A 48,952-nucleotide genomic window follows, 5' to 3' on the forward strand; every position below is an offset into this window, starting at 1 on the left:
CTTTCCTGTGCCCCGCGACGCTGATGCTCGTCGCGCATGTCGAGGCAGCCGGGGTGTGGCTGATCTCCGGCGGCATGCATGCCCTGGCCAAGGCGCTCGAGGCGCTGGCGCTGCGCCACGGCGCGATCTTCCGCTATGGCGCGCCAGTGCGCGACATCGTGATCGAGCGCGGCCGTGCGGCCGGCGTGCGACTCGCCTCGGGCGAGCGGATCGACGCCGCCGCGATCGTCTGCAACGCCGATCCCGCCGCGCTCGCGCACGGTGCGTTCGGCGCGGCGGCGCGCGCCGCGGTCGCGCCGCAGCCGGCGCGCGGCCGCTCGCTTTCGGCGCTGGTGTGGTGCGCGAACGGCATCGCGCGCGGCTTTCCGTTGGTCCGCCACTCTGTCTTCTTCGCGCGCGACTCGGCCGCCGAATTCGCCGACCTCGCCGCCGGCCGCGTGGCCGCCGACCCGACCGTCTATGTCTGCGCGCAGGATCGCGACGCCAAGACGGGCGCGGGCGCGGGCGGATCCGAGCGGCTCCAGATCATCGTCAACGCCCCCGCCACCGGCGACACCGCCCCCCTGACCCAAGCGGAGATCGAGCAATGCACGCAATCGATGCACGCCACGCTGCAGCGCGCTGGCCTGACGCTGGAGCTGCCCGAGGAAGCGACGGTGCTGACGACGCCGAGCGGCTTCAACGGCCTGTTCCCACGGACGGGTGGAGCCCTTTATGGACCGGCCTCGCACGGGTGGGCGGCCTCCTTCCGCCGCCCGGGCAGCCGGACGCGGATCCCTGGGCTCTATTGCGCGGGCGGGAGCACCCATCCGGGCGCGGGCGTGCCGATGGCGGCCTTGTCCGCCCGGCTAGCCGTCGCCTGCCTGCTCAAGGACCGCGTTTCGACGTCACAGTCGACGCGAACGGCTATGCCTGGTGGTATGTCGACGCGCTCAGCGCCGATCGTCGCTTCGGCCTGACGATCATCGCCTTTATCGGCAGCGTCTTCTCGCCGTATTACAAGCTTTCGGGGCGCGGGCGGCCCGACAACCATTGCGCAATCAACGTGGCGCTGTGCGGTCCGCGCGGGGGGGCATGGGCGATGACCGAGCGCGGCGAACGCCACGTCCGCCGCGATGCCGACCATTTCCAGGTCGGCCCGAGCGCGCTCAGCTGGGACGGCGACACGCTGGTGATCGCGATCGACGAACGCTCGGCGCCGCTGCCATCCCGCGTGCGCGGGACGGTGCGCGTTACCCCGGAACAGATCGGCACGACCGCCTTCGCGCTCGATCCCGCGGCGCGGCACCGCTGGCACCCGGTCGCGCCGCGCGCGCGAGTCGCAGTGGCGATGACGCATCCCGATCTCGGCTGGTCGGGGCAGGGCTATGTCGATTCGAACTTCGGCGACGAGCCGCTCGAGGCGGGGTTCGACGATTGGCACTGGTCACGCGCGCATCTGCGCAACGACGTCGCCGTGCTCTATGAGGGGCGGCGGCGCGGCGGCGATCCGTTCGAGCTCGCGCTCAAATTCGATCGGCAAGGCCGCTGGCACGATGTCGCGCCGCCACCGCGCGTGTCGCTGCCGCATACCGGCTGGCGTGTCGCGCGCGCGACGCGCGCCGATGCGGACGCGACGCCGCGCGTGACGCGGACCTGGATCGACGCGCCCTTCTATGCGCGCTCGGCGCTGTCGACGCGGCTGTTCGGCGAGAGCGTCGATGCGGTGCACGAGAGCCTGTCGCTCGGGCGCTTCCGCTCACCGATCGTCCAGTCGATGCTCCCCTATCGCATGCCCCGCGCGCTCTGGTGACTCGTCGGAAGGCGCGGCCTTTGCGGCCCGATCGCGCGCGATCTCGCGATTGATCGAGACGAGCTGCCAGATCACGAACAGGATCGTCGGCACCCCGACGATCGCCATGTCGAGCAAGGCGAAATAGCTATTCGGCATCGGGCTGCTCCGCGAAATCCCGGATCAAGGCCGCGACCGTATCGGGGCGTTCCTCGTGCGCGAGATGGCCGAGCCCGGCGAGCACCTCCAGCCGGCAGTCGGGGAGCAAGGCGGCAGCCTGGCGGACCGAGGCGAGCGGGATCGCGGCATCGGCCGCGCCGTGGACGATCAGGCTCGGCCCGCGCATGCGCGGCAGATCGCGCGCGAGCGAGTCGAGATCCCACTCCGCCATCATCGTGATCGCGCCTGCGACATGGTCGGAGGTCGCGAACAGCCGCCGGTACAGCGCGACGCCGGTCGGATCGATCGTCGACCCCGTCGCCCGCATGAGGTAGCGCCCGGCATCGCCCGGCCCGCGCGCGAGCCCGGCGACGAGATGCGGCACGAACGGATTGACGAACAGCAACCGCGCCAGCCCCGGGAAAAGCGTCGCGGCAAGCCCGGGAAAGGGCAGCAGCGCGGGGCTGAGCCCGACGATGCGCGCCGGCACCGCGATCCCGTCGAGCACCAGCCGCATCCCGATCGCCGCGCCCGCGGAATGCCCGACGATGAGCGCCGGCTCGAGCGCCAGGCCGTGCAGCAGCTCTCCGACCGCGCGCGCCATCGCCGGCATCGCCAGCCCGCCGCTGGGGCGCCCTCGCGTGAAGCCATGCCCCGGCAGATCGGGCGCGACCACGGTGAAGTGTTCCGCGAGCAGCGGCGCGAGATCGCGCCAGCTGTGCGTCGCCGCGCCCGTGCCGTGGAGCAGCAGCAGCACGGGCCCCGCGCCCATCACCTGGACGTGCCAGCGCAGCCGCGCGGTATCGACGAAGCGGCTCGCGCCGCGATTGGGCCAGTCGCGTCCCTCGACCTCCCAGCGCGGCTGGCTCATGCGGCTTGCGCGGCGGTGACCGCGCGGTGCATCGCCGCGGCGTCGGCGCGCGGCAACGGCAGATAGCGCGCGCCCATCGCCAGCGCGAGCCGCGCCCCCTCGGGGCGCGGGCGCGGCGCGGTATCGAGGAAAACCGCGCCGATCCCCGCTTGGCCGATCGCGCGCGCCGCCTGCTCGGCATCGCGCTCGGCGCGCTCGCGCACCGCGCTGCCATCGATCGCGATATTGCCGCGCCCGTCGGTCAGCACGACAAGAAACGGGGTGCGCCCGCGTGCGCGCGCCGCTTCGGCGAGCGTGCGCGCCGCGTCGAGCCCCGCGGCAAGCGGCGTTCCCCCGCCGCCCGGCAGATCGGCGAGCGCGCGCCGCGCGCGGGTGAGCGAGCGCGTCGGCGGCAGCAGCACTTCGGCCGCCAACCCGCGAAACGCCACCAAGGCGACTTGCGCGCGCTTCACATAGGCCTGCGCGAGCAGCAGCTCGACCGCGCCTTTCGCCTCGGCCAGTCGCGTCGCCGCCGCCGAACCGGAGGCGTCGACCGCGAAGATCGTCAGCGTCTCCGCGCGCAGTTCGAAGCGGCGGATGCGCAGATCGTCGCGCCGGATCCGGATCGGCCCCGCACCGCGATCGCGCAGCTTCTGCCACGGCGCGGCCGCGCGCAACGTGTCGATCAGGCTGAGCCGCAGACCGCCGCGCGGAACCCCGGCGCGCGCGCCGAGCGGTCGTCCTCGCAAGGGGGATTTGCGCCGTTCGCCGGCACCGCGCGCGAACGTGCGCCCGCGCCGCGCCGCGCCTGCCGCGAGCCGTTCGAGCACGTCGCGCGGGAGCGCGGCGAGCGCTGCCGCGAGGACGAGGTCTTCGGGGGGCTCGGGCGTACCGCGGTCTTCGTCGCCCTGCTCGCCCTCGGGCGGCGGTGGCGGCGACTCGGGCGCGCTTTCGTCCTGCGGTGGTGCGGGAACACGCGTCGCGCGCGGGGCGAGCACGAGGCGGATCGCGAGGATCAGATCGTCCGCATCCGGCGCATCGCGCCCGGCCAAGCCCGCCGCCGCGCGCGCCGCGCGCAGCGCGAAGAGCGGTGCCCGCGCCGAATCGACACCGAGCGCTGCCGCTGCCGCCGCAAGGATCGCAAACGGATCGAGCGGCTGCGCGTCGCTGCATGGCACGGCCGAGTCAGCGTCGGACGGCGTTGCATCGCTCGGCGCGTGGCAGTCGGACAGATCGATCCGGAACGCCAGTCGCTCGACCAGGGCCTGCGGCGGCGCTTCCTCCCCGACCCCGTCGTCGAGCGCGACCACCGCGACGCACACCGGCGCATCCTCGATCGCGCGCGCGTCGAGCACCGCGGTGATCCGCGCCGCGCTCGCTTCGCTGATCCGCTCGGCCATCGGCAGCACGACGATCCCGCCATCTGCCGCGGCGAGCAATCCCCGCTGCCGCACCGGCCGCCCGAGCGCGAGCGTCGCGCCGAGGTCGAGTCCCCCGAGCAGCGCGTCGTCATCGACATGCGCCGGCACCCGCCGGAGGGGCGCGCCCGCAGGGAGCGCCGCACGCAGCGACGCGAGCACAGCGTCGCGCATCTCGCCGCCACCGCGCAAAATCATCCCGCCAAGGCCGACCGGATCGATCGCACACAGGCGCGCCGCAAGCATCGCGTCGTCGAGCGGCGCGCGTCCCGCGCTCACGCCGCCAGTTCGTCGAGCGCGCGTTCGATCCGCACGGTCGAGCCCGTCTCGTCGAGCACCCCGCGCCGCAACCGGTGCCGCAGCGCCAGCGGCGCGACTTGCGCAAGCTGCGCCGGCCCGACGACCGCTTCGCCGTCGAGCGCGGCGAGCGCGCGCGCCGCGCGCATCAGCGTCAGTTCGCCGCGCAAGCCATCGGCGCCGACCGCCATGCACAAGCGCGCCGCCCGCGCGAGCATCGCATCGGGCATGCTCACCGTAGCGAGCGCGGCGCGCGCGCGCGCCAGGCGGCGCAGCGTCTTCTTCTCGGCCGCGCGCCACGCCTCGGCGAACGCCGCCGGGGTCCGCTCGAACGCGTCGCAGCGCTTGAGGATCTCGATCCGCGCGGCCAGATCTTGCGGTGTGCGCACCTCGACCGACAGGCCGAAGCGGTCGAGCAGTTGCGGCCGAAGCTCGCCCTCTTCGGGATTGCCGCTCCCGACCAGCACGAAGCGCGCCGGATGCCGCACCGACAGCCCCTCGCGTTCGACGACATTCTCGCCCGACGCCGCGACGTCGAGCAACAGGTCGACGATATGGTCCTCGAGCAGGTTGATCTCGTCGATATAGAGGAAGCCGCCATTGGCGCGCGCGAGCAGCCCCGGCTCGAACGCCTTGACGCCTGCGCCCAGCGCGCGCTCGAGATCGAGCGCGCCGACGACGCGGTCCTCGGTCGCGCCGAGCGGGAGATCGACGAAGGGGACGGGCACGGTCGCCTTGCGATCGGGCGGCGGCGCGCCCTCGGGATGGAACCCGGCAAGGGCAGCAGGCATTGGTGGCAGCAAGGCCGCGAGCGCGCGCACCGCGGTGGACTTGCCGGTGCCACGGTCGCCGAATACCATCACGCCGCCGATCCGCGGATCGATCGCGGCGAGCAGCAGCGCCAGTTTCATCTCGTCCTGGCCGACGATCGCCGAAAAGGGAAATGCCATGCCCATTGCGCCAGTGTATCACGCGCTTGACACTCGGCAAGTGGACAGTGGCCGAAAGGCGAAGGGTATCGCGCGATGAGCCCGCTGATCGTTTCCGGCGGCTGCGCGATCGTCCTGCTCGTGGCCGGCGGGCTCGCGACGCCGATCGGGTCCTGGTACCACGCGCTGCGCAAGCCTGCCTGGCAGCCGCCCAACTGGCTGTTCGGGCCGGCCTGGACGGTCATTCTCGGGCTCGCCGCCTGGTCCGCGGCGATCGCGTGGCGCGCCGCGCCCGACGACTCGGCGCGCCACGCCGTCATCATCCTGTTCGCGGTCAACGCTGCGTGCCATTTCGCGTGGAGCCCGCTGTTCTTCGCGCTGCGCCGGCCCGATTGGGCGCTGGTCGAGGTCGTCTTCTTATGGGGCTCGCTCGTCGCGCTGCTCGTCGGTCTCTGGCCGATCTCGCCCTTCGCGGCGTTGCTGATCGTGCCCTATTTCCTGTGGGTCAGTTTCGCCGCCATGCTCAACCTGACGATCGTGCGGCTCAACCGCCCCTTCGGCTGAGATTGTCGGGAACGCCCGAAAGGCGTACACTGCAGCGACAAGAAGAAGGAATGTACGCTTAGGACGAGGACCGAACAGATGACCACCACGCTGCACGCAACCGCTACGCCCGCCCCCGCCGCCGATCTTCCCGAGATCCGGCGAATAGGCCCGGCGGATTTGAGCTGGGCGCTGGCCGAGGGGTGGAAGGACTTTACCGAGAAGCGCGGCGATCTGATCTTTCTCGGGCTGCTCTATCCCGTCATCTGCTTCGTCGCGGTCGCGCTTGCGTTCAACGCGCCGCTGCTGCCCTTGCTCTTCCCGCTCGTCGCCGGGCTGTCGATCGCCGGGCCGGCGGTCGCCTCGGGTTTTTACGAGCTCGCCCGGCGGCGCGAGGAGGGGCGCGATTCGAGCTGGTGGCACTTCCTCGATCCGCTCAACGGGCGCAGCCGCTGGCCGCTTGCGCTGCTGACGCTCGGGATTGCGGCGCTGTTCGTGCTGTGGCTCGGCGTGGCTTATGCAATCTATGACGCCACCTTCGGCGCGCTCGCGCCGCTGCAGGCAAGCGACGTGTTCGGGCGGCTCTTCACCACCAGCGAGGGGTGGACACTGATCCTGCTCGGCAATCTCGCCGGTGGCGCCTTCGCGGTGGCGACGCTGGTGCTCGCGGTGGTGTCGTTCCCGATGGTGGTCGACCAGCCGGTCGATGCGCTGACCGCGGTGCGCACTTCGCTCAAAGCGGTCCGCACCAATCCGCACGAAGTGCTCGGCTGGGGGGTGCGCGTCGCGGGCCTGCTGCTGCTCGGGATGATCCCCGCGGCGATCGGGCTGGCGGTGGTGCTGCCGTGGCTCGGCTATGCGACCTGGCATCTCTATACGCGGATGGTGGTGCGCTGAACGCCGCCTAGCGCGGCGCGGTCATCCGCGCCGCGCCTGCATCGCCTCGAACTGGTCGATCGCGGCAAGGCGCTCGACGATATCGGGTCGATAGGCCGCATCGGCAGGCGTCATCGCCAGCGCATGGCGCCAGGCCAGCCGCGCCGCGCCGAAATCGCCCGCATCGGCATACGCCATTCCGAGGAAGAAGGCCGGCCCAGGCGCGCGCGGCGCCAACGCCAGCGCGCGCCGGAAGGCAAATTTGGCGGCGGGCGAAACCGCCCCGTCATGCTGCGCGAGCATCGCGCCGAACCCGCTCCACAATACCGCGTCGTTGGGCCTAAGCGCGATCTCGCGACGCAGCCCATCGGCGGCGGCATGCGCATCGCCCGCCTGCAGCCGCGCGTCGGCGCTGGCCAGCGCAAGACTGTCGGCGCGGTCGGGAGCGAACACAGCCTCGCGAAACGCGACCATCCCGGGATCGACCAGGACCGGCGTGACGCCGGCGGTGACGGGCTTGCCCGGGAGATGCCGCGCCGCCTGCACCGCAAACCCGATCGCGCCGAGCATCAACGCCGCCCCGGCGAAGCTCCGCAGCCTTCGCCCGATGCCCATGCTCCCCAGCAGTCCCGCCGCCGCCACCCCGACCAAGGCGAGGATCAGCAGGTTCACGCGCGCCGCCTCCGCCGGAAGCTCGCCCGCGCGAGCCACACGCCAAGCGCGAGCAACAGCAGCGGCGCGATCCACAGCGGCGCGGTGACCGCGCTCAGCGGCGGATCGTAGCTGACATAATCGCCATAGCGCGCGATCAGCCACGCGCGGATCGTCTCGGGACTCTGCCCCGCGGCGATCCGCGTGCGCACCAAAGCGCGCATATCCCCCGCCATCTCGGCATTGCTGTCGGCGATCGACTGGCCCTGGCAGACGACGCAGCGCAGCGTCAGCATCAGCGCCTGCGCCTGCCGCTCCTGCGCCGGGTCCTTGAGCTGGACGTTGGCGAGCGGCGCCGGCGGCAAGTTGCTGTCGGCAAGCGCCGGTGTACTCGCCAGCACCAGCAAGAGGAGCAGCAGCAGCCTCACCGCGCGTTCCGCACCGTCTGGATCAAGCCAGGAACTTCGTCCGCCCGGATGTCGCCGACATGCTGGAGCATGATCCGCCCGTCGCCGCCGATCACGAAGGTTTCGGGCACTCCCGACGATCCGAGCGCGAGCTGGACCGAACTCGTCTTGTCGTCGCCGATCGAGGCATAGGGATCGCCATTGCGCGCGAGGAAATCGGCGATCGCGGCGGGCGTGTCGCGGATCGCGACCGCGTCGATCTCGACCCCCGCCTGCTTCAGCGCGAGCAGTTGCGGTGCCTCGGCGATGCACGGGATGCACCAGCTCGCGAAGACGTTGAGCAGCCGCGGCTTGCCGCGCGCGAAGGCAGCGGTCGAAAGCCCAGGCTTGCCCGACACGATCGGCGGCAGCGCGAATTTCGGCAGCGGCTGCCCGACCAGCGCCGAATGCACCGTCCGGTCGGCGGGCTTGTAGAGCCCCCAGCCGACCAAAGCGAGTAGGCCGACCGCCGCGACGAACGGCACCCAGATCACCCAGCGCGTCATGCGTACGCCTCGCGCAGTCGGACCCGGCGTTCGCGGCGCAAGCGGCCGAGCAGCGACAGCGCCCCGCCGATCGCGACCAGCGCGCCGCCGAACCAGATCAGCGTCACGAACGGCTTCCACCACAGCCGCAGCTGATAGCGCCCGGTGCCGTCGGGCTCGCCGAGTACGGTATAGAGCTGCCCGTCCCAGCGCGTCGCGATCGCCGATTCGCTGGTCGTCGTCACCGGATTGGCGAAGTAGCGCGATTGCGGGCGGAGGTAGAAGACCGCGCCGTCACCCCCGCGCCGCGCGCTGAGGCGTGCCTCGAGCGCCGACCAGTTCGGGCCGATCACGGGCTTGATCCCGTCGAGCGTGACCGCGAACGGCCCGACCCGCTGCGGTTCACCGACGCGCGCCGCGACGAGCGTTTCCTGGGTGAAGGCGGCGTCGCACGCCATGCCCGCGAGACTCACCGCGATGCCGAGATGCGCGACGACCATGCCATAGGTGAAGAGCGGGGTGCGGCGCAGATTGCGCCGCCATAGCGGCAGCACGCTCGCCACGCCCAGGCCGAGCGCGAGCGCCAGCCCGAACAGCGGCAGCCATGCGATGTCCCCGCCGAGTGCTACCAGCGCGACAAGCGCGAAGCCGGTCACCGCAACGGGCGCCGTCATCCGCCCGAGCACGACGCCGGGATCGTCGCGCCGCCAGCGCACCATCGGCCCGACCGCCATCACCACGCCGAGCGCGAGCGCGATCGGGCCGATGAACTTGTCGAAGAACGGCTTGCCGATCGACAATTGCGTCCCGAAGCCCGCCGCGACGATCGGATAGAGCGTGAACAGCAACACCAAAGCGAGAATCACCGAGAGCAGCAAATTGTTGACGATCAGCGCGCCTTCGCGGCTGACCGCGTCGAAGGTGTTGCCCTGCTTCACCGTGCCGACGCGCAAGGCGAACAACAGCAAGGCGCCGCCGATATAGATCGCGAGCAGCGCGAGGATGAACGACCCGCGCGTCGGATCGACCGCAAAGGCATGGACGCTGGTGAGAATCCCCGAGCGGACCAGAAAGGTGCCGATCATCGACATCGAGAACGCCACGACCGCGAGCATCAGCGTCCAAGCCCGCAGGCCGTCACGCGTCGCGAGCACGCTGACCGAATGGAGCAGCGCGGTCGCGGCGAGCCATGGCATCAGCGACGCATTCTCGACCGGATCCCAGAACCACCACCCGCCCCAGCCGAGCTCGTAATACGCCCAATACGACCCCGCCGTGATACCGAGCGTGAGAAAGATCCACGCGCCGAGCACCCACGGCCGCATCGCGCGTGCGAACGCCGGGCCGACATCGCGCGTGATCATCGCACCGACCGCGAAGGAGAAGGCGATCGAAATGCCGACATAGCCGATATAGAGCGTCGGCGGATGGAACGCCAAGCCGGGGTCCTGCAGCAGCGGGTTGAGCCCGTTGCCATCGGCGGGCGCCGGATCGAGCCGCGCGAACGGGTTCGAGGAAAACAGCAGGAAGGCATAGAAGCCGAGCGCGATCGCCGCCTGCGCGCCGAGCGTCGCGATCAGCGTGGGCTTTGCGAGGCTGCGCTCGAGGATCGCGACCGCGGCCCCGGCGACGCCGAGGATCGTCACCCACAGCAGCATCGAGCCTTCGTGATTCCCCCACGCGCCAGCGATCTTGTAGAGCATCGGCTTGTCGGAATGGCTGTTCTCGGCGACGAGCAGCACCGACATGTCGCTGCGCATGAACACGCTGATGAGCAGCAGCATCGCGAGCAAAGCGAGCACGCCCTGCACCACCGCGACCGGGCGGACCGCGGCGATGATCTCGGCGGTGAGCGTCGTCCCCTCGCCCGCGCGGGTCACGGAAGAGCGCCAGACGCCAAGCCCCGCGAGCACGAGCTGCAACAGCGCGAGCGCAGCGGCGAACCACAAGGCGGCGAGACCGGCCTCGGCGATCATTGCTGCAACGTCTTCGTCTCGTGCATCTTGCCGGCGATTTCGGGGGGCATGTATTTCTCGTCGTGCTTGGCGAGCAGATTGGTCGCGGTGAAGCTGCCGTCGGAATTGAACGATCCTTCGGCGACGACGCCCGATTTCTCGCGGAACAGGTCGGGCGCGATGCCCTTGAAGGCGACCGGCACCGTGGCCACGCCATCGGTCACGACGAAGCGCATCGACACGCCGTCGGCGAGCCGCGTGATCGAATGATCCGCGACCATCCCGCCGAGCCGCACCGCGCGCCCGAGCGGGAGCCCGTCCTTCTTTACGTCGCCCGGCGCGTAGAAGAATGACGCCTGATCCTTCAGCGCCGACAGAGCGAGCAGGCTCGCGCCCCCGACCGCACCGATCGCGAGCAGGACGAGCGTCAGGCGTTGATGCTTGGCCTTCATGTCTTCTCGCTGTCGCGCATCGCCAGGAAGCTCCACGCGGCGAGCCCGACGGAAACGATTCCCGTCAGCGCATAGGCGGCGGTGACGAAGGGCCAGGGGTTCACGCGGTTACCTCGACGACAGTGGCCATCCGCCGCATCCGCGCCTCGGCCTTGGTGCGCGCGAGGATCGTACGCATCCGCATCAGCACGATACCCGCGAAGAAGAAGGTGAAGCCGCTCAGCGTGAACCACAGCGGCCACAGGATCGACGAGTCGATCGTGGATTTGGTCAGGCCGATGCTCTGCCCCTGGTGAAGCGTGTTCCACCACACCACCGAATAACGGATGATCGGCAGCAACACTGATCCGGCAATCCCGTACAGCGCGGGGATCCGCCCGTCGCCGCCACGATCGTCATCGGCGCGGACCAGCGCCATGAAGCCGAGATAGACGAAGAACAGCAGCAGCATCGAGGTCAGCCGTCCGTCCCACTGCCACCACGTCCCCCAGGTCGGCCGCCCCCAGATCGACCCCGTCGCGAGGCACAGCCCGGCGAACACCGCCCCCGGCAGCGCGATCGCGCGCGCGGCGATCATCGCCAGCGGATGCCGCCAGACAAGGAACACCAGCGACGAGATCGCGATCCCGCTCCACCCGCCCATCCCGAGCCAGGCGGTCGGCACATGGATATAAAGGATCCGGACGGTCTCGCCCTGCAGATAGTCGGGCGGGGTCCGCGTCAGGCCACCCCAGACGCCGATCGCGATCAGCGCGACGCCGACCCAGAACAATACCGGCGTGAGCGGACGCGCAAGCTTGAGGAAACGGGCCGGATTGGCGAGGGTGTGGAGGCTCGGCACGCGGGGCAAGCTACGCAACAAACGTGGAAGAATCTACAGTCAAGCCGGCCCCCCCCTCATCGTCGCGCGCGTATTTCACTTCGCTGCGCGTACCCCCGGCGCACCATAATCGACATCCTCGGGGAGTGCCCAGAGCAATTCGTGCTTGGTCAGCACGCGGCCGTCCCACGCGCGCACGTCGACCGGCGCGATCGGGCGCATGTCGCGCTTGTCGACCAGCACCGGGCTCGCCGGGAAACCCGTTTCCCAACGCTCGCCCCATTGCCTGAGCGCGAGCATCGTCGGCAGCAGCGCGGCGCCCTTCTCGGTCAGCTCATACTGGATTTTCCGACGATCGGCGGCGACCGCGGTGCGCGTCAGAATGCCATGCTCGACCAGCCGCCCCAACCGGTTGGCGAGGATGTTGCGCGCGATGCCGAGCTCGGACTGGAATTCCTCGAAATGGTGCAGCCCGTTGAAGGCGGCGCGCAGGATCATGAAGCTCCAGCGTTCGCCCATCGCCTCGAGCGCCGCGGGGAGGCTGCATTTGACCAAATCCCGCAAGGGTTCACGCAACTTCGCATCCATGATCGGCAACCCTAACGCATTTATAGAAGAAGGGGGAAGCAAAACTACGTTTTGACTTGCAACTCGCATCCGCAGCATTTAAGTAGCGAATCGCAACTTAAGATGCAAGGAGCCTCCCCATGGTCCGTTCGCTACCGCTTGCCGTCGCCGCGTTCTTGGTGACCCTGCCCTTCGTGCCGAGCGTCGCGCACGCTGCCGACGCCACGCCCTATTACGCCGCCACCCCGGTCGCCGCCCCCGCCAAGACGATGCTGATCACCAACGGCACCGTGTGGAAGTGGAACGACACCGCCTTCACCGCCAACAAGGCGCCGGAGCGCGAGGGCATCGTGTGCGAGATGATCGCGCAGCGCGCCGGCAAGCTGTCGGCCTTCGCGATCGCGGGCCAGCCGCTCGACGCCGACGCACTTGCCAAATGCAACGCCCGCGCCAAATAAGCGTCGTCCAAGGTCGCTACGAGCCCCTTTCGCCCTCGGGCAAGAGGGGCTTTTTTCTGCGATTCGCGCAAACATGTTGCAAAGCAACACTTCGTAACGCCATCTTGGCGGGAGATGTTGCGTCAATATGAACTCGTCGATCGTGTCCTAGAGTACGATCCTTCGGCCAACGAGGCATTGCTCAACCGCGCCTATGTCTTCTCGATGCAGGCGCACGGCAGCCAGAAGCGCGCGAACGGCGACCCCTATTTCAGCCATCCGATCGAAGTCGCGGGCATCCTGACCGATCTCCATCTCGACGACGAGACGATTGCGACCGCGATCCTCCACGACACGATCGAGGACACCGTCGCGACTCCCGAGGAGATCACCCGCCTGTTCGGCGCGAGCGTCGCGCGGCTGGTCGACGGCGTGACCAAGCTGTCCAAGATCGAGGCGCAGACCGAGAACGAGCGCGCCGCGGAGAATTTGCGCAAGTTCCTGCTCGCCATGTCCGACGACATCCGCGTGCTGCTGGTCAAGCTCGCCGACCGGCTGCACAACATGCGCACGCTGCATTTCATCAAGAATCCCGACAAGCGCAAACGCATCGCGCGCGAGACGATGGACATCTACGCCCCGCTCGCCGAGCGGATCGGCATGTACGAGTTCATGAAGGAGATGCAGACGCTCGCCTTCGCGCAGCTCGAGCCCGAGGCGTTCGAGTCGATCACCAAGCGGCTTGCGCAGCTCAAGGAAGGCGGCGGCGACCGCATCGCCAAGATCGGCTCGGGATTGAAGCTGCTGCTCAGCCGCCAGGGAATCGAAGGCGACGTGTCGGGGCGCGAGAAGCACCCCTATTCGATCTGGAAGAAGATGGCCGAGCGGCACATCAGCTTCGAGCAGCTCAGCGACATCATGGCCTTCCGCGTGATCGTGCCCGACGAGGAGGCGTGCTACACAGCGCTTGGGGTGATCCACCGCCGCTGGCCGATGGTGCCGGGGCGCTTCAAGGACTATATCTCGACCCCCAAGCGCAACGGCTATCGCTCGCTCCACACGACGGTGATCCACGCCGACAATACCCGCGTCGAGATCCAGATCCGCACGCGCGACATGCACGAGGAGGCCGAACTCGGCCTCGCCGCGCACTGGGCATACAAGCAGGACCCCCTGAATGGACGGGTGCGTCCCGACACGCAGGTCAGCTGGATCCGCGATCTGGTCGAGATCCTCGACAATGCCGAGAGCCCCGAAGAGCTGCTCGAGCACACCAAGATGGCGATGTACCAGGATCGCATCTTCGCCTTCACCCCCAAGGGCGAGCTGCATCAGTTGCCCAAGGGCGCCTCGCCGATCGATTTCGCCTATGCCGTGCATACCGATCTCGGCGATCAGGCGGTCGGCGCCAAAATCAACGGCCGCGTGGTTCCCTTGCGCACCGTGATCGAGAATGGCGATCAGGTGCAGATCCTTCGTTCCAAGGCGCAGGAACCACAGCCCGGCTGGCTCAACTTCGCGATCACCGGCAAGGCGCGCGCCGCGATCCGGCGACATCTGCGGCAGAAAGAGCGGATCGAGACGCAGGCGCTCGGGCGGAAAATGTATGACGAGCTCGTCTCGCGTCTCCCCGCCCCGCTCGCCGGCAACGCGCTGGCGATCGCGATGCAGCGCCTCAAGGTGTCCGACGAAGCCGCACTGCTCGAGGCGATCGCACGGCGGCGGATTCCCGATGCCGCGGTGATGGAGGCGCTGATGCCAGGCTCGGCCGGCGCCGACGCGATGCGCGACCTGCCGCCGCAATCGAGCGCGATCTCGATTCGCGGACTGACCGCGGGCGTAGCCTTCGATCTCGCCGAATGCTGCCATCCCGTGCCGGGCGACCGCATCGTCGGGCTGCGCCGCCCCGACGCCGGCATCGAAGTGCACACGATCGATTGCCCGGTGCTCGCTGCCGCCGATGACACCGACTGGGTCGATCTTTCCTGGGGCGACAAGACCGAAGGCGCGACCGGGCGGATCTCGGTCGAGGTCAAGAACGAGCCCGGCGCGCTCGGCACGATCGCGACGATCATCGGCGCGCAGAAGGCGAACATCGTCAATTTGCGGCTCGACAATCGCGATACCGGTTTCCACACCAACACGATCGACGTCGAGGTCCACGACGTCCAGCATCTGATGCACGTCATCGCCGCGCTGCGCGCCGCCGACGCGGTCAACGCGGTCGAGCGCGTTTAGGCCGTCTACGAGGCCGGCGGATCGTTCCCCTTGCGCACCGAGGGCGAGCCGTTAGGCTGCGCCCCGGGCAAGCAAAGGGGCACTTATGGACCGGCGGGATTTTCTGTGTTCGAGCGGCGCGCTTGGCGTGCTCACCCTCCTTCCCGCGGCGGCGGCGCGCGCAGCGGCGGCGGGGGCGGGCGACGCGGCGCTCGCGGCGCTGTTCGACCGGATTTTCGCCGAAGGCCTGCAGGAAAGCCCCGAAAGCGCGACGCAGCTCGGGCTCGACAAGGGCGCCAACGCCGCGCTGAAGCACCGGCTCGACGACCCGTCGCTCGCCAATCGTGCCCGCGGACTGGCGCAGACGCGGCGCGCGATCACCGCGCTCGACGCGATCGATCCCGCAACACTTTCTCCCGCAAGCAAGCTTGATCGCGAAGTCGTGCTCTATTCGCTGCATCAGCGCGAGGTCGGCCCCGCACGGTTCGGCGTCGGCTCGCCGCAGCGCCCCTATCCGATCACGCAACAGCAGGGCGCCTATTTCGGCGTCCCCGATTTCCTCAACTCGCGCCATGTCGTCGCGACTGCCGCCGATGCCGAGGCCTATCTCGACCGCCTCGCCGATTTCGCACGCGTGCTCGATGCCGAGAATGCGGTGCAGGAAGACGCCGCCAGGCGCGGCCTGCTCGCCCCCGCCTTCGCGCTCGATCTCGCGCTCGGCCAGATGGCGGCACTGCGCAAACCCGCCGCGGCCGAGAGCGGGCTCGTCACCTCGCTCACGCGCCGCACGACGGCCGCCAAGCTGCCCGGCGATTACGCCGCGCGCGCGACGAAACTCGTTGCCGATGCAGTCTATCCAGCCCTTGACCGGCAGATCGCGCTCGTCACGCGGCTGCGCAGCACCGCGCGGAGCGATGTCGGCCTGTGGTCGGTCCCCAATGGCGACGCGCTCTACGCCGCCGCGCTGGCGAGCGCGACGACGACCGACTTCACGCCCGATCAAGTCCATCAGATGGGGCTCGACCAGGTCGCCGAGATTTCGGCCACGCTCGATTCGCTGCTCAAGGCGCAAGGCCTGACCAGCGGCAGCGTCAGCGCGCGGCTCGACACGCTCAACAAGACCCCGGCGCAGCTCTACCCCGATACGCCCGACGGCCGCGCCGCCTTGCTCGCCAGCCTCAACGGCCAGGTGCGGACGATGCAGGCGCGCCTGCCAACGCTGTTCATCAACCCGCCCGACGCCCCGCTCGAAATCCGCAGCGTCCCCGTCGAGATCCAGGACGGTGCGTCGAACGGCTATTACTACCGCGCCGCGCTCGATGGCTCGCGGCCGGCGATCTACTGGATCAATCTCAAGCACATCACCGACTGGCCCAAATACGGCCTGCCGACGCTGACGCACCACGAAGGCGTCCCCGGCCATCATCTCCAGATCAGCATCGCGCAGGGCGCCGCGGGGCCGCTGATCCGCAAGACCAGCTTCTTCAACGCCTATACCGAGGGCTGGGCGCTCTACGCCGAGCAGTTGGCCGACGAGAGCGGCGTGTACGACCAGGATCCGCTCGGCCGGATCGGCTATTACCAGTCGCTGCTGTTCCGCGCATGCCGGCTCGTCGTCGATACGGGCATGCACGCCAAGCGCTGGAGCCGCGAAAAGGCGATCGCCTATATGGTCGAGATCACCGGCTTCCCGCCGCCGCGCGCGACGAGCGAGATCAACCGCTACTGCACCATGCCGGGACAGGCGTGCAGCTACAAGATCGGCCATGTCAGCTGGCTGCGCGCCCGCGCCAAGGCCAGGACGATCCTCGGCGCCAAGTTCGACGTGCGGCAGTTCCACGAGATCCTGCGCAACGGCGCGGTGCCGCTCGTCATTCTCGAACGTCTCGCCGAGGAGCGCGCGCGGGCGCAGGTGTGACACCGGCGCGGGGCGCGTGGTGCGGATAGGCGATGACGTACGGGCAAAGCGGCGCTAAACCCGGCGCATGAACCGCCCCGCGCTCTCCATCGTCATCCCCTGCTATAACGAAGCGGCGTGCCTCGAATTGCTCCACGCGCGCGTCTCGGCCGCGGCGCAGGCGGCGGTCGGCGCGGATTACGAGATCGTGCTGATCAACGACGGGTCGCGCGACGAGAGTTGGCCGGTGATGCAACGCCTCGCCGCCGCCGACCCGCGGCTGGTGGTGATCAACCTGTCGCGCAACCACGGGCATCAACTGGCGCTGACCGCCGGGCTCGACCTGTGCTCGGGCACGCAGATCCTGATCATCGACGCCGATCTGCAGGATCCGCCCGAATTGCTCGTCGACATGCGCGCGGCGATGGCGGCGCAACAGGCCGACGTCGTCTATGCCGTGCGCCGCACGCGCGAGGGCGAGACCGCGTTCAAGAAGCTCACCGCGGCGATCTTCTATCGCCTGCTCGACCGCGTCACCGACACTGCGATCCCGCTCGACACCGGCGACTTCCGGCTGATGAGCCGCCGCGCGCTCGACGCCTTCCTGGCGATGCCCGAGCAGGCGCGCTTCATCCGCGGGATGGTCGCCTGGGTCGGCTTCCGTCAGGTGCCCTTTCCCTACGATCGCGCCGAGCGCCATGCCGGCGAGACGCATTACCCGCTCGGCAAGATGGTCCGGCTCGCGCTCGACGCCGTCACCGGCTTCTCGACCGCGCCGTTGCGCTTCGCGAGCCATCTGGGGCTCGCGCTGACCGCCGCGTCGCTCCTGCTGTTCCTCTATATCGCGATCGGCTTCTTCAGCGGCAGCGCGGTCGCCGGCTGGACCTCGACGATGCTGGTTGTCGTATTGCTTGGCGCATTCCAGATGTTCGTGCTCGGCATGATCGGCGAATATCTCGGCCGGCTCTATGTCGAATCGAAGCGGCGCCCGCTGTATCTAGTCGCCGACGTGGTCGGGCCGATCCAGGGCCACGCGACGCTCGGCTATCGCGCGGAAGCCGAACCGCAACCCGTTCGCCCCGAGCCTGTCGAAGCGCACGCTTCGGCACAGGCCAGCGCTCACGGTGCGAGCAGCGCTTCGAGCAGCGCCGCACGAACCGACCTATAGCATCGCCTTACTTCGGCGACGCCAACGTCAGAATCGAAACCCCCGGCGACAGCGGCATGCGCCCGACGAGATGCCGCTCGATCCGAAAAATCCGTTCGAACAGTGCGTTGAGCGCAGGGTGCGGCGGCGAATCGTCGCTGTCGTCCTTGCCGCGCAGCCGCCCGGCGATCCGCGACGCGGCGGCGAGCGGAAAGAGCAAGGAATTGAACCAGCGCAACCCGTTATGCTCGAGCCCCGCCTTGCCGATCGCGGCGGCGAGCGTCGCCTTCGAATAGCGCCGGTGATGGTGGTTGACGACGTCGTGCGCGCTCCACATCCATTGGTGCGCGGGCACCGCGATCAGGATCTTGCCGCCGGGCTTGAGGCATTCGCCCATCGCCCTCAATGCCGCAACATCGTCCGCGATATGCTCGACGACATCGAGCACAGCGATCAGATCGTACGCGCCGCGTTCGATCCCGGGCAGCTCGGGAAGCGGCGCCGCGCCGACCGGGGCGCCGAGCCGCTCGCTCGCGATCGCACGCGCGGCAGGATCGATCTCGATCGCCTCGACCCGGCCGAACTGCGCGAGCATCGGCAGATTGTGCCCCGTGCCGCAGCCGATCTCGAGGATCCGCGCATCCGCCGGCAAATGCCCCTCGCGCGCGAGATAGTCGGCGAGGATGTCGCGTCGGGCGCGATACCACCAGTGCGTCGAATCGTGTGCCGCCATGCGGTCGTAGACAATACGGTCCATCAGCAATTGCTCATTGTCAGGCAAACACCAGTCGTCGATTGAGAAAGAAGGTGAAGACGGTCGCGAGCAGGACCGCCGGGATCACCGGGACCAGCGGCCCATAGCCGAGCTTCGCGGTTCCGAACCAGGTGACGAGCGCGTTGAGCGCCATCCCCGAAGCCTGGACCGCGACGAACTTGACGTGCTGCAGCCGGCCCGGCGTCGCGGTGCTATGCCCTTTGAAGCTCCAGCTCCGGTGCAGAAAGAAGCCGATCGTCACCGCGACGAGGAAGGCGAACGGCACGGCATAGACCGCATGGCGGGGTTCGAACACGAAGACGGTGAGCGGGGTGTAGACCGCGAGATAGATCAGCGTCGAGAAGCCGCCGACCAGGCCGAAGCGGACGAGTTGCCCGAGCAGCGCATTGTGCCGCAAGCTGTCAATCTGTCGCTGGATCGCTGTCACGTTGGCTTGCCCTTTACGATAGCGCCAGTAGAGCGCGGAGGCACTCGAGGAAAGCGTTTTACATGGTTGACGGCACAGGGACGCGGACGCTCGATCGGGATTGGGTCCGGCTCAGCCTGATCGCCTGGGTCGGCATCGCCGTCTATTACGTCGCGCAGCGCTGGACCGGGATCCATTATCTCCAGCTCGGCGACACCGACGACAATATGCGGCTGATGCAGGTCCGCGCCTGGCTCGGCGGGCAGGGCTGGTACGACCTTCGGCAATATCGGCTCAACCCGCCGCTCGGCTTCGACATGCATTGGAGCCGGCTGGTCGATCTGCCGATCGCCGGGCTGATCGTGCTGCTGCGCCCGTTCGTTGGCCCGCGCGAAGCCGAGATGCTCGCCTGCGGCATCGCGCCGCTGCTCCCCTTGAGCATCGCGATCCTCGGGATCGGCGTGACGGTGCGGCGGCTGGTCAGCGTCTACGCCTGGCCGCTCGGGATCGTCTTACTGCTCTGCTGCTCGGCGACGATGCTGATGTATATGCCCGAGCGGATCGACCATCACGGCTGGCAACTCGCGATGCTCAGCCTCGCGGTCGCCGGACTGTCCGATCCGCGGGGCCCGCGCGGCGGCGCGATCGTCGGGGTGGCGAGCGCGGTGTCGCTGACGATCGGGCTCGAGATGCTGCCCTATGCCGCGCTCGCCGGCTCGATCCTGACGCTGCGCTGGATCTGGGACCGCAGCGAGGCGCCGCGGCTGGCGATCTACGCGCTGTGCCTCGGTGCCGGCAGCGGGCTCGGCTATGCGCTGTTCGCCTCTTATGCCGATGCGGTATTGCGCTGCGATGCGCTGACACCCGTCTGGCTCAGCGTCATGGTGATGGCGGGCGCGCTGTTGTTCGCACTTGCATGGGCGAACCCGGCGAACCGCTGGGTGCGGCTCGGGCTCGCGGTCGCGGCGGGGGCGATCATCGTCATCGGCTTCGCGCTTGTCTTCCCGCAATGCCTCGGCCGGCCAGAACAGGCCTCGCCCGAGCTGCAGAAGAATTGGCTCAACATGATCCGCGAGGCCAAGCCGCTCTACACGCATCCCTTCCGCGTCGCCTTCCCGGTCGCGGTGATGCCGGTCGTCGGGGTGATCGGCGCGGCGGTCGCGGCATGGCGCGCGCGCGGGACGGCGCTCGGCGCGGCATGGGCGACGGTCTTGCTGTTCGTCACCGGCGCGGCGCTGCTGCTGCTTTGGCAGGCGCGCGCAGGGCCCGCTGCGCAGATGCTGTCGGTGCCGGGCGCCGTCGCGCTCGCCTGGCTGCTGATCCCGCGATTGCGTGGCAGCCGCTCGGCGCTGGTGCGCGTGTTCGGCACCGTCGCGGCGATCCTGCTGATCGGCTCGGGGCTGTTCGCGGGGCTCGCGATCCGCTTCCTGCCGATCGACCGGCCGAGCAAGCGCGTCCAGATCATCGACCGCGCGAGCGGCCAATGCCCGACGATGACCGCGCTGCGCCCGCTCGACCGCTATCCCGCGCAGACGGTGTTCAGCTTCGTCGATCTCGGGCCGCGGATCATCACGATCACGCATCACGATGCGGTGGCGGGGCCGTATCACCGCAACGGCGATGCGATCCTCGACGTCCAGCACGCTTTCTCCGGCAGCCCCGCCAATTTCCGCGCGATCGCCAAGCGGCACGGCGCGACGCTGCTGCTGGTCTGCCCCAACATGGCGGAATCGACGATCTACCGCGTGCGCGCGCCGGGCGGGTTCTACGACCAGCTCGCCCATCGCAAGACGTTCGACTGGCTGGAGGAATTGCCGATGCCGGCCAAGTCGCCGCTCCGGCTGTGGCGGATCAAGGACTGACCCTTAAAGCCCCTCCCCTTCAGGGGAGGGGTTGGGGTGGGGACGTCACCGCTTGGGACAAATCTCGGTGAGACACTGCCCCACCCCCAACCCCTCCCCCGAAGGGGAGGGGCTTTCGGTTCGTCACCCCAAACTCGCCTTGATCCCGTCGATCACGAACTGCACCGCCAGCGCCGCGAGCAGCACCCCAAGCAGCCGCGTAATCACCGCCTCGATCTTCGCGCCGAGCACGCGCATGATCGGCCCCGCGGCGAGCAAGGCGAGCAGGCAGAGCAGCAGGATCGTGGCGAGCGCCGCGAGCACGACCGCGATCCGCTCGATCCCGTGGTTGCGGCTCATCAGCAGCATCACCGAGGCGATCGAACCCGGCCCGGCGATCATCGGCATCGCCATCGGGAAGATCGAGACGTCCTCGACCTCGTGCGTAGCGGCGATCTTGGCGGCGCGGTCCTCGCGGCGTTCGGTGCGCTTTTCGAACACCATCTCGAGCGCGATCAGGAACAGCATGATCCCGCCCGCGATGCGGAACGAATCGAGGCTGATGCCGAGCGCCTTGAGCAGCACTTCGCCGAACGCGGCGAAGGCGAACAGGATCGCAGCGGCGACGAGCACCGCGCGGATCGCCATCGCGCGGCGGTTGGCGGGCGAGGCGCCCGACGACAGCCCGGCATAGATCGGCGCGCAGCCCGGCGGATCGATCACCACGAAGAAGGTGATCAGCGACGAAATGTAGAGTTCGATCAAAGCGTGCCCTCACCGACGACGTTTTCGCGCCGTTCGGCGGAGATGAGCGTATTGCGCAGCAAGACCGCGATCGTCATCGGGCCGACCCCACCGGGAACCGGCGTCACCGCGCCCGCGATGCTCAGCGCGCCCGCAAAATCGACGTCACCGACCAGGCTCTCTGGCGTGCGGTTGATCCCGACGTCGATCACCGTCGCGCCGGGCTTGAGCCAGTCGCTCTTGACCATATGCGGCCGCCCGACCGCCGCGACGACGATATCGGCGCGCTTGACCAGGCTCGACAGGTCGCGCGTGCGCGAATGCGCGACGGTGACAGTGCAGCTCTCGGCGATCAGCAATTGCGCCATCGGCTTGCCGACGATGTTCGAACGGCCGATGACCACGGCGTCGAGCCCCGACAGGTCGCCGAGCTGGTCCTTGAGCAGCATCAGGCAGCCGAGCGGCGTACACGGGACGAAGCCCGGCAGCCCGACCGCGAGACGCCCGGCATTGACCGGGTGAAAACCATCGACATCCTTGTCGGGGTCGATCCGCGTCGTCACCGCCTGTTCGTCGATATGGCCGGGCAGCGGCAACTGGACGAGGATCCCATCGATCGCCGGATCGGCATTGAGCGCATCGACCAGATCGAGCAGCGCCTGCTGCGGCACGTCGGCGGGCAGGCGATGCTCGATGCCGATCATCCCGGCCGCCTCGGTCGCCTTGCCCTTCGAGCGGACATAGACCGCCGAGGCGGGATCGTCGCCAACGAGCACCACCGCCAGCCCCGGCGCGCGCCCGGCCCGTTGGGCAAATGCCGCCACGCGCTCGGCGACACGCGCGCGCAGGTCGGCGGCGAACGCCTTTCCGTCGATGATTGCGGCCGTCATGCTTCGCGCCTTTCGCGTCAGAGCGGGGTCCCGCTCAGGATGTGCGCGGCGAGGTTGTTGAGGATGATGCTGAGGATCCTGAGGGTCAGCAGCACCGCGAACGGCGCGAGATCGATCGACCCGAAATCGGGCAGGATGCGGCGGAACGGACGGTACAGCGGCTCGGTCCCGCGGTTGAGCCCGGTATAGATCTGGCGGACGACGTCATTGTAGGTGTTGATGACGTTGAACGATACGAGCAGCGACAGGATCACCTGGATGAGGACGATCAGCGTCACCGCGTCGATCAACACCTGCAGGATCTGGATAATCGTGATCAACGCTGGTCTCCGGAAAGGGTCGTTACGGTTCTAGCGCGCGGGCGCGGATGCGAACACCCTCTAAAGCCCCTCCCCTGAAGGGGAGGGGCGTGCCATGTGGCTAGCGGCGCACCAGCGTGCCGGCGCCGCGCTTGGTGAAGATCTCGAGCAGCATCGCATGCGGCACGCGCCCGTCAAGGATGACTGCGGCATCGACCCCGCCCTCGACCGCATGGACGCAGGTCTCGAGCTTGGGGATCATCCCGCCACTGATCGTGCCGTCGGCACGCAAGGCAGCGACGGCTGCCGGGTCGAGATCGGTCACCAGCTCGCCGCTCTTGTCGAGCACGCCGACCACGTCGGTCAGCATGAACAGCCGTTCGGCGCCGAGCGCGGCAGCGATCGCGCCTGCCATCGTGTCGGCATTGATGTTGTACGTCGCGCCGTCCGCGCCAAGCCCGACCGGCGCCACCACCGGGATGAAGCCGTCACGCGCGAGGTTGATCAGGATCGACGGGTTGACCGCGACCGGATCGCCGACAAAGCCCAGGTCGACGTGCCGCTCGATCCCCGAATTGGGATCGGGCTCGCGCCGCCCGCCGACCTTTTCGGCGACGACGAGATTGGCGTCCTTCCCCGAAATCCCGACCGCACGGCCGCCCGCCTGGCCGATCCAGCCGACGATCTCCTTGTTGATCGATCCCGCCAGCACCATTTCGGCGATCTGCGCGGTTTCGGCATCGGTGACGCGCAAGCCGTCGATAAAGCGCGATTCGACCCCCAGGCGCTTGAGCATCGCGCCGATCTGCGGCCCGCCGCCGTGCACCACGACCGGATTGATCCCGACCGCCTTCATCAGCACGACATCCTCGGCGAAATCGCGCGCAAGCTCGGGGTCGCCCATCGCATGGCCGCCATATTTCACGACGAAGGTCTTGCCGGCGTAGCGCTGCATATAGGGCAGCGCCTCGACCAGCGTCTCGGCCTTGGCGAGCAGTTCGGGGGCGGGGGAATGATCGGTCATGGCGGTGCCCATAGCCAATCCGTCACCCCAGCGAAAGCTGGGGTCTCGTGGTTTCGTAGCGTGGCCCGTCTTCAGCGAGACCCCAGCTTTCGCTGGGGTGACGGCTCAGCCGCGATCCAACCGCCGCCCGATCGCGACCGCGAGATAGATCGCCGGCGGCACGAGCAGCGCCGAGAGCACCACCTTGATCAGCATCTGCCCGGCGAGCAGCTGGCCGATCGGGAACTCGCCGTAGAACGCGATCGTCACGAACAGCAACGTATCGACGACCTGGCTCAACATGCTCGCGATCGCCGCCCGCAGCCATAACAGGCTGCTCCCCTCGCGCCCTTTGAGCGCCGCGAAGATCGTCACGTTGAGCGTCTGCGACACGCCGTAGGCGACGATCCCACCCGCCCAGATCCGCCACGTCGCGCCGAGCACGAGCTGGATCGCATCGCGATTGGCGGGCAGCATCGCGGGCGACGGCGGCAGCAGCCAGACGATCCACGACAGCAGGATCGAGACGAGCAACGGCACGAACCCGATCCGCACGAGGCGGGTGGCGACCGCTCCGCCATGCAGCTCAGCAACCGCGCTCGACGTCACGACGAGCAGCAGGAAGGCGAAGATCCCCGCCTCGACCGCGAGCGGCCCCAGGCCGAACAGCGGCCCGATCGCCGAGATCGGGCCGAGCGAGACCTGCTTGTTGCCGAGCACGCCGGCGATGCAGACCATCCCGCCGTAGAAGATCGAGAAAGCGAAGAGCGAGCGCGGAATGCCGCCGAGCGCGGGAGAAGCAGCTTTGTCCATCGCAGCGACGCTAGCCGGTTTCACGCGCAGAGCAAACCGCCACTAGCCCCTGCCGCGCTGCGCTGTATGGTGGCGCGCTTGCGCGGGGGGCCGCGTGTCGGCTTCAACGCGAGTAACGACCTTCATGAATCGCCTTCTCATCGGCACCGCGGGCATCGCGGTCATCCTGCTGATCGCCTTCGCTCTGTCGAGCAACCGCCGCGCGATCCGGCTGCGCGTCGTCGGCGCGGCGTTCGCGCTGCAGGTCGCGATCGCGGTGCTCGTGCTCAAGGTGCCCGCCGGCGTCGCCGCGCTGCAGTTCCTGTCGGGCGGCGTCGCCAATCTGCTCGGCTATGCGCATAACGGCGTCGATTTCCTGTTCGGCCCGCTCGCCCGCCCCGAGATCGGTGGCAACAGCTTCGCGATCGCGGCGCTGCCCGTCATCATCTTCTTCGCCAGCCTGGTGTCGATCCTCTATTATCTCGGCATCATGCAGTTCATCGTGCGCTGGCTCGGCGGCGCGATCGAGGCGGTGATCGGCGTGTCGAAGGTCGAGGCACTGTGCGCCGCCGCCAACATCTTCGTCGGCCAGAGCGAATCGCCGCTCGTCATCCGCCCCTATCTCGCCGGGCTGACCCCGGCGCAATTGTTCACGGTGATGACCAGCGGGATGGCCGGCGTCGCGGGCACGATCCTCGCGGCCTATGCCTCGATGGGGATCCGCATCGAGTATCTGCTCGCGGCGAGCTTCATGGCGGCGCCCGCCGGGATCCTGATGGCCAAGATCATGATGCCCGACGAGCCTGCGCGACAGGGCGAGCTCCCGCTCGGCGACCATCCCGAGGATAATATCCAGCTCGCCGAAGCGCGGATCAGCGGCCAGGGCCCGGCGGCGCTGTTGCCAGAGGGCACCCCCGGCGAACCGATGCCACAGGCGAGCCATGACGAGGAAAAGCCCGCCAACATCATCATGGCGGCAGCTCAGGGCGCGCAGACCGGGGTCAAGCTCGCGGTCGCGGTCGGCGCGATGGTGCTGGCGTTCGTCGCGCTCGTCGCGCTCGCCAACGGCATCCTCGGCGGAATCGGCGGATGGTTCGGCTATCCCGCGCTGAGCTTCCAGGGGCTGCTCGGCACGGTGTTCGCGCCGATCATGGTACTGCTCAACGTGCCGTGGAAAGAGGCGCAGATCGCCGGCGGGCTGTTCGGGCAGAAGATCGTGCTCAACGAATTCGTCGCCTATATCAGCCTCGGCACGCAAAAGAGCCTCAGCACGCACACCATCGCGGTGGTGACCTTCGCGCTGTGCGGCTTCGCCAATTTCTCGTCGATCGCGATCCAGATGGCGGTGACCGGGAGCCTCGCCCCCAATCAGCGCCCGATGATCGCGCGGCTCGGGCTGAAGGCGCTGGCGGCGGGGAGCCTCGCCAATCTGATGTCGGCGGCGCTTGCCGGATTGCTCGTCCCCGACGCACCCGCGCACCCCACGGTGAGAACGCCGGCGGCGGTCGTCGCGCCCGCGACGGTGGCAAAACCGTAAGCGCCGCGCGGCTAGCTAGCGCTTACCCCTACCTCACCCCGGGGTCGTCGCGGGATCCACCGTGCCGCACACGCACCGGCCGCAGTTCGCGCGGCCCGGTGGGCCCCGGGACAAGCCCGGGGTGACGAAGGATCAGATACAGCGCGAATCACGCTCCGGCGCGCCAGCGCCACGCGTCTTCCACTGGCCATCCGGCCCCTTATACTTCTCCCCCGGCGCGGTCTGGCCGATCAGATTGCACCCGCTGGTGAAGGCGAACTGCTCGACCGTCGCGCCCGAGCTCGCGCTCTGCTGGGTATAGGCGGCCTTGCGCTGGATGTTGATGCTGTTGACCAGCGCGCGCACCTCGGCGCTCGCGCTGCCGACCACGCCGAGATAGCCGTCGGGCTGCTCGCCGACCTCGCCCGCCGCGCGCGCCGCCTGATAGGCCGGGTTGCGCTGCGCCAGCGCGACGGTCGCGCTGCCGAGCAGGGCGACGACTGCGACCATCTTGAAGACCATGCGTGCCATCAGAAAATCCCCGGGTTGGACTGGATCAAACTCTTCGCCTGACCGTCGAGACGATAGACCACTTCCTGCGTCACGCTGATGTTCAGGTTGATCACGATCGGCTTGTCGGGCGCGGTCACCGTGACGCAGCCGCCCGGCACCCAACACACCGCCAGCGCGGCCAACGTTATCATCCTGTTCATCACCGCCTTGGTCGGGCGATCGGCACGCGTCGTCAATGCTGTTTCGGTCATGGCACGATCCTGCTGTCGGAAGGCTGAATGGGGGGAGCCGCGCGCTTGCTCTGCTCCTCGAGCAAGGCGGGCAGATTGCGCTGAATGAGGCGCCGCGGATCATAGAAGCTCTGCGCCGAATCGATCAGCTGGCGGAAGGGCGCGGTGATCTTGACGTTGAACACCAAGGGCAGCTTCTGCAGCCGGTCGAACAGGAAGTTGCGCTTGGCGCCCGCCCCCTGCCCGATCCCGGCGAAGCGCACTTCGGTGATCATCTCGCCCGCGAGCGGGCCGTTCATCACGATCTCGAGGCTGCGATAGCGCAGCGATTTCAGCGCCTGGAACGCGAAATTGCCCCAGAAGCCGACATCCTTCTGCGTCACCTCGCCGACATAGGCGACCGTGCCGCCACCCGGCCGCACCACCAGCCTCCCCTGCTCGATGCGCCCGCCGGTCGCATCGAACACCATCGGCAGCGCGCCGTCGAACACGCCGGTGGCGTTGAGATTCTTGAAGTCGAACTGCTGGAGGAACTGGTCGGCCTGCATCCCGTCGACCCGGAACGTCAGCCGACGCTCCTGCGCAGTGCCGAAATCGAGCACGGTCGGCTCGAGCGTCAGCGTGCCTTGCGCAAACGGCCAACGCCCCTGCTCGACCGCGATCCGCGTGCCGCGCAGCAGCTGATAGCGCACCACGCCGTCATTGACCGCGATCCCCGGATTGAGCGTCTTGATCGTCACGACCTGCCCCGGCGCGCTCTCGAGCGCGAGCAGATCGGTGAAGCGGATCTCGCCCGCGATCCCGGTCGCCGGGCCGAACGCGGCGGCGAGATCGGTGCCGGGGGTGCGGAACACGCCGTCGCTCGTCACGCCTTGCGGCGTCCACAGGATATGCCCCGCCCCCGACACGGTGCCGACGACATTGGCGATCACGCCAAAGGTCAGCCGCGTCAGCTGGTCGGGCTGGAATTGCGGCCCGAACGTAATGCCGGGAACGCTGAGATCGGCATGGCCCGCGCCTGCGCCGAGATCGTGCGCGATCGCGACGTCGGCGACCCTGATGCTCTTGATCGGCTCGAACAACGTCCCGGCCGCGCTGATCGCATTCCCCGCGAGCGTCAGCGCGACGCCGCGCGCGGCGAGCGGCTTGAAGCGCGGGTCGGCCGCGCTGTCGGCGACCATCACGCCGCCGTCGAGCGCCAGCCGATTCGCCGCAAACCGCCAGTGTCCGGCGGCCGACGACAGCAAGAGCGGCACGGCACCGATCTGGCCGCCCGCGCCATCGAAGCTGCCCGCGATGCCCGCAGCCGTCAGGCTCCCGCCAAGCGTCGCGACATCGAGCCGCGTCTGTCGCTCGGGTGTCCCCAGACGTACGCCGAGCCCCGCGGCGGTGAAGCGCCGCGCCGCCAGCAGCCATTCGCCATGCTCGAGCGTAACGCCGACCGGCGCCGCCCCCAGCCGCCCGGCAAGGCGGATCGGCCCGATCGCGCCGCCCCCGCGCATCGCCCCGCGCTCGAGCCGGAACAGCGCCCCGTCGCGCGGGCACAGCGTCACGCTCGACCGCGGCAGATCGAGTCCGCCGGTCTGCAGCCGCTCGAACGCGAGTGGCGCGCAGGCGGGATTGAGCGTCAGTCGAGCGCCGCCGTCCCAGCGCGCGTCGAGCGGCAGGCTGAGCGCGGTCACCTGGCCGGTGCCGATCGGCCCGCTGAGCGCGACGCGCGTCGTGATGTGCGTCGCGCCGGTTCGGGTCGCGCTGAAATCGATCGGTGACAGCGCCAGCCGCGCGCTGCCCGCGCCATAGGGCGCGACGATCGCGCGCCCGGTCAGCGGCGCGCCGAACCCCGCCTGGCGCACGCGCAGCTGTGCGCTCGGCAGGCCGCCGCCGCTCAGCGTCATGCTGCTGTCGATGCGCACGCCGCCCGGCCAGCGGTACAACAGGCCTTCCCCACCCGTAAGCGTCGCCCGCGCGCCCGATGCCGCCGCGAAGCCGAGCCGCGAAACGCGGACCTGCCCGCGCCCCGCATTGACGATCGTCGAGAAGCGCGCGTCGAGATCGCCCGACACTGCCGCCGCGCGCAGCGCGTCGACCGCCTTCGCGACGATCGGCGCGACAGGCGTCCCCGCTCCCGCATCGCGCAACGGATCGAGTCGTGCCCGCCACGCGGGCGGCAGCCGCGCGCCACCGGCTCGCGCGCGCGCATCGACCGCAAGGCCGCCGCCCGCATAGCGATACTGCCCGACAATCGACGTCCGCGCTGCGGTGATCCCGGCCGCCGCAGCATTGCCCGACTGCAGATCGATGCGGCCCGCGACGTCGCGGACAGACCCGGCGAAATCGACCGTCCCCGCCACCGTCCGCAGCACCACCCCGCCGCCCCCGAGCGCCGCGATCGCCAGCCGCGCCGATCCCTGCGCGCTATCGAGCCGCGCTGCGAGCATGGCCGACAGGTCCGCGCGCGCCGAGCGGACCTGTCCGCCGCCGCAGGCGCCGCGGCCGAGCGTGACGGGCCCGGTCAGGCTCGGCCGCGCGTCGCGAATCTGGACCTGCAACACCGCATCGACCGCCTCAAACCGGCAATCGCCGAAATCGAGCCGCGCCGCCGCCGCCCCGAGCGTCCCCGCAAAGCCGTCATCGAGCCGCCCCGCCCCGGTCAGATGCACCACGACCGGACCGTGCGGCGTCGCCAGATCGATCCGACCATCCGCGACGCCCAGATCGATCGCCGGAAGCGCAAACGGCTTGCCCGACGGCGCGGGCAACAGCCGATCGATCACGCCGAACGAGACCTTCCCGCCCGCGAGCGTCGCCCGCAGCGCGACATTTCCGAGGCGGATCGCGCTGACGCTCGCGCCCGAGACCCCCAGGCTGGTATCGACCTCGACCCGATCGGCGCGCAGATCAGGGTGGAGCGGGTCGCCGATCCGCACGTTGGTCAGCCGCTGCGTACGCACGCCGATCTGCGCGATGTCATAGCGCGCGGAAATCCCGCGGGCGGCGAGCGCGTCGTCGATGAAATGCCGCGCCACGGGTTTGCGGGCCAACCATGCCACGCCACCGATCACGACCAGCGCGAGCAGCACGGCACCCACAATCCACCAGCAGCCGCGACGACGGGTGGAAGCGTCCGCAACCGCCGCTGCGCCTGGTACACTCTCGGTCACCCGGCATCCCTATTGTGCCGCGCGCAAGCTCGCAAGCGATCGCGCGAACGCAGGCTGTGCGGCGGGCCGGTGGTAGCAGGCGAGGTCGATCTGGCCGCTACGGGGCCCTGGAGAGCACACGATGGTAGATCCAGCCTTGCAGTGGCAAGCTTTCTCGCCAAGATGACCACAAGTATGTTTGCGCTATACGAATCTAAACATGGTAGATATATTTCGAATCGTGACGATCATGTCTACACGACACTTAACCGAATGGGGCATGCTACACATTCCATCGCACATCTATCCTTCTCTATTGTATCGCGATGCACCATGACGATCGTCTCGTTCGAGCCCGACTTCATCTTCATCAAGACGCACAAGACCGCTGGCACTTCGCTCGAAGTGCATTTGGCGTCGGAGTGCGCGGCGGATGCGATCGTCACCCCGATCTACCCGCCTCACCCGCATCACACGCCGCGCAACGCGAGCGGCTATTACAACCACATGCCGGCGCAGGCGATCAGCGCCGCCCGGCCGGAGCATTTCGACGCCGCCTACAAATTCGCCTTCGAGCGGCATCCGGTCGACAAATGCCTGTCCTTCTACGCGATGCTCCGCCACTCGCCCGAGCATTACAGCGCGACCACACCGCGGAGCTGGCACGCCTTCGTCGAGCGTGGCGTGTTTCCGGTCGACGACGCGCTCTACACCGATGGCGAGGGCCGGCTGATCATCGACCGGCTCTATCGCTATGAGGAGCTCGAACAGAGCCTCCACGATATCGCACGCCGCACCGGGCTTCGCTATCGCCCGCTGGCGGTGCGTGAGAAAGCCGGCTTTCGCCGCGCCGACATCCCGAGTTTCGCCGAAGTCATGACCGATTCGACGACACGCGATCGAATCCTGCGCGCGTTCGCGAGCACGTTGCGCCATATCGCCTATTGACCCGCCCCCCCGGAACCCGTCCGCCCGCGCGGCCGCGTTGCGTCCCCTAGGCGCTTATTGCAGCGGCGTGGTCGAGGTCGGCGGGTCGCCGGTCGGGATCACGTTGTTGCCGAACGACCGCACCAGCCCGCCCGACAGGATGTCGAGCGACTTCACGCTGCCCAGGATCTGATCGTTGGCAATGAACACGTCGTTGTTCGCGCCCGTGACCTTTACGCCGTCGGTCGTGTTTCCGACCAGCAGCGAATTGAACAGTTTCAGATGGCCGAAACCCGGCGTCGAATTGACGATGATGCCGTTATTGCTCCCGGTCAGCATCGACTGATCGACGGTGACGCGCGACTGATCGGCGGTCTGGATGAGGATGCCCGTGTCGAAATTGCGGATATCGCAATCGCGGATCAGGACCTCGCCCGCCCTGGCGATCAGCACGCCCGATAGCGGCGGGACCGAGCCATTGTTCTTCAAGCCTTCGAGATCGAGCCCCTCGAGCACGATCTTGTCGGTCGCGGCGGCGTTGATGACGATGCCGTTGGTTCCGGCCACGAGGACTCCGGCCTCGACCCCGACCGCTCGCAGCGTGATCGACTTGGTGATCGTCACCCCGCCGAAACCACCCGAATCGATCAGATTGATCTCTCCGCCGGCTGCGGTCTTCGAAATGGCACCGGCAAAGGTTTTGCAGGGAGCCGTGCGCGAACACGGATTCGCGTCGTCGCCGACCCCCGAAATCCAGGTTCGGGTCGCCTGCGCGAAGGCCGGGGCGGCAGTGCCGACCACCAGCATGGCGAAGCAGACGAGTATAGTCCTGAAGATATTGCGCATGATCCCCCCTCAAAGACGAGCGAACGCGCTATACTCAGCCAAGCGACGCCTAGCACATTCTGACGACAAAGCTAAGGCATTTGATAGACTATGGTAGATCCACACAATATACGGTATTATTGATCTGATATACGCGTCATATTCCATACGATATTCTTTCGATATATTTTTCCACGCCGAACTATGAATTCAAGATCGATACTTCTGGCTTTTGTCGGTCGAAAATCGAAGCCTTATGTATTATGATCTTATTACAAATATTAGCCCGCGGTGACGTCTGGCGCGCAAATCTCACATTTTGCAAAACGCCTTGCCCGATCGCCAAATCGTCTTCTACTATACCAGCTATAGAGGCCGGAACGCGTTGTTTGCCGATTCCCTGCTTTTGCTTCATCGAGACTGGTGTGTGTTGTTCCTCGGGGGATGGACCAATGAGCAATTTGGCGGGCAAAGCCTATGCGATGAACGTTGTCACGCCGATGCGGCCGAGCATCACGTGGATCAATATTTTATTGTTCATGGCCTCGCGGGCCATTCCGGCCACGCTGGCGGGATTGCTGGGCCTGGGCTTTATCCACTTCGCCCGCTGGGTGATCATTCGTCGCGAGCAATGGCCGCAGCTCGGCCAGCCACAGGCCGATCTGGCGAACGACTACATGCTGTTCTGCAGCAACTTCAACGGGACTTGGGATCAGTATATCGACGCGTTCGCCGACGGCATCCCGGGCGGGCTCGACCTGTTCTGGTATGCAAGCAGCAAATATCCGAACTCGATCCCGATCACGCCGTTCAAGGACTATATCCGCGCCAACCAGATCGACACCCAATATTATTACAACGCGACCCCCGGTAGCGGGCAGCGCGACATCAAGCTGGCGCTCAGTCTGTCGCACGCGCTTGCCGGAATTGCGGCCAGGGCCGAGGGGCTCGGAGATGCCGCGCTCGCCGCCGCGTTCGAGCGGCTGCTGATCTCGAACCAGGGCGGGCTGGGCGCGCCGGGCTATGCGCCGGTCGCAAGCTGTGACACCGCCGCTGCCGACCGCAACCGCGCCGATGCCGAGCTGCGTCGCTGGGGCGAAGGCGGCACGGGCCCGCTCGCGGCGGAGCGCGACCTGCAGCCGGTCTCCGCCGCGCGCGTCATCGCGTCGAGCGCGAATGCCGACGAGGCCGCACGCGGCTCGGTCCGCGCCGCGGTCACCGCCGCGCTCGACGCGCCGACGCCCGGCGGCCGCGCCGAGCCGGCGCCGCCCAAACCGCCGGCGGCCGCCAGCGAGGAGACGTCCAATGGCTAATATCGACGTCAGCACCTATTTCTTCACCGCCGCCGTGCCGGTGTGCAACGAAGGCGTCGTGCACCATGGCGACATCGACAGCTCGCCGATCCATGTCGTGCGCGAAGTGCTCGAGACGCTGCCGACCGCGCTGCAATCGCACGCGACCGAAAAGATCGGGCTCAACAGCCCGTTTTCGCGTAACCTCAGGACGCATTTCACGCGCTTCGCGATCCTCGACCAGCCCTATTTCAACGGTCGCGACCATAAAGATGCGCTGGTCAATATCGTGGCGCGGACCGATCTGCTCGATCCCCAGCCGGTCGATCAGATCCCCTGCCCGTACATCCTGTGGATGATCGACTTCGACCTTCCCGACGCCGAAGGCAGCGGCGAACCGCGCCGCTATCTGGAGGAACTGTGGGGGCAGATGGCGCCCGAGCTCCGCTCGATCTTCCAATATTGCTACGGCTTCGACCAGGTCGCCGACGCGGCGGGCTTCGCGACCTACATGCTGCGCTGCCAGATCGAGACGACGATGCCGTTCCACGATTATTGGTACGTCCCGCCCAAGCTGAGTTCGATCTCGATCCCCGGCCTTATACTGCTGCCCGGGACGGGCGCGCTGCTGCTGCTCGCGTCGCTGGTGGCGGCTTTCCTGCGCTGGACCGGATGGGCGTGGGCGGCAGGTTTCGCCGGGTGGAGCGACTGGGCGTGGCTGCCCTGGGCCGGGCTCGCGCTGCTGATCGTCGGGCTGGTGATCGATTATTACTGGGTGCTGTGGAAGGGGCGACAACCCTATCCCGCCGCGCCCGGCAGCGATCTGCGCAACGTGCTCAAGGCGCTCTACCTGCAACAGGCCTTCACCCGCTTCGCGATCGCGCAGCAGCGCCGCGACCCCGCCGAGTGGGGCGCTGCGTTCCGCGCCTTCCTGATCGCCACCAGGCCCGCCGACCTCGACGGTCCGACCCAGCCCGCAGGCGTGATCCGCAGCACGCTGCCCGGAGACGCCGCATGACCAACGCGCTCAACGCCGCCCCGACCGCGACCCTGCTCGACCTCGCCGATATCCAGGGCGGCATCCTGCGCACCTATGGCGACGGATTCCCCAAGGGCCGCAATTTCTATCTGAGCGTACGCGAGGCGCGCGCGGGCCGCGCGTTCGTCGAAGCGCTGCGCCCGCGCATCACCACCGCTGCGCGCTGGAAGGATCCCACGCGCGAGGAACCGCTGCTGCGCACGCGCAACCCGCGCGTCAAGGACATCGTCCGCGCCGAGGGCGAGCCGGATTATCCGGGGCGGGTGCAGCTGGAGAAGCCCAAGGTGACGCTCAACATCGGCTTCACCTTCATGGGGCTGCTCGCGCTCGGCGTGCCGACGCGCACGCTGCGCGGCATGCCCGACGCCTTTATCGACGGGATGGCGGCGCGCGCCGCGTTGCTCGGCGACGATCCCTTTCTCGACTCGCGCGATGCGGTGTGGCGCGACTCGCACGGCGACACGCGCGTCCATATCCTGCTCACGCTCTATGCGCGGCAAAACCCCGACGGCACCGCCTGCGTCGAGCTCGACCAGGAAACCGACGCGATCCTCGGCTTCTCCGAGATATCACACGGCGGCGTGGTGCTGCTCGACGGAGTCGGGCCGCACAACGCCAAATGGCAGGACCTCTCCGCGGTGATGCGCGCCGATGGCGCCAATTGCTGGCCGACCAACAAGGAGCATTTCGGCCTGTCGGATGGTTTCGGCGACCCGGTCTTTTCGGGGCAATTCTCGGGCGAGGCCGAGCGGGTCCGCGTCGCCGGCGGCGGCAAGCTGATGCGCGACGGCAGCTGGGAACCGCTCGCGACCGGCGAGTTCCTGCTCGGCTACCCGGACGAAGCGCAGGAGATCCCCGGCGCGGCGATGCCGATCGCGTTCAGCCGCAACGGCACCTTCATGGCCTATCGCAAGCTGCACGAGGATGTCGCGGCGTTCCACGCCTATCTCGACGATCAGGCGACCCGCTATGCCGCGCTGTACGCCGTGCCGCACGGCGAAGCGGTCGAGACGATCAAGGCCAAGATGGTCGGCCGCTGGGAAGACGGCGTGCCGCTGATGATCGCGCCGACCTATGCCGCGTGGCAGCAGTTCCGCGCCGAGCTCGACGCGGCGCGGCGCGCGAAGGACAAGCCCAAGCTCGCCGAGATCGCGCTGAAATTCACCAACTTCATCTATGCGTCCGATCCCGCCGGCGCGAAATGCCCGGTGACCTCGCATCTGCGCCGCGCCAACCCGCGCGACGCGCTCGGGCCGACCTTCGACGCTAAAGGCATGTCGCAGGACGGCTCGGCGATCATCAACCGCCGCCGTATCCTGCGCCGCGGGCTGCCTTATGGCCAATACGACCCGAGCGCGCCGAGCGACGCGGGCGACCATGGCATCATCTTCATGGCGATCTGCACCGATCTGTTCCGCCAGTTCGAGTTCGTCCAGCAGCAATGGATGCAATACGGGCTCGATTTCAACGCGGGCAGCGACACCTGCCCGGTGATCGGCAACCATGATGCGAAGGACGAGCCCAAGCTGGTGATCGCGGTCGATCCCGAAAGCGGCGAGCTCCCCTTCCTGTGCGACCGCATCCCGCAATTGGTCGAGCCGCGCGGCGGGGATTACTTCTTCCTCCCCAGCATGACCGCGCTCCGCATGATCGGAATGGGGATCATCGACCCGACCTGATCCCCCGCACGCTCGCCACCTGCCGCAAGAAAAGAGGAGACGCCCCGGTGCAATGGCTGCTCAACCTGCCGACCGTGCTGTGGCGTCGGCTGCTGCTGATCCTGCAGGGGCTGTGGGCGCTGCTCTGGCTGATCGCGAGCGGAATCGGCGCGCTGTTCGGCAGCGGGGGGACGATCGCCAGTCGGCTGGGCGCGGCAATCGGCGGCGCCGCGGGGCAGCGCCACGTGTTCGCGCTGCTGCGGCTGCTCCAGCCCAATCTGGTGCTCAACCGCCGGACGATCCTGGCCTACCCCAATAACGGCATCACCGCGATCGCGAGCCGCCACGCCGACGTCACCGACATCCTCACCCGCGATGCCGATTTCGGCGTAGTCTATGCGCCGCGGATGGAGGCGATCACCGCCGGCGAGAACTTCTTCCTCGGGATGCAGGATAGTCCGCGCTACACGCGCGACACGTCGAACATGCGGCTGGTGGTGCGGCGCGACGACGTGCCTGCGATCATCACCCCCTATGTGACCCGCGCCGCCGCCGGTGTCGTCGCGATCGTGCCGGGCGCGATCGACGTTCCGCAAGCGCTCACCCAGCCGGTCGCGGCGGGGCTGCTCGACCAGTATTTCGGCACCCCCGGCCCGTCCGAAGCCGCGATCGCCGAATGGACCACCCTGCTCTTCTGGTATCTGTTCATCGACCTGCAGGCCGATCCCGACCTCGATGCGCGCGCCACCGCCGCCGCGGCGCGCTTTCGCGAGTGGATGGACGGCCATATCGCCGAGCGACGTGCGGCGCCGCCCAAGGACGACGTGCTCGGCCGCTGCCTCGCGATGGGCGACGCTGGCCTGCCGGGGATGACCGACCGCGACATCCGCAACAATCTGATCGGCCTGCTGATCGGCGAATTGCCGACGCTGTCGGCCACCGCCAATCTCGCGCTCGACGAACTGCTCGACCGCCCGCAGCCTTTCGCCGCGGCCTGCGCCGCCGCGCGCGCGGGCGACGACGCGACGCTCGCCGCGCACGTGTTCGAGGCGCTGCGCTTCCGCCCGCTCAACCCGATCGTCTACCGCCGCGCGATGCACGACACGGTGATCGCGGGCGGCAAGCTGCGCCGCCGCCGGATCGTCAAGGACAGCATCGTGATGGCGTCGAACCTGTCGGCGATGTTCGACCCGCTGGTGATTCCCGACGCGACCGCCTTCCGCATCGATCGGCCGTGGGAGACCTACATGCTGTGGGGCTATGGGATGCACGCCTGTTTCGGCGCGCATATCAACCGCGCGGTGCTGCCGGCTTTGCTCAAGCCGTTGCTCGCTCAGCCCAACCTGCGCCGCGCAAGCGGTGCGCGCGGGCAGATCGACCAGGCCGGCACGCCGTTTCCGCAGCATTTCCATCTCGAGTTCGACCTATGAGCGGCGCGCCCGTCACAGCGACGATGCTGACCTTCCAGCCGATGATCGACAGCGAGACGGCTCGGCTGGTCGCGCGCCATTACGGGATCGCCGTGGCCGAGCGCGACCATCTGCTGGTGTGCGCCGCGCTGCATACGCTGCTGCATGGCGGCTATGGCCGGATTCCGCTGCTGTTCGGTGCTGGCTTCGCGCTCACGGGTCCCTATGCGATCGCGCAGCATTTCGACGCCGCGCTCCCCGCCCCCGATCGCCTGATCCCCGATGCCGAGCCGCTGGCTGCGGAGGTCGCGGCCGACTGGGCGCGCTATAACGGCGCGATGGGCACCGACGTCGCGGTCGTCGCCTATCATCATCTGCTGCCCGAGCGCGCGCTGATGCAGCCGATCTTCGCCGCTCCGGTGACCCGGCTCGAGGTACGGTTGCTGCCGCTGACCTATCCGCTCCTACGCGGGCTGATCACGCTCGCGCTCGGGCTCTCGGCCGCGCGCGCGGCGGTCGCGACGCTGCGGATCCGCACGGCGTTCGACGCCACCGATCAACGCATCGCCGACGGGCGGCGCTATCTCGTCGGCGACCGGCTCACCATCGGCGACATCGCGCTGTGCGGCGCCGCCGCGCCGCTGCTGCTGCCGCGTGGCTATGGCGCGCTGATGCCGCCGCTCGCGGCGATGCCGCCCGCGCTGCGCACGCTGATCGAGGAGTTCCGCGCCCGTCCGACCGCAGCGTTCGTGCAGCGGCTGTACGACAGCGGCTTCACCGCGGGCTGACGCGCCGAAGCGCGGAACGCCGCCATAGGCAGACGCTTCCGCTGGAGATTGGAGCGGTCCCCTTGGACACCAGGCATCGTCCTCTACGTCGGAATCGACGGCGCGCTACCCAAGCAGGCGACGGGTCTTTTGGCCGATGCCGCACTCTCCCAGCACCGTTTTGCCCGGCCCGATCGCATCCCCCGTTCGTGCGTCACCGCATGCGTATATCGCGCCCCTGCGCGGGTTGAGGACGCCGCTGCGCGCGGCGCGCGGCAGATCTTCGCCGGGCTCGATCGAGGGCAGCGCAAGCTGCTCGGCGCGGCGAGCCGGTTGCGGCTCGCGGCTGCGCTCGTCTGTCGAAGCGGCGGAGATGCGGGCCGGAATGGAGGTATCTCCGCATGGCCGGATCGGGCTTGGCGCGCGGCGGCAGCTTGGCCATTGGTCCAAAGCGGTTCTTACGCCGCCGCTTTACCCAAGCGTGGGTCGAAAGCGCCCTGCCGGAAACCGATTCGCCGGCGACCGAGCGACTCTGCCGTTGGCTCCAGTTCCGATCTTGCATTGGTTGTTCGCTTTCGCCGTCCTTGTTACAATCCGCGAAGTACTTATCGAGGATAGGAGCGGGAAATGAGCGACACCTTACAACGGAACGATGGCACCGACACCAAGAAGAATGATCCCGACGTCGATAGCACCAATAGATCGACGACTCGTACCTGCGATATGATGGTCGCGAATCATACGGGATTTACGATCACCAAGGTCGTACTTACCCATACCAGTGGTGATCATACCACCGTCCTGAGCGTCGATTCCCTCAAACCGTCCCAAAATAGCCAAACAGAAAAAATTACGTTCGAGACCGGCTTCAACGCGCATTTCGATTATTGGAACATCAGTTTTTCGTGCAACGGATGGGACTATACCACGCCCTACAACGATCGATGCAATATCTCCTACGAAGACGCCGGCCACGTCATTCGCTGCGAGGTTTCTCCCAAGAGCAAATGCACCTTCAATCTTCATGTCAAAATGCCAAGATCAAGCGGTTGCAACTTCGTGATTGAATAGCCGAGCCGAAAAGGCATTCGGCGATCGGAAGACTCGCCGCGCCTGCTGTCTCGCCGCCGACCAACGCGGCGAAAGAGGGATGGCAGGACGCGAATACCGGCCATCGGTCGGCCGGACGATTGCGACATCTTACGGCCACGGATGCACAGTAGTGGCGGTCGTGCCTGGGGCGAAGCGCCCTCTCTTCCAAGCGGTGTTGGTTTTCCCAAGCAGTTCGGAACACCCCTCCAGGGACGGCACCGCGCGCGACCGCGAGCAAGGCAAAGCGCGATCGAGACAGCGCCCGTCACGGAGGTCGAGCTTGGCGTCAAAGGATGAATGGATGGCTGGATGCCCCGTGAGGATTCGAACCTCAATAGGCGGTATCAGAAACCGCAGTCTTACCATTAGACGACGGGGCATCAGCAGGGCGTGGGCCGGGCAGCGATCTACGGGCGTGCGCGGGGACTGTCAACCGATCGCGTGACACGCCCGTCGCATCACCCGTCGCATCGCTTGCCGCTCGTCGGGGCTTCCGCTAGGATCGCGCCCAAGCACCGAACGGCGCGCCATCCGGCGAGCCGCGACGGCAGAACAGAATAAGCGAGTATCACGGCATGGCGGATCGATCGCCGGATGTGCCGTACCGGCAGGGAAAACCTGCTCGTCCGGCGCCGTCCAACGGAAAGCCCCCCGGCAGGCCGCCCGGCAAGCCACAGGCCGTCAAAGGTCCGGCCAATGGTGCGACCGTAAGGACCGGTGCCGCTCGGTCGCGCGAGCCACGCCATTTCGCGGCGCTCGACCTCGGCACCAACAATTGCCGTCTGCTCATCGCCCGCCCGCAAGGCGACGGCTTCGCGGTGATCGACGCCTTCTCGCGAATCGTCCGGCTCGGCGAAGGGCTCGCGGGATCGGGCAAGCTGAGCGATGCCGCGATCGAGCGCACGATCGCCGCGCTGAAGATCTGCGCCGACAAATTGCGCCGCCGCAACGTCACGCTGTCGCGCGCGGTCGCGACCGAGGCGTGCCGCCGCGCGAGCAACGGCGTCGATTTCATCGCGCGCGCCTATGCCGAGACGGGCATCCTGCTCGACATCATCACCGCCGAGGAAGAGGCGCGGCTCGCCGTGCTCGGCTGCCACTCGCTGATCGAGCCGGGCGAGGACCCCGCTTTGGTGTTCGATATCGGCGGTGGATCGACCGAATTGGTGCTGGTCGATACGCGCGCCGAGACGCCGCACGTGCTCGACTGGCACAGCGCGCCGTGGGGCGTGGTGTCGCTGACCGAAAGCGCGGGGCACGGCCCGCCGGGGCAGGATGGCGGCGCCGAGGGACGCGCCGCCGCCTATGCCCGGATGCGCGAGCTCGTCACCGAGAGCATGGCGCCGTTCGCCGCGCGACTGCCGCGCGGGATCCCGGTGCCGCGGCTGCTCGGCACGTCGGGCACGGTGACGACGCTCGCCAGCGTCCATCTCGGGCTCAGCCATTACGATCGCGCGCAGGTCGACGGACTGATCGTCCCCGCCACCGCGATGCGCACGATCAGCCGCGACCTCGCCGCGATGGATCTGCGCGAGCGCGCCCAGCTCCCCTGCATCGGCACCGAACGCGCCGATCTGGTCGTCGCGGGCTGCGCGATCCTCGAGACGATCATGGATCTATGGCCGGCCGAACGGCTCGGCATCGCCGATCGCGGCATCCGCGAAGGCATTCTCCGGCGCTTGATGGGAAGTACGGCATGAGCAACGACGGCGGCGGGCTGCGCGTCCGCGTCAAGACCGCGCGCAAGCGCACCGCGCAATCGACGCGCTGGCTCGAGCGCCAGCTCAACGACCCGTACGTCAAGCGCGCCAAGGCCGACGGCTTCCGCAGCCGTGCCGCGTATAAGTTGAGCGAACTCGACGAGCGGTTCGGCTTCTTGAAGGGCAAGCGCCGCGTCGTCGATCTCGGGCTCGCGCCGGGCGGCTGGGCGCAGGTCGTGCGCCGTCAGGTGCCCAAGGCGGCGATCGTCGGGATCGATCTGCTGCCGGTCGATCCGATCGAGGGGGTGACGATCCTCCAGCTCGATTTCATGGACGACGTCGCCCCCGAGCGGCTGATGGCGGGCTTGGGCGGGACGCCCGACCTGGTACTGTCGGACATGGCGGCGAACACCGTCGGGCATCCGCAGACCGATGCTTTGCGCACGATGGGGCTGGTCGAGGCGGCGCTGGCGTTCGCGATCGACGTGCTCGAGCCGGGCGGCGCGTTCGTCGGCAAGGTGTTCGCGGGCGGTGCGGATACCGCGCTCGTCGCCGAGATGAAGCGTAACTTCACCACCGTGAAGCACGCCAAGCCGCCGGCGAGCCGGAAGGCGTCGAGCGAGTGGTATGTGGTGGCGCAGGGGTTCAAGGGTCGGTCAGCGGATTAGCGCTTGCTAATCCGCGTCGCGGACCGACCCCGGCCGGCGTGCGCAGCACGACCGACGGGTCGGCTTTGCCGAGCCGGGATATGGGCGCGACGTCATCGGAGCGGCTCCCCGGCGAAGGCCGGGGCCAAGGCGTGGGAACGCACGGGGCATGCCCCACGCGCGATCAATCCGCGCTACGCGACTGGGCCCCGGCCTTCGCCGGGGAACTGAAAGGCGCGTCAATGTTAGAGAAAAACAAGCGCGCCGTGGCAAAGCCACGCCGTCGGCCGACACGCGCGGGGACAAGCCCGCGCGGTCGCCGTCCGGGCTGCGGCTGATCCTCGGCTAGCGGCTTTGCCGTTAGCCTCGGGCCTTAGCCTTCGTAATCAGCGCCCAGATTCTGGTTCCGCGGCGGCGCAGCGGCGGTGAGGCGCAGCGCCTCGGCCGAGGCCGACAGCGAGCCGACCGCATCGGCGACATCGTCTTCGTCGACCTGGACGCGCTGCAGGCTCTGGATCACCGATTCCTTGAGCGTCGGCGGATGCACCATTTCCTCGGCGATCTCGCGCAGCGCGACGACCGGGTTCTTGTCGCGATCGCGATCGATCGTGATCTCGGCACCGCCCGAAATCTGCCGCGCGCGCTGGGCGGCGAACAGGACGAGATCGAAGCGGTTGGGAATCTTGTCGACGCAATCTTCGACAGTGACGCGCGCCATGAACGGCTTCCTTCAAAACGACGATAGTCGGAAAGGCGATCCCCTAGGCGCTATCCCCTGCGGAGTCAAGGAAACGCCCGCAGCTCAGCCCTCCGGCGGGCGCGACGACCAGCATCGCGCCAGCGCCGCAAGGCTGTGATCGACCCAGGCGGCAAGCGGCGTGCCGACATTCGAGCTATAGCCGAGCTCGCCATCCTGCCCGTCGGCAAAGCGCGCCATCGTTGTCAGGCGATACCCCGCGCCATCCATGATGATGTCGCCATCGGAATCGATCCCCGGAACGCGCGGATTTGGCAACGCCACAGCGCGCATCGCATCGAGCACCGGCCGCATCGCCGGGCACGAACGGCTGTCGGCCCAAAAAATTGCATCGGACTGCTGAAAGCGTCGCCGCGTCAGCCGCATCGTATACGCCGCCGGCGCGGTCGAATAGGGCACATAGGCAAGCGCGACATCGACGGTTTCGCTGCTGTGCGCGAGTGCTGGCGCCCGGCTGAAATGGGCAAAGGCGTGCTCGGCAAAACCATCACCCGGGGCCGGCAGCGTGCTGGCGGCTTGCAAGGCGAGGGCGAGCAGCATGGCGATCCCTTTTCGGAGCGATTCCATGCTAGCCCCCTCGTCGGCGCCGCGTCAACGGCTTGCGCAAGCGCCGCAATGCCATCACCAAGGCGCGCATGCCCGACCGTGCCCCCGACCCCGCCCAGCAACCGACCTTCACCGTCGCCGGCAACCGCCTGACGATGCTCGACACCGGCCCGCGCCGGCTCGACACGCTGATCGCGCTGATCGAGGGCGCGCGCGCCACGCTGCGCATCATCTATTACATCTATGTCGACGACGACGCCGGCGCGAAGGTCCGCGCGGCGATGATCCGCGCGGCCGAGCGCGGGGTGAAGGTCTCGCTCGTCGTCGACGGGCTCGGCAGCGAGGTCGCCGAGGGCCACAATTTCTTCGATCCGCTGCGCGATGCGGGCGTCCATGTCTGCCGCTTCGTGCCGCGCTGGGGGCGGCGCTATCTGCTGCGCAACCACCAGAAGCTTGCGCTCGCCGATGGCGAGAGCAGCGCGGCACGCGCGATCATCGGCGGGTTCAACGTCGAGGACGCCTATTTCGGCACCCCCGCCGAGCAAGCGTGGCGCGATCTCGGGCTGCTCGTCGAGGGGCCGGCGGCCGAGCGCATCACCGGCTATTTCGACGCGCTGTCGAACTGGTCGAAGCAGCCCAAGCCGCCGCTGCGCTCGCTGCGCCGCGCGCTGAAGGCGTGGAGCGAACCCGAGGGGCAAGTCCGCTGGCTGTTCGGCGGACCGACGCGACGGCTGTCGCCCTGGGCGCGCGCGGTGAAGTCCGATCTCGAGCGGGCCGCCAAGGTCGATCTGATCTCGGCCTATTTCGCGCCGAACCCGGGGATGCTGCGGCGGCTCGACCGCGCGGGGATGCGCGGGCAGGTGCGGATCGTGCTGGCGTCGAAGAACGATCACGGCGCGGCGATCTGGGCGTCGCGCTTCACCTATGCGGGGCTCCTGCGCAAGCGCGTCCAGATCTACGAATATCAGCCGACCAAGCTCCACACCAAGCTCTTCCTGATCGACGACGTCGTCTATATCGGCTCGGCCAATTACGACATTCGCAGCCTGTTCCTTAATCTCGAGATGATGCTGCGGATCGACGATGCAGAATTCGCCGCGCATGTCCGTTCCTATGTCGATGGCGAGATTGCCGAATCGGAGCGGATCACCGCGCAGAGCTATCGCCAGCATACCGGTTGGTGGACGCGGACACGCCAGTTCGCCGCCTTCTTCGTGATGACGGTGCTCGACTATAACATCACCAAGCGGCTCAATTTCGGGCCCGAGCGGTGAAATCCGCCGCCCGGATCGATCGCGATTTCGCACTGCTGTTCACGGTGATGCTGACGATCGCCGCGGCCAACACCGCGTTGCAATCGGTTCTCCCCGCGCTCGGGCGATCGTTGAAGGTCGCCGACAGCGCGGTGGCGGCGGCCTTCTCGGTCTCGGCCTTGCTGTGGGTGATCGCCGCGCCGTTTTGGGCGAAACGCTCGGACCGGCACGGGCGGCGCGCGATGATCCTGCTCGGCCTGGGCGGCCTGTGCGTGTCGCTCGGCGTATGCGGCGTGTTCCTCGTCGCGGGGATCAACGGCTGGATCAGCGGGACCGCGGCATTCGTCTGCTTCATCCTCGGGCGGCTGATCTATGGCAGCCTCGGCTCGGCGGCACCGCCCGCGGTGCAGGCGCTGGTCGCGGGCAATACGACGCGCGCCGAGCGGACCAAGGCGCTGACGTTGCTCGGCTCGGCGTTCGGGCTGGGGACGATCCTCGGGCCGACGCTCGCGCCGTTCCTGCGGCTCGGGTCGATCGGCGGGATCAAGCTCGAGCTTGCCGGGCCGGCGTTCGTCTTCGCGCTGTTCGGGCTGATCGTGTTCGTCGCGGTGCGGCAGTTGCTGCCCAACGACCGCGTCCCGCAGGCCGATACGCATGGCGCGGCGAGCGCCTATCCCTCGATCGGCGGGCAGAGCTCGGGCGCGAGCATCACCGCGGCGACCGAGCCGCATAGCGAGCATGTCCGCTACACCGATCGGCGAATCCGCGGCTGGATGATCGCCGGGCTCGTCTCGGGGCACGGCCAGGCGATGACAGGGCAGGCGATCGGCTTTCTGGTGATCGACCGCTTGCGGCTCGCGCCCGACGAGGCGCTCCAGCCGACGGGGATCGTGCTGATGATCGGCGCGGGGGCGGCGTTGCTGGTGCAATGGGGGATCATTCCGAATCTCAACCTGCGCCCTCGGCGGATGATGCTTGCCGGGCTGGTGCTCGCGGCGGCGGGGTGTGCGCTGACCGGGATCGCGACGTCGCTCTATACGCTGGCGTGCGCCTATGCGCTGGCGAGCGTCGGGTTCGGGTTCACGCGTCCTGCCTTCACTGCCGGTGCATCGCTGGCGGTGGGGCATGCCGCGCAGGGGTCGGTTGCGGGCAAGGTGACCTCGATCAACGGCGCGGCGTTCGTGCTCGGGCCGTCGATCGGGGTGGGATTGTACCAGGTGCAGCATTCGCTGCCGTATCTGGTCGCGGGCGCGGCGATGATGGCGCTGTTCGGCTATGCCTGGGTGAAGCTGCGCGAGCCGCGCTGACCTCCTCCCCTCCCTGGAAGGGAGGGCGCGCTGACCTTCTTCCTCCCCTCCCTGAAAGGGAGGGGTCGGGGGTGGGTTGGCCCGTTATCGAACGCCACCCCCGACTACGGGCCGACCCACCCCCAGCCCCTCCCTTCCAGGGAGGGGAGGAGCGAGGTCAGCTCGCTTCTTCCTTCGCGCGCGGCGGGAAGGCGAAGCCGATCGGCTGCAGCGAGGTCGCATCCTGCTTCAGCCGTGCCTTCATCGTCTCATACTCGCGCTCGAGTTCCGGCGTGACCGACGCGCGCGAATCGGCAAGCGCCGTCTCGAAATGCGCCATCGTCACCTGCGTGACCTGAAGCGATTCGCGCAAAGCGGTAAGCCCCGCGCGCCGCACCAGATCCTCGAGATCGGCGCCCGTAAAGCGATCGGTCCGCCCGGCCAGCACGTCGAGATCGACATCCTCGGCGATCGGCATCTTGGCGGTCTGGATCGCCAGGATCCGCGCGCGCCCATCGCGGCTCGGCACGCCGACATAGATCAGCTCGTCGAACCGCCCCGGCCGCAACAGCGCCGGGTCGATCAGGTTCGGCCGGTTGGTCGCCCCGATCACGACGACCGACTGCAGCTCCTCGAGCCCGTCCATCTCGGCGAGGATCGTGTTAACCACGCGCTCGGTGACCTGCGGTTCGCCCATCCCGCTGCCGCGCGTCGGCACCAGCGAATCGAGTTCGTCGATGAAGATCACGCACGGCGCGACCTGGCGGGCGCGCGCGAACAGCTTGGCGATCTGCTGCTCGCTCTCGCCATACCATTTGCTGAGCAGATCGCTCGACTTGGTCGCGATGAAGTTGGCCTGCGCCTCACGCGCGACCGCCTTTGCCAGCAAGGTCTTGCCGGTGCCGGGCGGACCATAGAGCAGGAAGCCCTTGGCCGGACGGATGCCGAGCCGACGGAACGCATAGGGGTCCTTCAAGGGCAGTTCGACGCCCTCCTTCAACCGCATCTGCGCATCGTCGAGCCCCCCGACATCGTCCCAGCGGACACGCGGCGCCTCGACCATCACCTCGCGCATCGCGCTCGGCTGGACGCGCTTGAGCGCATCGACGAAATCTTCGCGAGTGACGGCAAGCGTGTCGAGGATCTCGGGCGGGATCGTTCCCTCGGACAGGTTGAGCCGTGGCATCAGCTTGCGCACCGCCTCGATCGCTGCTTCGCGCGCGAGTGCCGCAAGATCGGCGCCGACAAAGCCGTAGGTCGTGCGCGCCAGCTCATCGAGATCGACGCGGTCGCCGAGCGGCATGCCGCGTGTGTGGATACCGAGGATCTCGCGACGCCCACGCTCGTCGGGAACGCCGACGACGATCTCGCGGTCGAACCGGCCCGGCCGGCGCAACGCTTCGTCGATCGCCTCGGGGCGATTCGTCGCGGCGATCACCACCACGTTGGCGCGCGCCTCCAAGCCGTCCATCAGCGTCAGCAACTGCGCGACGAGCCGCTTCTCCGCCTCACCCGACACCTGCCCACGCTTGGGCGCGATCGAATCGATCTCGTCGATGAAGACGATTGAGGGCGCAGCCTTCGCGGCTTCCTCGAACACCTGGCGCAGCTTGCTTTCCGATTCGCCGTACGCCGAGCCCATGATCTCGGGCCCGTTGATCAGGAAGAATTCGGCCGCCGATTCGTTGGCGACGGCGCGCGCGAGCCGCGTCTTGCCGGTTCCGGGCGGCCCGTGCAGCAACACGCCCTTGGGCGGATCGACGCCCAGCCGCTGGAACAGCTCGGGGTAGCGCAGCGGCAACTCGACCATCTCGCGCAGCTGGTCGATCGTCGGGCCCATGCCGCCGATATCGTCATAGGTGACGTCGGCGCGGCGCGCTTCCTTGGGCTCCTCATATTCGGGGCGCAGCTCGATCTCGGTCGTCTCGTCGACATGCACCACGCCCTTGGGCACGGTCGAGATCACCGCGAGGCGGATCTCCTGCAGCGCATAGGCCGGCGCGCGCAGCATGTTCTGGACGCCCGGCGGCATGTTGTCGACGCGCTGTTGGCCGGCGGTCGCGACGACATCGCCCTGCGTCAGCGGACGGCCGAAGAAGGTGCGCTTCAGCGCGTTCGAAGAGCCCTGCAACCGCAGATTCTGCTGCGCCGGCGCGAAGATCACCCGCGTCGCGGCCTTCGATTCGACCGCGCGGATCTCGACGAAATCGCCCGAGCCGACGCCGGCATTGGCGCGCTGCAGACCGTCGATACGGATGATGTCGAGCCCTTCGTCCTCGGCATAGGGCGCAACCGCGCGCGCAGGCGTCGAGGATTTGCCGACGATCTCGATGACATCGCCCTCGCCCAGCCCGAGCGCGGCGAGCATCGCGCGCGGCACGTGCGCGAGCCCGCGCCCGCTATCCTCGGGCCGCGCATTGGCGACCTGCAATTTCCGAATCGGCGTCTCGACGTCCGCCATGCTATCTTTTCCTCGCGTAAACCCGGTGAGCGCGCGAGATAGGCATGCGGTTCCACGAATACGAGGGCGGCGCTGCGGCGCGCGCAGGACAAAAAAAGGGCCGACCCCCGGAGGGATCGGCCTTGAAAGTTTTAGGAGAGGATGCCTGAAAGGCACCGTCTAAATGCGCCACGACGGATTATGTTGCAAGTGCGAAAGAACCGATTGCGATTGTCGTTTCTGCAACCGTTGCAATATGGGTGTCGAGCGGGAATGATGAATTTAGAGCCGACGGTATCTTGGTGCGCCGCACAAGACACCGTTGCCAGAGGGGGATAAGCCAACGATGCGTAGACTGCCGCCGCTAACCGCGATCGAGGCGTTCGTGCAGGTCGCCCGCACCGGTTCGATCAAGGCGGCATCGCAGGAGCTTGCTTTGTCGCCGCCCGCGCTGAGCCGGCGGATCCAGGCGCTCGAGCGTTTCATCGGCCGCCCCTTGTTCGAACGCCGCCATCAGGCGGTGGTGCTCAACGCCGATGGCGACCGGCTGCTGCAGCAGATCGCGCCGGCGCTCGACCAGCTCTCCGATGCTGTCGAGGTGATGACGAGCAACACCGACGTGCTGCGGCTGCGGCTCGGGCTGCTCCCGCTCTGGGCATCGCAGCAGCTGTTCCCGCGGCTCGGCGAATTGCGCGCGCAACACCCCGAGCTGCATCTCGACATCGATACCGCGGCGCATTTGCTATCGCGGCTGGGCGAAGGGCTCGACGCCGTGATCGCGCTCGCGCGCGACATCGACCCGGCGCTTTACGCCAAGCGGCTCGATCGCAACCAGGTCTATGTCATCGGCGCGAGCGCGATGATCGAAGGGCCGAACCCGATCACCGCGCCCGAGCAGCTCGCCGGGCTGACCGCGCTCGTCCATCGCGACATGCCCGACACGTTCAGCGCGTGGCGCGCGGCGGCCGGGCTGACCGATCTCGAGCCGCTCGCGATCGACCATTTCGATTCGGGCGCGCTGATGCTCGAGGCGGCGGCGCAGGGGCTCGGCATCGCCTTCATGCACGCCAGCCATTTCGAGGAAGCGCGCGACGACCGGATCGTGCGGCTGTTCGATATCCCGGTCGAGAGCCCGTACAGCTATTGGTTCGCGTGCCGCCCGCGCGCGCTGACGCAGAAGCCGGTGCGGCTGTTCCACGACTGGCTGATCGCGACGATCGCCGATCCGGGGGTTTGAGGGGAAAGTTA

47 protein-coding genes and 1 tRNA gene (1 of these 48 running past the window's edge) are annotated in these 48,952 nt (G+C 68.1%); 21 read left to right on the forward strand and 27 right to left on the reverse strand.

What is annotated here, in order from left to right; all coding sequences use genetic code 11:
* Together crtD and RH90_RS04445 are read left to right on the forward strand one after the other, a co-directional pair.
* Positions 1 to 959, forward strand: partial view of a 1-hydroxycarotenoid 3,4-desaturase CrtD gene (crtD, locus tag RH90_RS04440; protein WP_010184143.1) — the 3' portion only. 604 nt of this gene lie to the left of the window's left edge; 959 of the gene's 1,563 nt are visible here — the last part of the coding sequence; its start codon lies off the left edge, out of view; its stop codon occupies positions 957 to 959.
* Positions 960 to 1,081: 122 nt separating this feature from the next.
* Complete coding sequence (locus RH90_RS04445; protein ID WP_010184144.1) at positions 1,082 to 1,792, forward strand: hydroxyneurosporene synthase; 711 nt, start codon at positions 1,082 to 1,084, stop codon at positions 1,790 to 1,792.
* Here RH90_RS04445 and RH90_RS04450 read toward each other — a convergent pair.
* The 4 genes from RH90_RS04450 to RH90_RS04465 are packed head-to-tail and all read right to left on the reverse strand — an operon-like array spanning position 1,739 to position 5,451.
* A complete protein-coding gene (locus tag RH90_RS04450) occupies positions 1,739 to 1,930 on the reverse strand; it encodes a hypothetical protein (protein ID WP_010184145.1) in 192 nt (63 codons plus the stop codon). The two genes, RH90_RS04445 and RH90_RS04450, sit on opposite strands and share 54 nt — an antisense overlap.
* Entirely contained in the window at positions 1,920 to 2,801 is an 882-nt protein-coding gene (gene bchO, locus RH90_RS04455) for an alpha/beta fold hydrolase BchO (protein ID WP_010184146.1), read from the reverse strand. Before bchO ends, RH90_RS04450 begins: the two co-directional genes overlap by 11 nt.
* Positions 2,798 to 4,477: a magnesium chelatase subunit D gene (locus tag RH90_RS04460; protein WP_010184147.1), complete on the reverse strand. Its 1,680-nt coding sequence runs from the start codon at positions 4,475 to 4,477 to the stop codon at positions 2,798 to 2,800. The genes bchO and RH90_RS04460 overlap by 4 nt, the downstream gene beginning before the upstream one ends.
* Positions 4,474 to 5,451, reverse strand: a complete 978-nt coding sequence (locus RH90_RS04465; RefSeq protein WP_010184148.1) for an ATP-binding protein — start codon at positions 5,449 to 5,451, stop codon at positions 4,474 to 4,476. Before RH90_RS04465 ends, RH90_RS04460 begins: the two co-directional genes overlap by 4 nt.
* A 69-nt stretch (positions 5,452 to 5,520) precedes the next feature.
* On the opposite strand from RH90_RS04465, the gene RH90_RS04470 reads away from it, so the two are divergent.
* Together RH90_RS04470 and RH90_RS04475 are read left to right on the forward strand one after the other, a co-directional pair.
* A complete protein-coding gene (locus tag RH90_RS04470; RefSeq protein WP_010184149.1) occupies positions 5,521 to 5,988 on the forward strand; it encodes a TspO/MBR family protein in 468 nt (155 codons plus the stop codon).
* Positions 5,989 to 6,066: 78 nt separating this feature from the next.
* Positions 6,067 to 6,864: a DUF2189 domain-containing protein gene (locus tag RH90_RS04475; protein ID WP_010184150.1), complete on the forward strand. Its 798-nt coding sequence runs from the start codon at positions 6,067 to 6,069 to the stop codon at positions 6,862 to 6,864.
* A 21-nt stretch (positions 6,865 to 6,885) separates the two neighbouring features.
* Here the strand turns inward: RH90_RS04475 and RH90_RS04480 are convergent, their stop codons facing one another.
* The 7 genes from RH90_RS04480 to RH90_RS04510 form a co-directional block, all read right to left on the reverse strand.
* Positions 6,886 to 7,515, reverse strand: coding sequence for a tetratricopeptide repeat protein (locus RH90_RS04480; RefSeq protein ID WP_037493118.1), 630 nt, complete (start codon positions 7,513 to 7,515; stop codon positions 6,886 to 6,888).
* The gene (locus RH90_RS04485) at positions 7,512 to 7,922 is read right to left on the reverse strand and encodes a cytochrome c-type biogenesis protein (protein WP_010184152.1); all 411 of its coding nucleotides are present in this window, start codon (positions 7,920 to 7,922) and stop codon (positions 7,512 to 7,514) included. The genes RH90_RS04480 and RH90_RS04485 overlap by 4 nt, the downstream gene beginning before the upstream one ends.
* Positions 7,919 to 8,446, reverse strand: a complete 528-nt coding sequence (locus RH90_RS04490) for a redoxin family protein (RefSeq protein ID WP_010184153.1) — start codon at positions 8,444 to 8,446, stop codon at positions 7,919 to 7,921. Before RH90_RS04490 ends, RH90_RS04485 begins: the two co-directional genes overlap by 4 nt.
* Positions 8,443 to 10,401 carry a heme lyase CcmF/NrfE family subunit gene (locus RH90_RS04495; RefSeq protein WP_010184154.1) on the reverse strand — a complete coding sequence of 653 codons (1,959 nt, stop codon included), beginning with the start codon at positions 10,399 to 10,401 and terminating at the stop codon, positions 8,443 to 8,445. Before RH90_RS04495 ends, RH90_RS04490 begins: the two co-directional genes overlap by 4 nt.
* Positions 10,398 to 10,832, reverse strand: a complete 435-nt coding sequence (ccmE, locus tag RH90_RS04500; protein ID WP_010184155.1) for a cytochrome c maturation protein CcmE — start codon at positions 10,830 to 10,832, stop codon at positions 10,398 to 10,400. Before ccmE ends, RH90_RS04495 begins: the two co-directional genes overlap by 4 nt.
* A 100-nt stretch (positions 10,833 to 10,932) precedes the next feature.
* Positions 10,933 to 11,673: a heme ABC transporter permease CcmC gene (gene ccmC, locus RH90_RS04505; protein WP_010184156.1), complete on the reverse strand. Its 741-nt coding sequence runs from the start codon at positions 11,671 to 11,673 to the stop codon at positions 10,933 to 10,935.
* A 75-nt stretch (positions 11,674 to 11,748) separates the two neighbouring features.
* The gene (locus RH90_RS04510) at positions 11,749 to 12,240 is read right to left on the reverse strand and encodes a winged helix-turn-helix transcriptional regulator (protein WP_010184157.1); all 492 of its coding nucleotides are present in this window, start codon (positions 12,238 to 12,240) and stop codon (positions 11,749 to 11,751) included.
* 119 nt (positions 12,241 to 12,359) lie between these two features.
* Here RH90_RS04510 and RH90_RS04515 point away from each other — a divergent pair, with 119 nt between their 5' ends.
* The 4 genes from RH90_RS04515 to RH90_RS04530 all read left to right on the forward strand — a co-directional run bounded on the left by RH90_RS04515 (position 12,360) and on the right by RH90_RS04530 (position 17,938).
* Positions 12,360 to 12,677, forward strand: a complete 318-nt coding sequence (locus RH90_RS04515) for a CC_3452 family protein (protein WP_010184158.1) — start codon at positions 12,360 to 12,362, stop codon at positions 12,675 to 12,677.
* A gap of 114 nt (positions 12,678 to 12,791) precedes the next feature.
* On the forward strand, positions 12,792 to 14,894 hold the full coding sequence (locus RH90_RS04520; protein ID WP_010184159.1) for a RelA/SpoT family protein: 2,103 nt from the start codon (positions 12,792 to 12,794) through the stop codon (positions 14,892 to 14,894).
* A gap of 85 nt (positions 14,895 to 14,979) precedes the next feature.
* On the forward strand, positions 14,980 to 16,791 hold the full coding sequence (locus RH90_RS04525; protein ID WP_010184160.1) for a DUF885 domain-containing protein: 1,812 nt from the start codon (positions 14,980 to 14,982) through the stop codon (positions 16,789 to 16,791).
* Positions 16,792 to 16,858: 67 nt separating this feature from the next.
* Positions 16,859 to 17,938 (forward strand): glycosyltransferase family 2 protein, encoded by a 1,080-nt coding sequence (locus RH90_RS04530; RefSeq protein ID WP_010184161.1) that lies wholly within the window; start codon positions 16,859 to 16,861, stop codon positions 17,936 to 17,938.
* 7 nt (positions 17,939 to 17,945) lie between these two features.
* Here RH90_RS04530 and RH90_RS04535 read toward each other — a convergent pair whose 3' ends face one another.
* Positions 17,946 to 18,674, reverse strand: coding sequence for a class I SAM-dependent methyltransferase (locus RH90_RS04535; RefSeq protein WP_010184162.1), 729 nt, complete (start codon positions 18,672 to 18,674; stop codon positions 17,946 to 17,948).
* A 16-nt stretch (positions 18,675 to 18,690) separates the two neighbouring features.
* The gene (locus tag RH90_RS04540) at positions 18,691 to 19,119 is read right to left on the reverse strand and encodes a GtrA family protein (protein ID WP_010184163.1); all 429 of its coding nucleotides are present in this window, start codon (positions 19,117 to 19,119) and stop codon (positions 18,691 to 18,693) included.
* Positions 19,120 to 19,181: 62 nt separating this feature from the next.
* On the opposite strand from RH90_RS04540, the gene RH90_RS04545 reads away from it, so the two are divergent.
* Positions 19,182 to 20,960, forward strand: a complete 1,779-nt coding sequence (locus RH90_RS04545) for a hypothetical protein (RefSeq protein ID WP_010184164.1) — start codon at positions 19,182 to 19,184, stop codon at positions 20,958 to 20,960.
* A 123-nt stretch (positions 20,961 to 21,083) separates the two neighbouring features.
* Here RH90_RS04545 and RH90_RS04550 read toward each other — a convergent pair whose 3' ends face one another.
* From RH90_RS04550 to RH90_RS04570, 5 genes are all read right to left on the reverse strand, one after another.
* Positions 21,084 to 21,704, reverse strand: coding sequence for a MarC family protein (locus RH90_RS04550; protein WP_010184165.1), 621 nt, complete (start codon positions 21,702 to 21,704; stop codon positions 21,084 to 21,086).
* The gene (gene folD, locus RH90_RS04555) at positions 21,701 to 22,573 is read right to left on the reverse strand and encodes a bifunctional methylenetetrahydrofolate dehydrogenase/methenyltetrahydrofolate cyclohydrolase FolD (RefSeq protein WP_010184166.1); all 873 of its coding nucleotides are present in this window, start codon (positions 22,571 to 22,573) and stop codon (positions 21,701 to 21,703) included. The genes RH90_RS04550 and folD overlap by 4 nt, the downstream gene beginning before the upstream one ends.
* 17 nt (positions 22,574 to 22,590) lie before the next feature.
* Entirely contained in the window at positions 22,591 to 22,893 is a 303-nt protein-coding gene (locus tag RH90_RS04560) for a YggT family protein (RefSeq protein WP_010184167.1), read from the reverse strand.
* A 100-nt stretch (positions 22,894 to 22,993) separates the two neighbouring features.
* Complete coding sequence (gene argB / locus RH90_RS04565) at positions 22,994 to 23,896, reverse strand: acetylglutamate kinase (RefSeq protein ID WP_081476983.1); 903 nt, start codon at positions 23,894 to 23,896, stop codon at positions 22,994 to 22,996.
* A 105-nt stretch (positions 23,897 to 24,001) separates the two neighbouring features.
* Positions 24,002 to 24,688, reverse strand: coding sequence for a queuosine precursor transporter (locus RH90_RS04570; protein ID WP_010184169.1), 687 nt, complete (start codon positions 24,686 to 24,688; stop codon positions 24,002 to 24,004).
* A 124-nt stretch (positions 24,689 to 24,812) separates the two neighbouring features.
* On the opposite strand from RH90_RS04570, the gene RH90_RS04575 reads away from it, so the two are divergent.
* Positions 24,813 to 26,204, forward strand: coding sequence for a NupC/NupG family nucleoside CNT transporter (locus RH90_RS04575; RefSeq protein WP_010184170.1), 1,392 nt, complete (start codon positions 24,813 to 24,815; stop codon positions 26,202 to 26,204).
* A gap of 132 nt (positions 26,205 to 26,336) precedes the next feature.
* Here the strand turns inward: RH90_RS04575 and RH90_RS04580 are convergent, their stop codons facing one another.
* The 3 genes from RH90_RS04580 to RH90_RS04590 are packed head-to-tail and all read right to left on the reverse strand — an operon-like array spanning position 26,337 to position 30,087.
* Positions 26,337 to 26,714 (reverse strand): DUF1318 domain-containing protein, encoded by a 378-nt coding sequence (locus RH90_RS04580; protein WP_010184171.1) that lies wholly within the window; start codon positions 26,712 to 26,714, stop codon positions 26,337 to 26,339.
* The gene (locus tag RH90_RS04585) at positions 26,714 to 26,947 is read right to left on the reverse strand and encodes a YnbE family lipoprotein (RefSeq protein ID WP_010184172.1); all 234 of its coding nucleotides are present in this window, start codon (positions 26,945 to 26,947) and stop codon (positions 26,714 to 26,716) included. Before RH90_RS04585 ends, RH90_RS04580 begins: the two co-directional genes overlap by 1 nt.
* Positions 26,944 to 30,087 (reverse strand): YdbH domain-containing protein, encoded by a 3,144-nt coding sequence (locus tag RH90_RS04590; protein WP_157134515.1) that lies wholly within the window; start codon positions 30,085 to 30,087, stop codon positions 26,944 to 26,946. Before RH90_RS04590 ends, RH90_RS04585 begins: the two co-directional genes overlap by 4 nt.
* A 312-nt stretch (positions 30,088 to 30,399) precedes the next feature.
* On the opposite strand from RH90_RS04590, the gene RH90_RS21975 reads away from it, so the two are divergent.
* Complete coding sequence (locus tag RH90_RS21975) at positions 30,400 to 31,014, forward strand: hypothetical protein (protein ID WP_010184174.1); 615 nt, start codon at positions 30,400 to 30,402, stop codon at positions 31,012 to 31,014.
* A gap of 54 nt (positions 31,015 to 31,068) precedes the next feature.
* Here the strand turns inward: RH90_RS21975 and RH90_RS04600 are convergent, their stop codons facing one another.
* Entirely contained in the window at positions 31,069 to 31,839 is a 771-nt protein-coding gene (locus tag RH90_RS04600) for a NosD domain-containing protein (RefSeq protein WP_037492638.1), read from the reverse strand.
* Between the two features lie 431 nt (positions 31,840 to 32,270).
* On the opposite strand from RH90_RS04600, the gene RH90_RS04605 reads away from it, so the two are divergent.
* Genes RH90_RS04605 through RH90_RS04625 form a run of 5 tightly spaced genes read left to right on the forward strand, consistent with a single transcriptional unit; the run spans position 32,271 to position 38,004 of the window.
* Positions 32,271 to 33,131: a hypothetical protein gene (locus tag RH90_RS04605; protein ID WP_010184176.1), complete on the forward strand. Its 861-nt coding sequence runs from the start codon at positions 32,271 to 32,273 to the stop codon at positions 33,129 to 33,131.
* Positions 33,124 to 34,128, forward strand: coding sequence for a hypothetical protein (locus RH90_RS04610; protein ID WP_010184177.1), 1,005 nt, complete (start codon positions 33,124 to 33,126; stop codon positions 34,126 to 34,128). The genes RH90_RS04605 and RH90_RS04610 overlap by 8 nt, the downstream gene beginning before the upstream one ends.
* Positions 34,125 to 35,828 carry a Dyp-type peroxidase gene (locus RH90_RS04615; RefSeq protein WP_010184178.1) on the forward strand — a complete coding sequence of 568 codons (1,704 nt, stop codon included), beginning with the start codon at positions 34,125 to 34,127 and terminating at the stop codon, positions 35,826 to 35,828. Before RH90_RS04610 ends, RH90_RS04615 begins: the two co-directional genes overlap by 4 nt.
* Before the next feature lie 47 nt (positions 35,829 to 35,875).
* Positions 35,876 to 37,237, forward strand: a complete 1,362-nt coding sequence (locus RH90_RS04620; RefSeq protein ID WP_010184179.1) for a cytochrome P450 — start codon at positions 35,876 to 35,878, stop codon at positions 37,235 to 37,237.
* Complete coding sequence (locus RH90_RS04625) at positions 37,234 to 38,004, forward strand: hypothetical protein (RefSeq protein WP_010184180.1); 771 nt, start codon at positions 37,234 to 37,236, stop codon at positions 38,002 to 38,004. The genes RH90_RS04620 and RH90_RS04625 overlap by 4 nt, the downstream gene beginning before the upstream one ends.
* A 618-nt stretch (positions 38,005 to 38,622) precedes the next feature.
* Here the strand turns inward: RH90_RS04625 and RH90_RS23325 are convergent.
* Positions 38,623 to 39,009, reverse strand: coding sequence for a hypothetical protein (locus RH90_RS23325; RefSeq protein ID WP_157134516.1), 387 nt, complete (start codon positions 39,007 to 39,009; stop codon positions 38,623 to 38,625).
* A 372-nt stretch (positions 39,010 to 39,381) separates the two neighbouring features.
* Positions 39,382 to 39,455: transfer RNA gene (locus tag RH90_RS04635), tRNA-Gln, on the reverse strand.
* 195 nt (positions 39,456 to 39,650) lie between these two features.
* On the opposite strand from RH90_RS04635, the gene RH90_RS04640 reads away from it, so the two are divergent.
* Positions 39,651 to 40,775 (forward strand): Ppx/GppA phosphatase family protein, encoded by a 1,125-nt coding sequence (locus RH90_RS04640; RefSeq protein ID WP_010184182.1) that lies wholly within the window; start codon positions 39,651 to 39,653, stop codon positions 40,773 to 40,775.
* Positions 40,772 to 41,443, forward strand: a complete 672-nt coding sequence (locus tag RH90_RS04645; RefSeq protein WP_010184183.1) for an RlmE family RNA methyltransferase — start codon at positions 40,772 to 40,774, stop codon at positions 41,441 to 41,443. Before RH90_RS04640 ends, RH90_RS04645 begins: the two co-directional genes overlap by 4 nt.
* Before the next feature lie 352 nt (positions 41,444 to 41,795).
* Here RH90_RS04645 and rpoZ read toward each other — a convergent pair whose 3' ends face one another.
* Together rpoZ and RH90_RS04655 are read right to left on the reverse strand one after the other, a co-directional pair.
* The gene (gene rpoZ / locus RH90_RS04650; RefSeq protein ID WP_010184184.1) at positions 41,796 to 42,140 is read right to left on the reverse strand and encodes a DNA-directed RNA polymerase subunit omega; all 345 of its coding nucleotides are present in this window, start codon (positions 42,138 to 42,140) and stop codon (positions 41,796 to 41,798) included.
* An 84-nt stretch (positions 42,141 to 42,224) separates the two neighbouring features.
* Positions 42,225 to 42,746 carry a hypothetical protein gene (locus RH90_RS04655; protein WP_010184185.1) on the reverse strand — a complete coding sequence of 174 codons (522 nt, stop codon included), beginning with the start codon at positions 42,744 to 42,746 and terminating at the stop codon, positions 42,225 to 42,227.
* A gap of 68 nt (positions 42,747 to 42,814) precedes the next feature.
* Here RH90_RS04655 and RH90_RS04665 point away from each other — a divergent pair, with 68 nt between their 5' ends.
* Complete coding sequence (locus RH90_RS04665; protein WP_029625033.1) at positions 42,815 to 43,999, forward strand: phospholipase D-like domain-containing protein; 1,185 nt, start codon at positions 42,815 to 42,817, stop codon at positions 43,997 to 43,999.
* Positions 43,996 to 45,285, forward strand: coding sequence for an MFS transporter (locus RH90_RS04670; protein ID WP_010184187.1), 1,290 nt, complete (start codon positions 43,996 to 43,998; stop codon positions 45,283 to 45,285). Before RH90_RS04665 ends, RH90_RS04670 begins: the two co-directional genes overlap by 4 nt.
* A gap of 157 nt (positions 45,286 to 45,442) precedes the next feature.
* On the opposite strand, the gene RH90_RS04675 is transcribed toward RH90_RS04670, so the two are convergent.
* Positions 45,443 to 47,725, reverse strand: a complete 2,283-nt coding sequence (locus RH90_RS04675) for a CDC48 family AAA ATPase (protein ID WP_010184188.1) — start codon at positions 47,723 to 47,725, stop codon at positions 45,443 to 45,445.
* A gap of 325 nt (positions 47,726 to 48,050) precedes the next feature.
* On the opposite strand from RH90_RS04675, the gene RH90_RS04680 reads away from it, so the two are divergent.
* Positions 48,051 to 48,941, forward strand: coding sequence for a LysR substrate-binding domain-containing protein (locus RH90_RS04680; RefSeq protein WP_010184189.1), 891 nt, complete (start codon positions 48,051 to 48,053; stop codon positions 48,939 to 48,941).
* Positions 48,942 to 48,952: the final 11 nt, after the last annotated feature.

The sequence above is a fragment of the Sphingomonas sp. PAMC 26605 genome, assembly GCF_000241485.1.
Lineage (GTDB): Bacteria > Pseudomonadota > Alphaproteobacteria > Sphingomonadales > Sphingomonadaceae > Sphingomonas.

Coding starts and splice junctions, on each gene's coding strand:
- RH90_RS04445 (WP_010184144.1), top strand. CDS start 1,082: ATGACCGAGCGCGGCGAACGCCACGTCCGCCGCGATGCCGACCATTTC.
- RH90_RS04450 (WP_010184145.1), bottom strand. CDS start 1,930: ATGCCGAATAGCTATTTCGCCTTGCTCGACATGGCGATCGTCGGGGTG.
- bchO (WP_010184146.1), bottom strand. CDS start 2,801: ATGAGCCAGCCGCGCTGGGAGGTCGAGGGACGCGACTGGCCCAATCGC.
- RH90_RS04465 (WP_010184148.1), bottom strand. CDS start 5,451: ATGGGCATGGCATTTCCCTTTTCGGCGATCGTCGGCCAGGACGAGATG.
- RH90_RS04470 (WP_010184149.1), top strand. CDS start 5,521: ATGAGCCCGCTGATCGTTTCCGGCGGCTGCGCGATCGTCCTGCTCGTG.
- RH90_RS04475 (WP_010184150.1), top strand. CDS start 6,067: ATGACCACCACGCTGCACGCAACCGCTACGCCCGCCCCCGCCGCCGAT.
- RH90_RS04490 (WP_010184153.1), bottom strand. CDS start 8,446: ATGACGCGCTGGGTGATCTGGGTGCCGTTCGTCGCGGCGGTCGGCCTA.
- RH90_RS04495 (WP_010184154.1), bottom strand. CDS start 10,401: ATGATCGCCGAGGCCGGTCTCGCCGCCTTGTGGTTCGCCGCTGCGCTC.
- ccmE (WP_010184155.1), bottom strand. CDS start 10,832: ATGAAGGCCAAGCATCAACGCCTGACGCTCGTCCTGCTCGCGATCGGT.
- RH90_RS04510 (WP_010184157.1), bottom strand. CDS start 12,240: ATGGATGCGAAGTTGCGTGAACCCTTGCGGGATTTGGTCAAATGCAGC.
- RH90_RS04515 (WP_010184158.1), top strand. CDS start 12,360: ATGGTCCGTTCGCTACCGCTTGCCGTCGCCGCGTTCTTGGTGACCCTG.
- RH90_RS04520 (WP_010184159.1), top strand. CDS start 12,792: ATGTTGCGTCAATATGAACTCGTCGATCGTGTCCTAGAGTACGATCCT.
- RH90_RS04525 (WP_010184160.1), top strand. CDS start 14,980: ATGGACCGGCGGGATTTTCTGTGTTCGAGCGGCGCGCTTGGCGTGCTC.
- RH90_RS04530 (WP_010184161.1), top strand. CDS start 16,859: ATGAACCGCCCCGCGCTCTCCATCGTCATCCCCTGCTATAACGAAGCG.
- RH90_RS04535 (WP_010184162.1), bottom strand. CDS start 18,674: ATGGACCGTATTGTCTACGACCGCATGGCGGCACACGATTCGACGCAC.
- RH90_RS04545 (WP_010184164.1), top strand. CDS start 19,182: ATGGTTGACGGCACAGGGACGCGGACGCTCGATCGGGATTGGGTCCGG.
- folD (WP_010184166.1), bottom strand. CDS start 22,573: ATGACGGCCGCAATCATCGACGGAAAGGCGTTCGCCGCCGACCTGCGC.
- argB (WP_081476983.1), bottom strand. CDS start 23,896: ATGACCGATCATTCCCCCGCCCCCGAACTGCTCGCCAAGGCCGAGACG.
- RH90_RS04570 (WP_010184169.1), bottom strand. CDS start 24,688: ATGGACAAAGCTGCTTCTCCCGCGCTCGGCGGCATTCCGCGCTCGCTC.
- RH90_RS04575 (WP_010184170.1), top strand. CDS start 24,813: ATGAATCGCCTTCTCATCGGCACCGCGGGCATCGCGGTCATCCTGCTG.
- RH90_RS04580 (WP_010184171.1), bottom strand. CDS start 26,714: ATGGCACGCATGGTCTTCAAGATGGTCGCAGTCGTCGCCCTGCTCGGC.
- RH90_RS04585 (WP_010184172.1), bottom strand. CDS start 26,947: ATGACCGAAACAGCATTGACGACGCGTGCCGATCGCCCGACCAAGGCG.
- RH90_RS21975 (WP_010184174.1), top strand. CDS start 30,400: ATGACGATCGTCTCGTTCGAGCCCGACTTCATCTTCATCAAGACGCAC.
- RH90_RS04600 (WP_037492638.1), bottom strand. CDS start 31,839: ATGCGCAATATCTTCAGGACTATACTCGTCTGCTTCGCCATGCTGGTG.
- RH90_RS04605 (WP_010184176.1), top strand. CDS start 32,271: ATGAGCAATTTGGCGGGCAAAGCCTATGCGATGAACGTTGTCACGCCG.
- RH90_RS04610 (WP_010184177.1), top strand. CDS start 33,124: ATGGCTAATATCGACGTCAGCACCTATTTCTTCACCGCCGCCGTGCCG.
- RH90_RS04615 (WP_010184178.1), top strand. CDS start 34,125: ATGACCAACGCGCTCAACGCCGCCCCGACCGCGACCCTGCTCGACCTC.
- RH90_RS04625 (WP_010184180.1), top strand. CDS start 37,234: ATGAGCGGCGCGCCCGTCACAGCGACGATGCTGACCTTCCAGCCGATG.
- RH90_RS23325 (WP_157134516.1), bottom strand. CDS start 39,009: ATGAAGATTGAAGGTGCATTTGCTCTTGGGAGAAACCTCGCAGCGAAT.
- RH90_RS04640 (WP_010184182.1), top strand. CDS start 39,651: ATGGCGGATCGATCGCCGGATGTGCCGTACCGGCAGGGAAAACCTGCT.
- RH90_RS04645 (WP_010184183.1), top strand. CDS start 40,772: ATGAGCAACGACGGCGGCGGGCTGCGCGTCCGCGTCAAGACCGCGCGC.
- rpoZ (WP_010184184.1), bottom strand. CDS start 42,140: ATGGCGCGCGTCACTGTCGAAGATTGCGTCGACAAGATTCCCAACCGC.
- RH90_RS04655 (WP_010184185.1), bottom strand. CDS start 42,746: ATGGAATCGCTCCGAAAAGGGATCGCCATGCTGCTCGCCCTCGCCTTG.
- RH90_RS04665 (WP_029625033.1), top strand. CDS start 42,815: ATGCCCGACCGTGCCCCCGACCCCGCCCAGCAACCGACCTTCACCGTC.
- RH90_RS04675 (WP_010184188.1), bottom strand. CDS start 47,725: ATGGCGGACGTCGAGACGCCGATTCGGAAATTGCAGGTCGCCAATGCG.
- RH90_RS04680 (WP_010184189.1), top strand. CDS start 48,051: ATGCGTAGACTGCCGCCGCTAACCGCGATCGAGGCGTTCGTGCAGGTC.